The sequence below is a fragment of the Micromonospora arida genome (genome assembly GCF_042873195.1).
Classification (GTDB): domain Bacteria; phylum Actinomycetota; class Actinomycetes; order Mycobacteriales; family Micromonosporaceae; genus Micromonospora; species Micromonospora arida.
This window is the reverse complement of the sequence record NZ_JBIALC010000005.1, coordinates 391,672-432,359: the sequence shown is the minus strand read 5'-3', so window position 1 is coordinate 432,359 and position 40,688 is coordinate 391,672. Positions and strand designations below refer to the sequence as shown.

The 40,688-nt window shown below is 71.5% G+C and carries 34 protein-coding genes, 3 pseudogenes and 1 riboswitch (1 of these 38 running past the window's edge); of the genes and pseudogenes, 19 read left to right on the top strand and 18 right to left on the bottom strand.

Annotation, left to right across the window (positions count from 1 at the left end; all coding sequences use genetic code 11):
- Both ACFYP0_RS18780 and ACFYP0_RS18775 read left to right on the top strand, forming a co-directional pair.
- A partial coding sequence (locus ACFYP0_RS18780; RefSeq protein ID WP_356980129.1) for an FG-GAP repeat domain-containing protein occupies positions 1–358 on the top strand: 358 nt, incomplete at its 5' end.
- A 117-nt stretch (positions 359–475) separates the two neighbouring features.
- Entirely contained in the window at positions 476–1,243 is a 768-nt protein-coding gene (locus tag ACFYP0_RS18775) for a TetR/AcrR family transcriptional regulator (RefSeq protein ID WP_355500929.1), read from the top strand.
- A 24-nt stretch (positions 1,244–1,267) separates the two neighbouring features.
- Here the strand turns inward: ACFYP0_RS18775 and ACFYP0_RS18770 are convergent, their stop codons facing one another.
- Entirely contained in the window at positions 1,268–2,089 is an 822-nt protein-coding gene (locus ACFYP0_RS18770; protein ID WP_355500926.1) for a helix-turn-helix transcriptional regulator, read from the bottom strand.
- A gap of 131 nt (positions 2,090–2,220) precedes the next feature.
- Here ACFYP0_RS18770 and ACFYP0_RS18765 point away from each other — a divergent pair, with 131 nt between their 5' ends.
- The 3 genes from ACFYP0_RS18765 (at position 2,221) to ACFYP0_RS18755 (ending at position 5,638) form a co-directional block, all read left to right on the top strand.
- The gene (locus ACFYP0_RS18765) at positions 2,221–3,138 is read left to right on the top strand and encodes an SDR family NAD(P)-dependent oxidoreductase (RefSeq protein ID WP_355500923.1); all 918 of its coding nucleotides are present in this window, start codon (positions 2,221–2,223) and stop codon (positions 3,136–3,138) included.
- Positions 3,139–3,254: 116 nt separating this feature from the next.
- Positions 3,255–3,461: a hypothetical protein gene (locus tag ACFYP0_RS18760; protein WP_386996882.1), complete on the top strand. Its 207-nt coding sequence runs from the start codon at positions 3,255–3,257 to the stop codon at positions 3,459–3,461.
- An 8-nt stretch (positions 3,462–3,469) separates the two neighbouring features.
- Complete coding sequence (locus ACFYP0_RS18755) at positions 3,470–5,638, top strand: hypothetical protein (RefSeq protein ID WP_386996880.1); 2,169 nt, start codon at positions 3,470–3,472, stop codon at positions 5,636–5,638.
- Between the two features lie 43 nt (positions 5,639–5,681).
- On the opposite strand, the gene ACFYP0_RS18750 is transcribed toward ACFYP0_RS18755, so the two are convergent.
- From ACFYP0_RS18750 to ACFYP0_RS18740, 3 genes are all read right to left on the bottom strand, one after another.
- On the bottom strand, positions 5,682–6,080 hold the full coding sequence (locus ACFYP0_RS18750; RefSeq protein WP_124856227.1) for a hypothetical protein: 399 nt from the start codon (positions 6,078–6,080) through the stop codon (positions 5,682–5,684).
- Positions 6,077–6,526: a hypothetical protein gene (locus ACFYP0_RS18745; RefSeq protein WP_244218924.1), complete on the bottom strand. Its 450-nt coding sequence runs from the start codon at positions 6,524–6,526 to the stop codon at positions 6,077–6,079. The genes ACFYP0_RS18750 and ACFYP0_RS18745 overlap by 4 nt, the downstream gene beginning before the upstream one ends.
- Positions 6,527–6,893: 367 nt before the next feature.
- Positions 6,894–7,772, bottom strand: a complete 879-nt coding sequence (locus tag ACFYP0_RS18740) for an alpha/beta fold hydrolase (protein ID WP_386996877.1) — start codon at positions 7,770–7,772, stop codon at positions 6,894–6,896.
- A gap of 138 nt (positions 7,773–7,910) precedes the next feature.
- On the opposite strand from ACFYP0_RS18740, the gene ACFYP0_RS18735 reads away from it, so the two are divergent.
- A complete protein-coding gene (locus tag ACFYP0_RS18735; protein WP_386996875.1) occupies positions 7,911–11,285 on the top strand; it encodes a BTAD domain-containing putative transcriptional regulator in 3,375 nt (1,124 codons plus the stop codon).
- A gap of 114 nt (positions 11,286–11,399) precedes the next feature.
- Positions 11,400–12,974 carry a Na+/H+ antiporter gene (locus ACFYP0_RS18730; protein ID WP_386996873.1) on the top strand — a complete coding sequence of 525 codons (1,575 nt, stop codon included), beginning with the start codon at positions 11,400–11,402 and terminating at the stop codon, positions 12,972–12,974.
- Positions 12,975–13,001: 27 nt separating this feature from the next.
- On the opposite strand, the gene ACFYP0_RS18725 is transcribed toward ACFYP0_RS18730, so the two are convergent.
- From ACFYP0_RS18725 to ACFYP0_RS18705, 5 genes are all read right to left on the bottom strand, one after another.
- On the bottom strand, positions 13,002–13,745 hold the full coding sequence (locus ACFYP0_RS18725; RefSeq protein WP_124856221.1) for an amino acid ABC transporter ATP-binding protein: 744 nt from the start codon (positions 13,743–13,745) through the stop codon (positions 13,002–13,004).
- Positions 13,742–14,518: an amino acid ABC transporter permease gene (locus tag ACFYP0_RS18720; RefSeq protein ID WP_124856219.1), complete on the bottom strand. Its 777-nt coding sequence runs from the start codon at positions 14,516–14,518 to the stop codon at positions 13,742–13,744. The genes ACFYP0_RS18725 and ACFYP0_RS18720 overlap by 4 nt, the downstream gene beginning before the upstream one ends.
- A 39-nt stretch (positions 14,519–14,557) precedes the next feature.
- Positions 14,558–15,463: an ABC transporter substrate-binding protein gene (locus ACFYP0_RS18715; protein WP_386996870.1), complete on the bottom strand. Its 906-nt coding sequence runs from the start codon at positions 15,461–15,463 to the stop codon at positions 14,558–14,560.
- 100 nt (positions 15,464–15,563) lie between these two features.
- The gene (locus ACFYP0_RS18710) at positions 15,564–15,704 is read right to left on the bottom strand and encodes a hypothetical protein (protein ID WP_167457726.1); all 141 of its coding nucleotides are present in this window, start codon (positions 15,702–15,704) and stop codon (positions 15,564–15,566) included.
- Positions 15,705–15,736: 32 nt separating this feature from the next.
- Positions 15,737–15,848, bottom strand: a riboswitch (SAM riboswitch).
- An 86-nt stretch (positions 15,849–15,934) separates the two neighbouring features.
- Positions 15,935–17,893 carry an amino acid transporter gene (locus ACFYP0_RS18705; RefSeq protein ID WP_355500897.1) on the bottom strand — a complete coding sequence of 653 codons (1,959 nt, stop codon included), beginning with the start codon at positions 17,891–17,893 and terminating at the stop codon, positions 15,935–15,937.
- Positions 17,894–18,047: 154 nt separating this feature from the next.
- Between ACFYP0_RS18705 and corA the strand changes: the two genes are divergently transcribed.
- A complete protein-coding gene (corA, locus tag ACFYP0_RS18700; protein ID WP_124856213.1) occupies positions 18,048–19,178 on the top strand; it encodes a magnesium/cobalt transporter CorA in 1,131 nt (376 codons plus the stop codon).
- Positions 19,179–19,194: 16 nt separating this feature from the next.
- Here the strand turns inward: corA and ACFYP0_RS18695 are convergent, their stop codons facing one another.
- Positions 19,195–19,380: a hypothetical protein gene (locus tag ACFYP0_RS18695; RefSeq protein WP_124856211.1), complete on the bottom strand. Its 186-nt coding sequence runs from the start codon at positions 19,378–19,380 to the stop codon at positions 19,195–19,197.
- Between the two features lie 209 nt (positions 19,381–19,589).
- On the bottom strand, positions 19,590–20,105 hold the full coding sequence (locus tag ACFYP0_RS18690; RefSeq protein ID WP_355500893.1) for a 2'-5' RNA ligase family protein: 516 nt from the start codon (positions 20,103–20,105) through the stop codon (positions 19,590–19,592).
- Between the two features lie 78 nt (positions 20,106–20,183).
- Here ACFYP0_RS18690 and ACFYP0_RS18685 point away from each other — a divergent pair, with 78 nt between their 5' ends.
- Positions 20,184–20,693 carry a mycothiol transferase gene (locus tag ACFYP0_RS18685; protein ID WP_355500890.1) on the top strand — a complete coding sequence of 170 codons (510 nt, stop codon included), beginning with the start codon at positions 20,184–20,186 and terminating at the stop codon, positions 20,691–20,693.
- A gap of 9 nt (positions 20,694–20,702) precedes the next feature.
- Here ACFYP0_RS18685 and ACFYP0_RS18680 read toward each other — a convergent pair whose 3' ends face one another.
- Entirely contained in the window at positions 20,703–21,749 is a 1,047-nt protein-coding gene (locus tag ACFYP0_RS18680) for an NAD(P)-dependent alcohol dehydrogenase (protein WP_355500888.1), read from the bottom strand.
- 161 nt (positions 21,750–21,910) lie between these two features.
- Between ACFYP0_RS18680 and ACFYP0_RS18675 the strand changes: the two genes are divergently transcribed.
- Both ACFYP0_RS18675 and ACFYP0_RS18670 read left to right on the top strand, forming a co-directional pair.
- Positions 21,911–22,318 (top strand): SCP2 sterol-binding domain-containing protein, encoded by a 408-nt coding sequence (locus tag ACFYP0_RS18675; RefSeq protein WP_355500886.1) that lies wholly within the window; start codon positions 21,911–21,913, stop codon positions 22,316–22,318.
- Complete coding sequence (locus tag ACFYP0_RS18670; protein WP_356980139.1) at positions 22,315–24,372, top strand: amylo-alpha-1,6-glucosidase; 2,058 nt, start codon at positions 22,315–22,317, stop codon at positions 24,370–24,372. The genes ACFYP0_RS18675 and ACFYP0_RS18670 overlap by 4 nt, the downstream gene beginning before the upstream one ends.
- 43 nt (positions 24,373–24,415) lie before the next feature.
- Here ACFYP0_RS18670 and ACFYP0_RS18665 read toward each other — a convergent pair whose 3' ends face one another.
- The gene (locus tag ACFYP0_RS18665; RefSeq protein WP_356980141.1) at positions 24,416–24,919 is read right to left on the bottom strand and encodes a DinB family protein; all 504 of its coding nucleotides are present in this window, start codon (positions 24,917–24,919) and stop codon (positions 24,416–24,418) included.
- Between the two features lie 134 nt (positions 24,920–25,053).
- On the opposite strand from ACFYP0_RS18665, the gene ACFYP0_RS18660 reads away from it, so the two are divergent.
- Positions 25,054–25,959, top strand: a complete 906-nt coding sequence (locus tag ACFYP0_RS18660; protein ID WP_355500878.1) for a DUF72 domain-containing protein — start codon at positions 25,054–25,056, stop codon at positions 25,957–25,959.
- 36 nt (positions 25,960–25,995) lie between these two features.
- On the opposite strand, the gene ACFYP0_RS18655 is transcribed toward ACFYP0_RS18660, so the two are convergent.
- A complete protein-coding gene (locus tag ACFYP0_RS18655) occupies positions 25,996–26,367 on the bottom strand; it encodes a hypothetical protein (protein ID WP_091401355.1) in 372 nt (123 codons plus the stop codon).
- A 197-nt stretch (positions 26,368–26,564) separates the two neighbouring features.
- The gene (locus tag ACFYP0_RS18650) at positions 26,565–27,191 is read right to left on the bottom strand and encodes a hypothetical protein (RefSeq protein ID WP_355500875.1); all 627 of its coding nucleotides are present in this window, start codon (positions 27,189–27,191) and stop codon (positions 26,565–26,567) included.
- A gap of 197 nt (positions 27,192–27,388) precedes the next feature.
- Between ACFYP0_RS18650 and ACFYP0_RS18645 the strand changes: the two genes are divergently transcribed.
- Entirely contained in the window at positions 27,389–27,559 is a 171-nt protein-coding gene (locus tag ACFYP0_RS18645) for a hypothetical protein (protein ID WP_158629581.1), read from the top strand.
- Positions 27,560–27,578: 19 nt separating this feature from the next.
- Here the strand turns inward: ACFYP0_RS18645 and ACFYP0_RS18640 are convergent, their stop codons facing one another.
- Both ACFYP0_RS18640 and ACFYP0_RS18635 read right to left on the bottom strand, forming a co-directional pair.
- Positions 27,579–28,442 carry an alpha/beta hydrolase family protein gene (locus ACFYP0_RS18640; protein WP_386996864.1) on the bottom strand — a complete coding sequence of 288 codons (864 nt, stop codon included), beginning with the start codon at positions 28,440–28,442 and terminating at the stop codon, positions 27,579–27,581.
- Positions 28,443–28,573: 131 nt separating this feature from the next.
- Positions 28,574–29,830 (bottom strand): hypothetical protein, encoded by a 1,257-nt coding sequence (locus ACFYP0_RS18635; protein ID WP_355500869.1) that lies wholly within the window; start codon positions 29,828–29,830, stop codon positions 28,574–28,576.
- A 532-nt stretch (positions 29,831–30,362) separates the two neighbouring features.
- Here ACFYP0_RS18635 and ACFYP0_RS18630 point away from each other — a divergent pair.
- The 6 genes and pseudogenes from ACFYP0_RS18630 to ACFYP0_RS18605 all read left to right on the top strand — a co-directional run bounded on the left by ACFYP0_RS18630 (position 30,363) and on the right by ACFYP0_RS18605 (position 40,171).
- Entirely contained in the window at positions 30,363–32,420 is a 2,058-nt protein-coding gene (locus ACFYP0_RS18630; protein ID WP_124856187.1) for a DNA gyrase/topoisomerase IV subunit B, read from the top strand.
- A gap of 44 nt (positions 32,421–32,464) precedes the next feature.
- Positions 32,465–32,866: pseudogene (locus ACFYP0_RS18625) on the top strand (DNA gyrase subunit A); the annotation flags it as partial.
- 12 nt (positions 32,867–32,878) lie between these two features.
- Positions 32,879–33,760, top strand: a pseudogene (locus ACFYP0_RS18620) (LAGLIDADG family homing endonuclease); the annotation flags it as partial.
- A 393-nt stretch (positions 33,761–34,153) separates the two neighbouring features.
- A pseudogene (locus ACFYP0_RS18615) lies at positions 34,154–36,235 on the top strand (DNA gyrase subunit A); the annotation flags it as partial.
- A 169-nt stretch (positions 36,236–36,404) separates the two neighbouring features.
- Positions 36,405–36,923, top strand: a complete 519-nt coding sequence (locus tag ACFYP0_RS18610; RefSeq protein WP_244218923.1) for a TrmH family RNA methyltransferase — start codon at positions 36,405–36,407, stop codon at positions 36,921–36,923.
- 434 nt (positions 36,924–37,357) lie between these two features.
- Positions 37,358–40,171 (top strand): AfsR/SARP family transcriptional regulator, encoded by a 2,814-nt coding sequence (locus tag ACFYP0_RS18605; RefSeq protein WP_356980148.1) that lies wholly within the window; start codon positions 37,358–37,360, stop codon positions 40,169–40,171.
- Between the two features lie 13 nt (positions 40,172–40,184).
- Here ACFYP0_RS18605 and ACFYP0_RS18600 read toward each other — a convergent pair whose 3' ends face one another.
- A protein-coding gene (locus ACFYP0_RS18600; RefSeq protein ID WP_355500862.1) for an alpha-ketoglutarate-dependent dioxygenase AlkB crosses the window boundary here: on the bottom strand, positions 40,185–40,688 show its 3' portion. Its footprint extends 132 nt past the window's final position; the window shows 504 of its 636 coding nt (coding positions 133–636); its start codon lies off the right edge, out of view; its stop codon occupies positions 40,185–40,187.

Here is a 40,688-nt window from a genome sequence, read left to right as displayed (position 1 = left end):
GACCACGGGTGACTTCAACGGTGACGGTCGTGACGACGCCGGGATGCTCTACCGCTACAACGACGAGTCGATCGAGTTGTTCACCTCGCTGGGCAGCACCAGCGGCGGGTTCGGCACGTTCACCGGCAGCTACAAGCTCCCGGCGAACTCGTGGAAGTGGAACTCGTTCAAGACGATCACCGGTGACCACAACGGTGACGGCCGCACCGACCTCGCGGCGATGTACTGCCAGGCGGACGGGTCGATCACCATGCACACCGCGCTGGCGAACGACCGTGGCGGGTTCGGGGCCTTCACCGGCAGCCTGACCGTGCCGGCCAGCGCGTCCTGGCAGTGGGACGCCATCCGACTTCTCTGAGCGCCGTCGATCGGTGTGGGAGGGTTCCCCGAGAACCCTCCCACACCGCTGTCGTCGCGGGCCACCGCTCCGGCGGCCGGTACGACGTACGGCACCTGCGGTTAGCATGACGGGACTATGGCGAGTGAGCGTAAGGCGACCGCGGACCCGGCCCGCAGCCTGGCCCTTCTCTGGCGCACCCGGGAGCCGACCAGCCGCAGCGCCGGTCCGGCGCTCAGCGTCGACCGGATCGTCCGGGTCGCGATCGACATCGCCGACGCCGAAGGGCTCGACGCGCTGACCATGCGCCGGGTCGGTGAGGCGCTGGGGGTCGGCACGATGTCGGTCTACACCTACGTGCCGGGCAAGGCCGAACTCGTCGCCGTCATGATCGACACCGCGTACGGCGAGATGCCGCGCCCCGCCGTCGAGGGCGACTGGCGGACCCGGCTGGAACGGATCGCCCGCGACAATCTGGCGCTCTACCAGCGGCATCCGTGGATGCTGCGGGCCGAGACGACCCGACCGGTGCTCGGTCCGCAGCTGATGGCCAAGTACGACTACGAGCTGAGTGCCATCGTCGACATCGGGCTCACCGACGTCGAGGTCGACGCGGTGCTCACCCTCGTGCTGGGTCACGTGAAGAGCGCCGCCCGGGCCGCCTCCGAGGTGGTTGACCTGGAGCGCGAGACCGGCATGACCGACGGTCAGTGGTGGCAGTCGCACTCGCCCTGGCTGGAGACCTTCCTGAAGCCCGGCGCCTACCCGACCGCGTCCCGGGTCGGCACCGCCGCCGGCCAGCAGCACGGCGCCGCGTACGGCCCGGAGTACGCGTTCGAGTTCGGTCTGCAACGCGTCCTCGACGGGATCTCGGTGGTGGTCGCCGAGCGGGCGGCCAACCGGTAGCCGGCCCGCTTCGGGAACGGCGACCTAGCGTGGTGCCGCCTGTCGAGCCAGCCGGGCCAGCGAGCGCGCCGACGGGCTGCCCGGCTCGGCGTGATAGACGACCAGCGACTGCGTGGTGCCGCTGATCGCGAGCTTCTCGTAGCGCAGCGCCAACTCGCCCAGCTCCGGGTGCTGGAACACCCGCACCCCGCCGCCCGCACGGACCGCGACGTCGTGCCGGGCCCACAACCGTCGAAACCGCTCGCTGCCGGCCGTCAGCTCCTCCACCAGCTCGATGAGGCGGGGGTCGTCCACCTCGGGGCCGACCTGTGCGCGCAGGCCGGCCACCGCGTTGGCCGCGACCGCGGTCAGAGCCGGGTAGAGCGCCGGCACGCTCGGGTCCAGGAAGACCGCGCGCAGCAGGTTCACCCCGGCGGTGAAGATCGGCGCCAGCGCGGTCGCCGCGGGGTTGGCGAAGAGCACGTCCAGGTGTCGACCGTGCACGAAGGCGGGCGTCTCGGCCCACGAACCGACCAACTGCCGGATGCCCACCGGCACCCGCTCCGAGGGTCGTGCCGCCCGGCGGGCCGGAACCGGCCGGGCCAGGCCGTGCAGGTGTGCCGCGGCGTCCGCGTCCAGCCTCAGCGCGCGGGCCAGCGCCTCGACCACCTGCGTCGACGGGTGCCGGTCACGCCCCTGCTCCAACCGCAGGTAGTAGTCGGCGCTGATGCCGGCGAGCAGGGCCGCCTCCTCGCGCCGCAGGCCGGGCACCCGCCGACGGCCGTGCGCGGGCAAGCCGACGTCACCCGGCCCGATCAGCTCGCGCCGGGCACGCAGGTATTCGCCCAGCGGGCCGGCCGTGCTCACCCGCCCATCGTAGGAGCCGCCACCGCCCGCCCAGCCTGGTCCTGCCACTACCAGGAAAAGCAGGGAACCGGCTGGCGGCTGCCACCGGGGTGACAGTGTCGGAGTAAGGGTGATCGAAAGACGGGACAGCAATGACAGAGCGCATCACGACCCCCTTCGGTTTCGCCTCGACCGCCGACCAGGTCATCGCCGGGGTGGACCTGAGCGGCAAGCGGGCCATCATCACCGGCGGCGCTGCCGGTATCGGCATCGAGACGGCCCGTTCGCTCGCCGCCGCCGGCGCCGAGGTCGTGCTCGGGGTCCGCCGGGTCGCGGCGGGTGAGCAGGCCGCCGCCGACATCGCGGCCAGCATCGGCGCGCAGCGGGTCACCGTCCGCGCGCTGGACCTGGCCGACCAGACCTCGGTACGCCAGTTCGTCGGCGGCTGGGACCAGCCGCTGCACATCCTGGTCAACAACGCGGGCATCATGGCGCTGCCCGAGCTGGAGCACACCGCCGAGGGCTGGGAGATGCAGTTCGCCACCAACTTCATGGGGCACTTCGCGTTGACCGTCGGCCTGCACGACGCCCTCGCGGCGGCCGGCGGCGCCCGGGTGGTGTCGGTCAGCTCCAGCGGCAACCTCTTCTCCCCGGTGATCTTCGACGACCTGCACTTCGCGTTCCGGCCGTACGACCCGTTGCTGGCCTACGGGCAGTCCAAGAGCGCCGAGGCCCTGCTGGCAGTCGAGGTGACGCGCCGCTGGTCCGGCGAGGGCATCTACTCCAACGCGCTGAACCCGGGCGCGATCGCCACCGGCTTGCAGAAGCACACCGGTGGGCTCAAGTCGCCCAAGGAGACGCACAAGACCCCGCAACAGGGCGCCGCCACCTCAGTGCTGCTCGCGGCGTCCCCGTTGCTGGACGGGGTCGGCGGTCGCTATTTCGAGGACTGCGCCGAGGCCCCGGTCGTCACCGAACGGCCCGCCGACTACAGCGGCGTGGCCGTGTACGCGGTCGACCCGGACAACGCCGAGCGGCTCTGGACCGTGGCGTCCGACCTGATCGCCTAGCGCGTCGTCACCGCGGCCACCGACGACGCCCGGCTCGCCGGAACCGACCCGGGCCCGGCAGCCCAGGTGGTACGACTGGGGCGGCGGTGGCAGCTGCGGGCCGGGGAAGGATGGCGATGGCGGGCAGGCTTCCGGGTCAGCTGCTGCTTCGGCGGGAGAACCTGGGCAAGGCGTCGTTCCTGGAACTCTTCTTCGACCTGGCGTTCATCTTCGCGCTGACCCGGCTCTGGGTGATCGTCCTCTTCGACGCGATGCCGCGACTGTGGCGGTTCATCCGCCAGGCCAGCGAGAGCCACCCGGCCGACCAGCGGCTGGCTGGATAGCTGACCCGATGCCGCAGGGACGAGCGCAGCACGGCGATCAACCGCGACGACACGACGTGGTGGAGTTGCGGGTGCACGGCGTGTCCGGGGCGGACCCCACCGTCATCCTCGACCAGCCGCAGGTCCGGCAGGTCGCCGGCGACGGCAGCGGGGGCTTCCACCGTGCCGCCCGGTCGGACGGCGTCGGCCCGGACGGGCTGACGCTGGAGGCGTACCGCTGGGGTGACCTGCCCTCGGGCACCGTCGGGCGGACCCTTGCCATGGTCTTCCTGCTGCCGTTCATGCTCAGCAACGTGGCCGTGTGGATGCGCCCCACCGGCCGCCGCCGCGCCGTCGCGGTCAGCGTGCTGTGCCGGCTGCTCGCGCTCAACCTCACCGTGCTGTACGTGGTGTCCATCGCCGGAGTCGCCCTCGACCTGCTCGCCTGGCGGTGTCTCGGTGCGGCTCGCTGCCGCCCGCCCTTCGACACGATGGCCGGGCTCGACGGCCGGCACGTCGGGCAGCGGCTGGCCGTGCTGGCGCTCCTGCCGATCGCCGCCATCGCGGTCCTGCGCCTCCTCGGCGCCCGTCGGTCCGGTCCGGCCGACAACCCACTGTGGGCCGTGGAGCCACTGGTGCACCGGCTGCGCGCGATCCACGTGGCCGCCGCGCTCGCCGTACTCAATGTCGTGCTGCTCACGGCCCGTCGCGCCAGCGGCGCGACGTTCTCCACGACGCTGCTGCTGGCGCTCAGTGCGGCGGTGTTGCTGGCCTGCGTCGGTCTGCTCGCCGCTCCGGGGATGATCGACCGGGCGGCGACCGCCCGAACGGCGACCTGGACCGCCCGCACGGCGGGCGCGGTGTCCGCCGTCCTGAGCGTGGCGACCCTCGTCACCGTGGGGAGCGACCGGCGCGGCTGGTCGTCGGCAGTCGGGCTTCCCGGCTACGGCGGGATCGCGGGTTGGGCGCTGTTGGGCCAGATGGTGTTGCTGGTGGTCCTCAGCGTGGTGGTGCTGTGGCAGCGCGGTCGGGTGGGCGGCCGGTCCGCGCTGCCGGGTGGCCTGGGCGCGGCGGTCCTCGCCGCCCTCGCTGTCGGCCTGACCGGCGCGCTCTCCGCCGGCCTCGTCTACCAGACGGGGGAGTTGCTCGGCGGTTACCGCGGTGACGGCGGGCCACCGTTGCCGTACCGCTGGACGCTGCTGGCCTTCTTCCTGCACGTGGTCGTGGCGGTGCTGCTGTGCGGCGCGATGACCGTCGTGTCGCGGCGGCGCCGGCTGCGTGCGGCGGCGGCGATCACCGCCCGTGACTTCCCGGTCGTGCCACCGGAGGCGGTCGGCCGGCTACGGCTGACGACGAAGACCATCGCCCGGGCGCGGTTCACCGAGTGGCTGGGACTGCTGGCCGCCACGTACGCGGCGCTCGCGGTGGTCGGGCTGACCACGAGTCTGGTGGGGCGTACCGGGCGCGAACCGGAGGAGTTGACCCGGCAACTGCTCGGGCTGCCGGGCGAAGCCGTCCAGATGGGGCTCAGCGGGGGCAGCTATCTTCTCGCCGCGTTGCTGCTCGCGCTGGTGACCAGTGGCGTGTTCGCCTATCGGACCGCGTGGTTTCGCCGGCACGTCGGCATCCTGTGGGACCTGGGCACCTTCTGGCCCCGGGCCGCGCATCCGTTCGCCCCGCCGAGCTACGCCGACCGCGCGGTGCCGGAACTGGCCGACCGGATCAGCCAACTGGCCGAGCGGCACGTCGGGGTTCTGCTCTGTGGGCACAGCCACGGGTCGGCGCTGCTCGCTCTCGCGGTGCTGCGGCTGCCCTCGCGCGTACGTCAACGGGTCGCGCTGCTCACCTACGGGTCACCGCTGGACCGCCTGTACGCCCGGCTCTTTCCGGCCTACCTCAACGAGGAGGTGCTGCGTGAGGTGGGGGAGCGGGTCGAGTGGCGGTGGCTCAACCTCTGGCGGGACACCGACCCGGTCGGCGGCTGGGTCTTCGCCGCACACCGCCCCGGCGATCCACCCCCGGACCCGGTCGATCCGTCGGGCCAGGTCGATCGACGGTTGCGGGACCCACCGGACCTGCTGCCGGCGCCGGGGGAGCGCTCGGCGCCACCGCTACGGGGGCACCATCCGGGCGAAACCGACCCCGAGTTCCGGGCGGCGGTGCGCGAACTCGCCGAACGCCTCCGTGGTGCCGGCTGAGCCGGCCGATCGTGGGGCGGGCGGTGTGGGGACCCCACCGCGGTCAACGGTCCATCTCAGGAATCCGGTCCGACTCCGCCACCGTCGCGCGGACCTTGCGCAGCGTGGCGTCGGGGGCGCGGATCGCGGCACGCCAGCGGTCCAGTGTCCGGGTGAGCACCCGGACCACGAACTGCAACTGGTTGACCTGTTCGCGGAGCGTGCCCAACTCGGACCGGGCGCTGAACGCCTCGCCCTCCAGTTGGGTGATCCGCGTCTGCAATGGCTGCACGAGCGTGAGGGCGGCCTCGGTGAGGGTGTCGGCGGCATCGGCCTTGAACTTGCCCCGCTGCACTATGACGGTGGCAATAGCGGCGAGGCCGGTGCCTCCGCCGAGGATGCCGAGCACGCTGAGCGCCACCTGCACCCAGTGCGGTGCAGCCGGTGCGGGTGCGGTGATCACGTAACACCTGCCTGCAACTGTTCGTATGTCACAAATTCGCACGCTCGGGCCAGGCGACGAAGGTCGATGGCGATCTGCGCGGCCCGCCAGAGCGACCCGACCGTCACCGCCATCACGAACGACGTCGCGACGATGGAGCTTCGGCCCGACATGACCAACACGGCTACCGCGTACATGCCGGTGATCGTGCCGAGCACCAGCACCGACGCGAGTTCGAGGCCGAGCCCGGTGGAGAGCCGGCCGGGCCACAGGATGCCCAGTAGTCCACCCACGCCCACCACGATCAGACCCAGTTCCCAGGCGACCTGGATGGGCTCCGGCATCGACGTCTGAACGGACGTCGGCCGGACATTCAGAGTCATCATCAGGATGCCGCAGAGCGGCGCTGCGGCCAGGACAGCGATCTCGTACGGCTGGTGGCGGGACCGGATTCGTAGGTTTCCCACGGCAACTCCTTGGTCGAGGACCGGCGTCCGGCAGCGCCCGGTGGACCAGTGCCGTTCGGTGGGTCGCGACTGTCGAGCGGCGGCCCGTGCGGCGAAGCCCAGGGGTGCGTTGCCTGTGGACGGTCGTTGGGCGAGAAAACGGAGCGACTCGGCGTCGTTGGCTGCCGGTATCTGCCTGTTTATCACCGATGGCGGGTTGCCGTCCACCTCGCGCAACATCGCATTACCGCAGGTCAAGGCCCATTGATGGCTGGTTTGTGGGCTGTGGGACCGTTGTGGCGCGGCGACCCGGCCGTACAGCCACCCGGTGACAGCTAGTGTCGGATATCTTGCCCAGGGTGACAGTGGTGGCCGGGTTGCCGATCGATCAACGGGCGAGCAGGGCGCGCAGCGCCCGGAGCACCTCGGCCGGGGCCTCCTCCGCCATGAAGTGCCCGCAGGTGACCGTCTGGTGGTCCAGGTCCGGCGCCCAGGCCCGCCACACCGCCGCCGCGTCGTAGCCCAGCGCCGCGCCCCAGTCCTGCTGGAGCACCGTCACCGGCATCCGCAGCTGGTTGCCGGCCGCCCGGTCAGCGGCGTCGTGGGCCACGTCGATCCCGGCGGACGCCCGATAGTCGGCGACGATCGAGGGAACGGCGTCGCGGGACGCGCGCAGGTACGCGGCCCGCACCTCCGCCGGCAGGGCCTCCGGATCACGGGTCCAGACGTCCAGGAAGTGACCGAAGAAGGCGTCCGGGCTGCCGGCGATCAGCTCCTCGGGCAGGCCGGGCGGCTGCGCCATCAGGTACAGGTGAAACGCCACAGCGGCGCTGGCGCCGTGCAGCACATCCCACATGTCCAGGGTGGGTAGCACGTCGAGCAGGGCCAGTTGACTGACCGCCGTCGGATGGTCGAGGCCGGCGCGGAACGCGACCAGGGCGCCCCGGTCGTGCCCGGCCAACGCGAACCGATCGTGACCGAGCGCGCCGGCCAGCGCCACGATGTCGGCGGCCATGGTGCGCTTGGCGTACACGGCGCCGTCGGTGTCGAGGGGCTTGTCGCTGTCGCCGTAGCCACGCAGGTCGGGGCAGATGACCGTGTGGTCGGCGGCCAGATCGGCGGCGACGTGCCGCCACATGAGGTGGGTCTGCGGAAAGCCGTGCAACAGCACGATCGCCGGCCCGGAACCGCCCACGACGGCGTTGAGCGTCACCCCGTTGGCGACGGTGACGCGTCGGTAGTCGAATCCGTTGATCTTCGGGTCCACGGGGAACCTTCCTGGTGAGCAGTGCCGGCGAGGGCGGTGGCCCGTCGCCGTCGTACCTCAACGAGCCTGCCCGGCGGTGATCAGCAGCCGGTCAGCGTCGGATCAGTGCCGGCCGGGCCACGGGCCTAGATTGGTGCCATGACCAGGCAGCTGACGGCGCCCGTCGCGGTGACCTTCGGCGTACTCGGGCCGGTGATCGCCGCGACCGAGCGCGGCCCGGTCCCCCTGCGGGGACACCGGCAGCGCCTGGTGCTGGGCCGGCTGTTGATCGCCCACGGTCGGGTGGTGCCGGTGGACCGTCTCGTCGACGACCTGTGGGAGGTCGCACCGGACGGCGCGGTTGGCGCGATCCGGACCTTCGTCGCCGACCTGCGCCGGGCCCTGGAGCCCGACAGACCACCCCGGCAGCCGCCCCGGATCCTGGTCACCGAGCCGCCCGGGTACGCCCTGAAGGCCGCCCCCGACGCGGTCGACGCCGGACAGTTCGAGGCGGCCGTCGGCGAGGCGGCCCGGCTGCTGGCGGCCCGGCGTCCCGCGCCGGCCCTGGCCGCACTGGAGTCGGCGCTCGGGCTCTGGCGCGGGCCCGCGTACGCCGACTGCGCCAACGAGTCCTGGGCGGTCGCGGAGATCAACCGGCTGGACGAGCTGCGGATGCTCGCCGTCGAGCGGCGGGCCGAGGCGCTCCTGGCGGTGGGCCGACCGGACGAGGCCGCCGCGGACCTACCGGCACACCTGGCCAACCATCCGCTGCGCGAGGACGCCTGGCGGCTGCTCGCGACTGCCCGGTACCGCGCCGGCCGGCAGGGCGACGCGCTGGCCGCGCTGCGGGAGGCCCGCCACGTCCTGGTGACCGAGCTGGGCGTGGACCCGGGGCCCGAGCTGCGACGGCTGGAAGCCGACATCCTGGCCCAGGCGCCGCACCTCGCCCCGACCCTCGACCGGGCCGTCACCCCCGGGCTCGGGGAACCGGCTCGACCCGTTCAGGCGGAGCAGCGCCCGTTCGTCGGCCGCGACGCGGAGCTGGAGCGGCTGCGGCGCGCCGCCGAGGCCGCGTCCCGCCGCCGCCAGCCCACGCTCGCCCTGCTCAGCGGCGACCCGGGCGCCGGCAAGACGGCGCTGGCCGAGGCCCTGACCCGGCGACTCGCCGCCGAGGGCTGGACCACCGTGTGGGGACGCAGCCCGGAGTACGAGGGCGCTCCGCCAGCATGGCCGTGGACCCAGATCACCGACGCGCTCGCCGGGCCGGCCGCCGCCGTCGCCCCCGCCCCCGCCCCCGTCGCCGTTGACCCGGCTGACGGTTCGGCTGACCCCGCCACCGTGCGATTCCGTCGACACCGCGCGGTGGCCTCGCTGATCTCGGCGGTCGCCGACCGGGAGCCGGTCCTGCTGGTCCTCGACGACCTGCACCGCGCCGACGGCGACACCCTGGACCTGCTGACCGCACTGCTCACCGGCCCGCAGCCGGCCGGCGGGCCGGTGCTGATCCTCGGCACCTACCGGGCCACCGAGATCAGCCCGGAGTTGACCGCCACCCTGGCCCGCGCCGCCGGGCTGGAGCCGGTCCGGGAGTATCTTGCCGGCCTGCCCGCGCCGGCGACCGGCGAGCTGGCCGGCGCCATCGTCGGAGCGGAACTGGACCAGGCCACCGCCCGCTCGATTCACCAGCGCAGCGGCGGTAACCCGTTCTTCGTCCGCGAACTGGCCCAGCTGTACGCGAGCACGGGGCAGGCGGGGTTGGCCGCCGTGCCGCCCGGGGTACGCGACGTGATCCGGCACCGGTTGGCGCAGCTGCCGGCCTCGACCCGTACCGTGCTGCGGCAGGCGGCCGTGCTCGGTCGGGACCTCGACCCGGACGTGCTGGGCGTGTTGGCCGGTGACCCGACGACAGCGCTGGACGCCGTGGACCGCGCCCTGGCGGCCGGGTTCCTCACCGAACGGGAGTCCGACGGGCGGCTGCGCTTCACCCACATCCTGGTCCGCGACACGCTCTACGCCGACCTGTCCGCGCCGCGCCGCGCCGCCTGGCACGCGGCCGTCGCCGACGTGCTGCGACAGCGGGAACCCGTCGAGCCGGCGGCCCTCGCGTACCACCTGCTGCGCGCCGGCGGGCAGGTTCACGCCGCCGAGGCGTCGACGTACGCCCAGGTGGCGGCCGAGCGGGCCGAACGGGGCGGCAACCCCCACGAGGCGGCCCGCCTGTGGGGCCAGGCGATCGACGCGTACGACCGCGCTGGCGGGGTCGAGCCGCGTGGGCGGGTGACCGCGCTGCTCGGCCTGGGGCGGGCGCTGGCCGTGACGGGCCGGCTGGCCGAGGCGCGGCTACGGCGTGCCGAGGCGATCACCGTCGCCGAATCCACCGGCGACCCCCTGCTGATCCAGGAGGCGCTGGCGGGCTTCGACGTGCCCGCCAGTTGGACGCGCAACGACGACGACCTGCTCTCCGGGCACATCGTCCGGGCCGCCGAACACGCCCTGACCGCGCTCGGCCCGATCGGCTCGACGCAGCGCAGCCGGCTGCTGAGCACCCTCGCGCTGGAGCTGCGCGGCACCACCACCGATCGTGGCCGCCGCGCGGCCGTCGAGGCCGAGACGATCGCTCGCGACATCGGCGATCCCGGGCTGTTGGCCTTCGCGCTCAACGCCCGTTTCATGCACGCCTTCCACCGCGTCGGTCTGGCCGACGCGCGGGCCCGGATCGGCGTGGAACTGGTCGAGCTGGCCGCACGGCACCACCTGGTGACCTTCGAGGTGCTGGGCCACCTCGTCCTGGTCCAGGCCAACTGTGCGCTGGCCGACCGGCCCGCCGCCGACGGGCACGCCCGCGCCGCCGACCGTCTCGCCGAACGGTACGAGCTGCCGTTGGTCGGTGTCTTCACCCGGTGGTACGCCGCACTGCGCCTGGCACTCGACGGCGAGTCGGACGCGGCGGCGCAGGCGTACCGCTCGGCGGCCGAGGGCGTGAGCGCCGACGGCATGCCGGGGCTGACCCAGGGGCTGCTCCCACTGGCCCTACTCGGCCTGCGGCTGGCCGACACCGTCGGGGCCGACCGGCCGACCACCGGGCCCGGCGGGGCCGACCCGCCGACCATCGGGCTCGTCGGTGCCGACCCGCCGACCCTCGGGCTTGGCGCGGACGACTGGGCGGACCTGGACTGGGGTCCGTACGAACCGTGGGTCCGGCCGTTGCTGCTGCTCGCCGCCGGCGACCGGGACGCCGCCGCGGCCGCCCTGCTGGCGCTTCCCGAGGGGCCGCACGATCTGCTGCGTGAGGTACGGCTCTGCCTCGTCGGTCGGGCGGCGCGCGCCCTCGACGACCGGGCCACGATGGCCCGGGTCCACGCCGAGCTGCTGCCGGCCGCCGACGAGCTGGCCGCCGGCAGCGGGGTGCTCACCGTCGGCCCGGTGGCCGGGCACCTCGCCGACCTGGCCACCGCGCTGGGCCGGCCCGAGGAGGCGGCCGAACACCGTCGTAGGGCCCGTGCGGTGACAGCGCGCGCCCGCGCCACCGCCTGACCCTCGCCCGCGGGCACCGCGACTTGCCGGTTTCCGCTGGAACCCACCGGCCGGTGGGGTCAGATGGAACCACCGGCGCGTCCACCGTCGGCATGGTCCGAGGGGGGTGTACGCGTGGAGGCGCTCATCCTGATCGTGGCGCTCGGCATCACCGTCCTCGTCGGCACCACCCTCGGCGGCCGGTACCGGGTCGCCCCGCCGGTCCTGCTCATCGCGTTGGGCGTGCTGCTCGGGCTCACGCCGCCGCTGTCCGAGGTCACCCTGGAACCCGACCTGGTCCTGCTGATCTTCCTGCCGGCGATCCTGTACCGGGAGAGCCTCACCATCAGCCTGCGGGAGATCCGGGCCAACCTGCCGGTGATCGGGCTGCTCGCCGTGGTGCTGGTGGTGCTCACCATGGTCACTGTGTCGTTCGCCGCGCAGGCGTTCGGGGTGAACCCTGCGGCGGCCTGGGTGCTCGGCGCGGTCCTCGCGCCGACGGACGCCGCCGCGGTCACCGGCCTGGCCAAGCGGCTGCCCCGGAAGCTGCTCACCACCCTGCACGCGGAGAGCCTGATCAACGACGGCACCGCGCTGGTGATCTTCGCGGTGGCGGTGGGTCTGCTCAGCCAGAGCGCCGAGCCGGGCGTGCTGGGCATCGGCGAGGAGTTCGTCGGCGCCAGTGTCGGCGGCGTGGTCGCCGGTCTGCTGGTGGGGGCGGCCGTGGTGCTGATCCGCAAGCGGCTCGACGATCCGCTGCGCGAGGGCGCGTTGAGCGTCCTGACACCGTTCGGCGCCTTCCTGCTCGCCGACTCGGTGCACGCGAGTGGCGTACTGGCGGTGGTGGTTGCCGGCCTGGTGCTGGCCTACGCCGGCCCTCGGGTGATCCGGGCCCGGTCCCGGGTGCTGGCGTATGCGTTCTGGGACCTGACCACCTTCCTGATCAACGGCGGATTGTTCGTGCTGCTCGGCACGCAGATTCCCCGCGCGGTGCGGGGCATCACCAGCACATCACCCGGGCGGGCTCTGCTGATCGTGGTGGTGGTGACCCTGGTCGTGATCGGTACCAGGCTGCTCTTCGTCTACCTGACCTCGCAGACCGCGAGGCTGCGGCGGCGTCGCATCATGGACCCGAGCCAGGGGCCGTCGAGTTGGCGGGTGGGGACCGTCGCGGGCTGGTCCGGTTTCCGGGGCGCGGTGTCGCTCGCCGCCGCCCTGGCCGTGCCGACGATGACGGCGGGTGGTCGACCGGTGGTCGAACGCGATCTGATCATCTTCGTTACCGCACTGGTCATCGTGCTGATCATGCTCTTGCAGGGCACCACCCTGCCGTTGGTCGTGCGCTGGGCCCGGCTGAGCGGCGACCCGGAACGCGTGGACGAGGCGCGGCATGCCCGGCGGCGGGCCACCGAGGCGGGCCTGGCCGCGCTTCCCCAGGTCGCCGCCGAGGTCGGTGCCCAGGATGACTCGGTGCGCCGGCTGGAGGCCGAGTACCAGCGGCATCTGGAGGACCTCAACGAGAGCGGCGGGAGCACCGCCGAGGAACGCCGCCTGGAGCGGCAGCTGCGCCTTCGCGTCCTGGCCCACAAACGCCGAGAGGTGACCCGCCTGCGCGACAGCCGGGAGATCGACGACCTGGTGCTGCAGGAGCTCCAGGCCGCGTTGGACAACGAGGAGATCCGGCTGCTGGGGCGCGGACCCAACGAGTGATCGTCGCGTCGGTCCGACCGGCGCGGCTCAGAGCACCTGGTCGAGGAACCGGCGCAGTCGCGGATGCTCGGCCCGCTCGAAGATGGCCTCGGGCGGGCCGGCCTCCAGCACCACACCCCGGTCCATGAAGGCGACGGTGTCGGCGACCTGCCGCGCGAAGCCCATCTCGTGGGTCACCACCACCATGGTCATGCCGGCGGCGGACAGGTCGGCCATCACCCCGAGGACGCCCTTGACCAGCTCCGGGTCGAGCGCCGAGGTGGCCTCGTCGAAGAGCATCACCTCGGGCCGCAGCGCCAGCGCGCGGGCGATCGCCACCCGCTGCTGCTGACCGCCGGAGAGCTGCGCCGGTCGGGAATTCGCCTTGCCGGCCAGCCCCACCAGCTCCAACTGGGCCCGGGCGACAGTTTCCGCCTCGTCGGCATCAAGCTTGCGGAGCCGGCGCAGTGCCAGCGTGACGTTGCGCAGCACGCTCATGTGCGGAAAGAGGTTGAACTGCTGGAACACCATGCCCACCCGCTGCCGCAGCGCGTCCGGGTCGTCGCCCAGCACGCTGCGCCCGTCCAGCAGCACGTCGCCCCGGTCCGGTTCGATCAGCCGGTTGATGGTGCGCAGCAATGTGGACTTGCCCGACCCGGACGGGCCGATGACACAGGCCGTCGCGCCGCGCGGCACCGAGAGGTCGACACCGCGCAGCACCCGGTTCGGTCCGAAGGCGAGGTGCACGTCGCGTACGTCGAGGCTGACCGAGGTGGTGGTGGCGCTGGTCATCGCCGATCTCCTTCCGTCGCGGCGTACGACGCGGTGTCGTCGTCGTCCTCTTCGGTCGACGCGGTGGCCGGCCGACCGTTGCGCAGCCGCCTGTCGATCCAGTTGACGACGTGCGTCAGCGGGACTGTCAACGCCAGGTAGCAGAGCCCCGCCAGCAGCAGCGCCGACTCGTTGCCGGTGGTGGCCGCGTAGTCCTGCCCGATCCGGAACAGCTCCCGCTGGCTGGCCACCAGGCCGAGGAAGTAGACCAGGCTGGAGTCCTTGATCAGCGCGATGAGCTGGTTCACCCAGGCCGGCAGCACCCGCCGGATGCCCTGCGGGATGATCACCAGCCGCATCGCGTCGGCCCAGGAGAAGCCGAGCGCCCGGGCGCCCTCCAACTGGGCGGCCTCCACCGACTGGATGCCCGAGCGGAAGATCTCTCCGATGTACGCGGCGGCGATGAGCGACAGCGCCAGGATGCCCAACGGGTAGGGATCCGGGCCCCAGACCTGCATGCCCAGCGGAGCCAGTCCGACGCCGATCAGCAGGATCGTCGCCGCGGCCGGCAGCCCTCGGAACACGTCGGTGTAGACCCGCGCCGGCCAGCGCAACCAGCGGCTGCGGGAGATCCCGGCGACGGCCAGCAGCAGGCCCAGCACCGAGCCGAGCAGGGCGGCGGAGACCGCCAGGATCAGCGTGTTGGGCAACCCGACGGTCAGCATCTCGGGCAGCGCCTCGCGCATCGCGTCCCAGTCGAAGAAGGTCTCCCACAGGGTGCTCAACGGATCCATCGGTCGCTCCTCCTACCGCCCTGCTCGTTCGTCACCGGCTCAGGACGCGGTCGACGCGGACGCCGACGGCACGGCTGTAGCGGACGCCGACGGCACGGCCGACGCGGACGGGGCCTTCACCGTGCCGCTGCCCGGCGTGAAGTCCGCCGGGATCGGTCGGCCCGGGTAGTACTGCGCCTGCAACCGGGTCCAGGTGCCGTCGGCGATGACCTCGTCGAGGGCCTTGTTCAGCGCCTCGCGCAGCTTGTCGTTGCCCTTGGCCACGGCGTACGCGGTAGGTGCCGGGCTGAGCTGCTTGGCCGCCACGGTGATCTTGCCGTTGCTGTCGGTGGCCGACTTCTCGCCGATCTCAGCCGGGGCGATCCAGGCGTCGGCGGTGCCCGCCTTGAGCTGGTTGATCGCGCCGTTGTAGTCGGGCACCCGCACCGGGTTGAGCTGCTTGCCGGTGGCGTAGTCGTCCTGGACGGTGCCCTGCACCACCACGACCCGCTTGCCGGCGAGTTGGTCGAAGCCGGTGATCGGCGAGCCGGTCGGGACGTCCAGGCCGAAGTAGCCGAAGTCGTAGCCGTTGCCGAAGTCGACGGTCTTCCTGCGGGCCTCGGTGATGGTGATCGAGGAGCTGCCCACGTCGAACTTGCGGTTGTTGACCTGGCTGAGCAGCGCGGAGAAGTCGGTGCCGACGAACTCGACAGTGAGACCGAGCTTCCCGGCCACGGCGGTCAGCAGGTCGTTGTCGAAGCCGGTGAACTTGCCGTCCTTGAGGTACACGTTCGGCGGGGCGTCGGTCAGCGTTCCGGCGCGCAGCACGCCCGACCGGGCCAGGCCGTACGGGTTGGCGGTGGCGTCGGACGAGCTGTCGTCGCCGCAAGCGGTGAGGGCGGTGGCGGCCAGGATCGTGGCCGCGCCCAGGGCGGCGGCGCGGGTCAGGGCAGGAAGGAATCGCACTGGTGTCTCCGAAGGGTGATGTCTCGGCGCGCACGGACGTGCGCCACCGACGGCGCGCCCGATGGGCGTACCGGTGGGAGAGGAGCTCGGGAAGGGGGTGCTAGAGCGCGGTGCCGCGACGACAGGCGGCGCTGCACATTCGCATCATGTCCACGTGCCGTCGCCGGATCAGTGCGGGCGAGGGTCGACCGGTGCGGGAGTCCGCGACGTCGGTCGGTGGGGTGGTGCTGAGGATGCGCATGGTTCTCCCGGGTCTGTGCTGACCTGGGTGCCAGGCCACGCTTGCACCGACGTCCTGCCGGTGCCTGGTCTTCACCCGGGGCACCCCACCGCGGAGGAGGGTTGCCGGCCAGCGAGCCGGGGCTTCGCGCTGGCACTCATGACCTGCGCCGAGGCTAGCAGCAGGAACGGGTGGATCGTCCAGTCGTTATGACGACGCTCACGGTGCGCGACGGACTGTCGGCTCGCAGGTCAGCCGGCGTGCACGTGCGGTCGACGGTGCGGGTCGGGCTCGTGACGGCGCAGGATCTCCCGGGTCACCGAGGCGATGGCGCCCTGTCCGAACGCCAGGTAGCGCAGGAAGTTGCGGCTTGGACCGCCCTCGGACCACTCGAAGTAGATGTGAGGGCGCCGACGGCTGCGGTCGCGGATCTCCAGCAGCAGGGCGGCGAGCGCGCTGGGCACCGACGAACTGGCCAGGCTGAGCACCGGGAAGCGACCGTCGACCACGTCGCCGCGGACCAGCAGTTCGGTCTCGAAGTCGGACGGGTCGGTGACCGTGACCTCGACGAAGATGACGTCGCTGTCGTCGGGGAAGTCGTTGTCCGCCATGGTCTGGGCCAGCTTGGCGCGGTACTCCGCCTCGTCGCGTCGGTCGGGTTCGTGCGCGATCAGGCGGATCCGACGTCCGGCGCGTTCGTCGATCATCCGGGCCGCGGCGGGGTCCAGTTCGACGTGTTCGACGCGCAGCTCGTAGGCCCGCATCAGCCGGGACAGCACCGACACCAGGATGATCCCGCCGATGAAACAGGCCGCGATCTTGACGCCGCTCGGGCGCTCCACGACGTTCGCCAGCGTGGTGTAGACGAAGATCACCGTGATGACTCCGAACGCGATGGTGCGACCGCGCTGATGCTGCCGGAGCGCCGCGAGCGTCACCGCCGTCGCGGCCGAGGTGATCAACACCAACACCCCGGTGGCGTACGCGCCGCCCTGCGCGTCCACGCTGGCGTCGAAGACGATCGTGATCAGGAACGCCACCGCGGTGAAGACCAGCACCAGCGGCCGGACGGCTCGCGCCCAGGTCGGGGCCATGCCGTAGCGGGGCAGGTAGCGCGGAACGAGGTTGAGCAGACCAGCCATCGCCGATGCCCCGGCGAACCAGAGGATTCCGATGGTGGACAGGTCGTAGACGGTGCCGAACACCTCGCCGAGGTGGGCGTGCGCCAGGTAGGCCAGCGCCCGCCCGTTCGCCGGCCCACCCGGCTGGAACGCCTCCGGCGGGATGAGCACCGTGGTCGTCACGCTGCTGGTGATCAGGAAGACGCTCATGATCAGCGCTGCGGTGGTGAGCAGCCGGCGCGCGCCACGGATCCGGCCCAGCGGACGTGCCTCCGAGTCCTGTGGGTCACCCCGAACGCTCGGCATGACCGCCACTCCGGTCTCGAAGCCGGACAGACCCAACGCCAGCTTCGGAAAGACCAGCAGCGACAGCCCGACCACCAACCACGGATCGCCGTGCCGGGTGGTCAGCATGGTGGTCCAGTCGCCGACCGCGCTCGGATGCGTCGCCACCCGCCACAGCGCGTCGGCCACCACCACCGCGTTCAGCGTCAGGTAGACCGCGACCAGGACGACGGCGATCCCGATGGCCTCGGTGAATCCCTTGAGGAACACCGCGCCCAGCAGCGACACCAGCAGCAGCGTGATCAGCACCTCGTGCCCCTTGAGCCCGCTCGGCCAGAACGGGTTCTCGTCGATGTGCGCCGTCGCGTCGGCGGCCGAGAGAGTGATGGTGATGATGAAGTCGGTGGCCACGAAACCGAGCAGCACCAGCACCAGCAGCTTGCCCGGCCAGTAGCTCAGCAGGCGTACCAGCATCGCGATGGAACCCTCACCGTGCGGGCTCTCCACCGCCACCCGCCGGTAGACCGGCAGCGCCCCCAACAGGGTCACCAGCACCAGCACCAGGGTCGCCACCGGTGAGAGCGCCCCGGCGGCCAGCGCCGCGATGCCCGGCTGGTAACCCAGCGTGGAGAAGTAGTCGACCCCGGTCAGGCACATCACCTTCCACCACGGGTGGTGCCGGCGCTCCGGCGGGCGCCCGTGCGGCCCCGGGTGCTGCACGGCCTGGTCCGAGCCGGCGTCGAGCAGCCACCCCCGCAACCGGCCGGCCCGTCTGTCGACCTTCACCGGCGCGTCCCCCGTCATCCCGCTCACGGTCACCGTGAGTATCCGCCCGACGGGCCGGCCCCGTCCGCCGGTGCGCGGATCCCAGCTGACGCCACGGCGGGTTTCAGGGCCCAGGACAAGGGGGAAGCAGCGCCCCGCGCTGGATGGGACGGCACCGGGGAGGGGACAGGGCATGGTCGGCGGCCGTCGCTTCCGTCCGGGTGGTGGCTTCGGCCGCCAACTCGACGAGTACGAGACGAGGGTCGGTGTGGCGCCGCCCGCGGAGTCGCCCGCCGCGTCCCACGGCGGCCTGGTGGACAGCGCGGTCTACATCCGGGGGCACCGGTTCGCCTCGCCGTCCGGCCTCGCCGAGACGTACCGCTGCCTCCAGGAGCAGGACGGCGCGATGGCCTGGATCGGGTTGTACCGGCCGGACATCGAGCAGATCACCTCGCTGGCCCGGGAGTTTCGGCTGCACGACCTGGCGGTCGAGGACGCGATCAACGCCCACCAGCGGCCCAAGCTCGAGCGGTACGGGCACACCCTGTTCGTGGTGCTGCGCGCCGCCCGCTACAACGACCTCCGGGAGGACGTCGAGTTCTCCGAGCTGCACCTGTTCATCGGGCCGGGCTTCGTGGTCACCGTCCGGCACGGCGAGGCGCCCGACCTGGCCGCGGTGCGGCGGCGGCTGGAGACCGAGGCGCAGATGCTCGCCCGAGGGCCGGAGGCGGTCCTGTACGCGATCCTCGACCAGGTCGTCGACGGGTACGCGCCGGTGGTGGCCGGACTGGAGAACGACATCGACGAGATCGAGACCCAGGTGTTCGGTGGCGACCCGAACGCCAGCCGCCGCATCTACGGGCTCAGCCGCGAGGTCATCCAGTTCCAGCGGGCCGCCCGCCCGCTGCTCAGCGTGCTCGACGCGCTGGCCGACGGCGCCGGCAGCGCCAGCGCCGACGAGGAGTTGCGCCGCTATCTGCGCGACGTGACCGACCACCTGACCCAGGTGGTGGAGCGGGTGGATGGTTTCCGGCACCTGTTGCAGAACATCCTCACCGTCAACGCCACTCTCGTCTCGCAGCAGCAGAACGAGGAGATGCGCAGCCTCACCGCGGCCAGCTACAGCCAGAACGAGGAGCTGAAGAAGGTCTCCTCCTGGGCGGCGATCCTCTTCGCTCCCACGCTCATCGGCACCGTGTACGGCATGAACTTCGTCCACATGCCGGAGCTGAACTGGCGCTTCGGCTACCTCTTCGCGCTGCTGTTGATGCTGCTGGTCTGCGGCACCCTCTATGTGATCTTCAAGCGACGCGGCTGGCTCTGAGCCGCGCGGCCGGGATTCACTCGATGCCGCGCAGGATGTGCCGTTCGTCCTCGACGTCGTCGTCGCCGGCACCGATACGGCCAAGCAGTACGGCGGCCGCCCAGATCGTCAGTGGCGTGGCCGCCCCGGTCATTCCGCCGCCGGTCCGGTCGTCCCGGGTCTGGCTCCGCTCCGCGCGCGGTGGCCTGCGCTGAGCCTGCATGGGCCCTGCCTCTCCTCGTTGAAGCCGCCGTGGGTGGCGCGGGGTGACCTCGCGCCACACCGGCCGGGCGGACCGCCTGTGAGCAGCCCACCGCCGGTACGACAGCCACTCGAACCTTCCCACGCCCGGCCGCATCCGCACCGCTTGTTTTCGGGTTTCCGACTGTCGCCCGCCAAACCGGACATTACGCCTCGACGGTCGAGGCGTGGTCAAGGCAGCGGGTGGGCGATGCCGCGCGCGTGGTCGGTGAGCGCCGCGCCGACCACTGTCGCGGCCAGCGGCAACACCTCCAGGCAGCGGCGCACCGCGGCGGCCATCAGCGTGTTCGGCACCCGCATGGAGAGCGTGCAGTGCGGCACCCACCGCCCCGGCTGGTAGTGCTCGGCGAGGGCGATGCCGGCGGCGGTGAGCCGGTCGTGCACCAGCCGGTGGTGCGCCAGCAACTCCGGGGTGGGCGCCGGGCCGAGCCAGAGGACCCGACCGACGAACTGGCCGGCGTGCTGGAAGTCGAGCCGCAGTGGGGCGGCCACCACCGTCCCTCTCAGCGCCTCGGCGACCTGCTCCGGGTCGAAACGGGGCGCCACCATGAGCGAGACGTGCGGACGGTGGCGCTGCTCCAGCAGCGAGCGCATGCTCTGCACCCCCTCGGCCTCCAGCGCGTCCCAGAGCACCCGGATCCGGCGGGTGGCGTCCGGGTCCAGGTACAACTCCACCGCGGCGACCATTCGATCACCGTAGCGGCCGAGGTTTGCGCGCCCTGGTCCGGCGGTACCTGTTCGGAAACCGACCAGGAAGGCGTACCCGTGGACGTGAGTGACCTGCTGACCGAGGCGTACGACCGGCTGCCCGACCTCGTCCGCGCGGCCGTCGACGGCCTCAGCCCCGAGCAACTGCGCCACCAGCCCGTGCCGGGCGCCAACTCGGTCGGCTGGCTGGTCTGGCACCTCACCCGGGTGCAGGACCACCACGTCGCCGACCTGCTCGACGCCGAGCAGATCTGGGTGAGCGGCGACTGGGCGGGTCGGTTCGGGCTCGCCGCCGACCCCGACAACACCGGCTACGGACACTCGCCCGCTCAGGTCGCCGCGGTGCGGCCGGAGAGCGCGCAGGCGCTGATCGACTACTACCAGGCGGTCGCGGCGCGTACCGGAACCTTCCTGGCCGGCCTGGGCCCGGCGGACCTGGACCGCGTGGTCGACGAAACGTGGGACCCGCCGGTCACCCTCGGCGTCCGGTTGGTCAGCATCGTCGACGACGACCTGCAACACGTGGGCCAGGCCGCCTACGTGCGCGGCCTCATCCAGGCCGACTGACCGCCGGGCTCACGGCACGATCACCGCCCGGCCCTCCAGGGTCCCGTCGCGCAACTGGCGGTACGCGTCCAGAGCGTCGCCCAGCGCGAAGGTGGTGGTCTTCGGACGGACCAGGCCCCGGGCACCCAGGTCGAGCACCTCCACCAGCTCGGGGCGGCTGCCCCAGTAGGTGGTCGCGATACTCACCTCGTAGGGCACGGAGAAGAACGACACCCCCACGGTGCCGCCGCCGATCCCCACGATGGTCAGGTCGCCCACGGTGCGGGCCGCCGCCACGCCGAGCGCCAGGGTGGTGTCCGTGCCGACGAAGTCCAGCACCACGTCGGCGCCCCGTCCTCCGGTGGCGTCCCGGATCTCCTCGGCGGCGGTCGGTCCGGAGGTCACGGTGCGCTCGGCGCCGCACTCCTCGGCCAGCCGCAGCGCCTCAGCGCGGGTGTCCACGGCGATCACTCGCGCGGCTGTGGTGGCCTTGAGGATCTGCACACCCACATGGCCCAGCCCGCCGACTCCGATCACCACGGCCGTGCTGCCCGGCGGCAGCTTCGGCCAGGAGCGCCGGATGGCGTGGTACGGGGTGAGCCCCGCGTCGGTCAGCGGCGCGGCCTGTACCGGATCCAGACCCTCCGGAAGAGGCACGACGTGCCGCGCGTCCGGGACCAGCTCGAACTCGGCCATGCCGCCGTCCAGTCCGAGTCCGCCGCCGCCGCTCGGTACCGGCGCAGCGGACGGGTTCTCGCAGTACGGGTCGATCCCGACCCGGCATCGGGCGCAGGTGCCGCAGCCCCACGCGCCGAAGACGGCGACCGGTTGGCCGACGGACAGCCCGGTCACCCCGGCGCCGAGGGCGTGCACCCAGCCGGCGTTCTCGTGCCCGAGGGTGAAAGGTGGGTTCCAGGGCATGCTGCCGGGCTCGAACTCGTCCATCAGGTGCAGGTCGGAATGGCAGGCGCCGGCACCGCCGATCCGGACCACCACCTGACCCGGCCCCGGTGTCGGATCGGGAACCTCGACCAGCTCGGGTTCCGACTTCCACTCCCGCAACCGCAGCGCGCGCATACCGGTGCTCCCGTCCGTCTCGGCTGAACCACTGGCCTGCCCACCTCGTCCCAGAGCAAACGGGCCGACACCACCGCAGATCTGGCACCTCACCTGTTTGGGGTGAACCGGGCTCACCCCGAAGCGGGTGATCCTGCGGGAAACCGTGGGGAGGGGACCCGATGGGCGCAACGGCGGAGCAGTACCTGCGACAGCTCGACACCGGTCGGCGGCCCGACCTGCCGGAGACCACAGCGGGGACGCTGCGGCTGGACGTCCGCGACGACGGCAGCACCGATCACTGGTACCTGACCATCGCCGACCAACAGGTCCGGGTGACCCGCTCGGCCGACGACGCCGACCTGGTGGTGCGGGCTGACCGGGCGGTCTTCGACCGGATGACCCGCGGCGAGCTGCACCCCGGCGCGGGCATGCTGCGCAACGAGCTGACCGTGCAGGGCAACATGCAACTGCTGATGCTGCTGCGGCGGATCTTCTCCGGGCCGGACGGCGCCCGTCACCCGCACGAGCTGGGCCGGGCCGCGTTGGTTGGCCGGGCCGCGACGGCCGCTCGGAATGAGCGGTCGTGAAGCAGGAACTGGTGCACATCATCGCCGGCAACCTGTTCGCGATCAGCGACGCCCAGGGCGACATCGAGACCGATCCGCAGGCCCCGCTCGGACTCTTCGCGTACGACACCCGGTTCCTGTCCCACTGGGTGCTCAGGATCGACGGTGAACGGATCAACGCGCTCTCCCGCGACGACCTCACCTACTTCGAAACCCGGTTCTTCCTGGTCCCCGGTGCGGCGAGTCACTACGTCGACGCCGACGTGTCGATCATCAGGCACCGCTCGGTGCACGACTGCTTCCACGAGAACATCACAGTGCTCAACCACTCGTCGCAGCCCGCCGAGTTCACCGTCCGGGTGGAGATGGCCAGCGACTTCACCGACATCGTCGAGGTCGGGCAGCTCCGGCAGCGGGCCGTCGAGGTCAGCGCCGACTCGGCGAACCAGCAACTCGTGCTGCGCTACCAGCGGGACCGGTTCGTCCGGGAGACCACCGTACGCAGCACCGTCCCCGCCGAGGTGGACGAGCGGGGGATGACGTTCCGGATCCGGATCGCTCCCGACGGCAAGTGGGAGACCGACCTGCACGTCAGCGTGACCATGGGCGGCGAGGACGGCCGGGATCTCCGCGCCGACCTCCAGTCGCACCAGCAGATCGTGCGGACGGGAATGCAGGAGGACCTGGTGCAGTGGCTGGACCGGGCACCGCAGTTGGTGGCCGAACGCAAGGGCCTGGAGGAGCTCTACCAGGGCAGCCTCGCGGACCTGGCGGCGCTGCGCTACAGGCCGCTGTCGTACCGCGAGCGGGTGCCGATCGGTGGTCTGCCGTGGGCGATGGGGTTGTGTGGACGGGATGCCCTGATCACCTGCCTCCAGACGATGGCCTTCACCCCCGAACTGGCTCCCGCGACGCTACGGATGCTGGCGCTCATGCAGGGCGGCCAACTCGACGACGCGCTGGACGAGGAGCCCGGCAAGATCCTGGCCCAGCTCCGGTACGGCGAGACGGGGGCGTTCAGCGACCGGACGAGCGCGTTGTACTACGGCGCGGCGGACACCACCCCGCTCTTCGTCGTGCTGCTCGACGAGTATGAGCGCTGGTCCGGTGACGCGGACCTGGTCCGCGAACTGCGCCACCCGGCCCGGATGGCGCTGGACTGGATCGACGAGTACGGCGACCTGACCGGGGACGGCTACCTGCGTTACCAGCGCCGCAACGAGCGCGACGGCACGATCAACCAGTGCTGGAAGGACTCCCCGGACGCCATCGTCGACGCCCACGGTCGGCAACCCGCCTTCCCCCGCGCCACCTGCGAGTTGCAGGGCTACGCGTACGACGCGAAGCGGCGTGGCGCCCGGCTGGCCCGGGAGTTCTGGGGTGACCCCGCGTACGCCGACCGGTTGGAACGGGAGGCGGCAGCGCTGAAGGAGCGCTTCAACCGGGACTTCTGGCTGCCGCACCGGGAGCACTACGCGTTGGCGCTCGACCCGTACGGCGAACCGGTCGACGCGTTGGCCTCCAACATCGGGCATCTGCTCTGGAGCGGGATCGTCGCGGACGACCGTGCGGAGGCGGTCGCCGAGCACCTGGTCGGGCCGCGACTGTTCAGCGGGTGGGGAGTACGCACGTTCGCCACCGGGCAGCGTGCGTACAACCCGGTGGGCACGCACCTGGGCGCGGTGTGGCCGTCGGACAACGCGCTGATCGCCGCCGGGTTGCGCCGCTACCGCCTCGACGTGCAGGCGGCCCGGATCGCGGACGGCATCTTCGACATGGCGCAGACGCTCGGTGGCGCGACGCCGGGAGTGATCGCCGGCTACGAGCGCGACCTGACGACCTACCCCGTCCAGTTGACGACGAGCTGCCGCCCGCAGGCGTGGTCGTCAGGAGCGATGCTGATGCTGCTCGGCACCATGCTGGGCCTGCGACCCACCGGCGACAACCTGTTGGTGAACCCGGCGGTGCCGGAGGGGTTCGGTCGGCTGGAACTGCTGGACATCCCGGGCCGTTGGGGCCACTCCGACGCCTACGCGAGAGACCGGACCACCGAACGCCGGCACCGCCTGCACTGAGGCGGTGCCGCAGCGCTCGGCCCGGCGACGGTCGACGTCGGAGTCAGCCCATCGTCTTGGCGCCGTCGATCGACTCCCGCAGGATGTCGGCGTGCCCGGCGTGCTGGGCCGTCTCGGCGATCAGGTGCAGCAGCACCCGGCGGACCGTCCAACTCGCCCCCGGCTCGAACCACGGCGCCTGCGGCAGCGGGTGCGCCGCGTCCAGGTCGAGGGTGGCGACCAACTCGTCGGTCTGGGCGGCCACCTCCTGGAAGCGCCCGACCAGCCCGGCGAGGGTCTCGCCCGGCAACATCTGGAACTGACCGACCCAGTCGATCTCCTCGCGGCCCATCGCCTCCGCGCCGCCGACGGCGAAGAGCATCCACCGGTGCTCGACGACGGACACGTGCTTGATGAGGCCGCCGAGGCAGAGCTCGCTGACCGTGGGGCGGCTGGCCGCCTGCTCGTCGGTGAGCCCGTCGACGGTCTGCAGGAGGAACCCGCGGTGCCCGCGGAGCGCCTGCAAGAGATCGGCGCGCTCACCGGTGAGCTGCTCAGTGCTGGTCATGCCGCCACCCCTCGTTGATGTCCATCCGAGGCCACCGTACGGCGAGGCACCGACACTTTCCGGTCACCGCGCGGCGTCGACGGAAGACCCGCCAGCGGTTGCCTATCCGCGCCGGTGGCGGTCCACTGAATGACATGGCTGTGATTAAGGTGGGCACGTCGTCCTGGGCGGACCAGTCCCTGCTGCGCTCCGGGTGGTACCCGCGCTCGGCCAGCACACCGGCCCGTCGACTGGGCTTCTACGCCAGCCAGTTCCCGATGGTCGAGGTGGACACGTCCTACTACGCCATCCCGGTGCCGGAGACGACTCAGGGCTGGGTGGACGCCACACCTGACGACTTCACCTTCGACGTCAAGGCGTTCAGCCTCTTCACCGGTCACCCGACACCGGTCGCCGTGCTGCCCCGGGACCTGCGACCGGCCAGCGGCCCGAGCCGGATCCGCCGCCGGGACCTGCCGGAGCCGGCGTACGACGAGTTGTGGGCCCGGTTCCGCGCGGCCCTCGACCCGATCGCGGCGGCCGGCAAGCTCGGTGTGGTGATGTTGCAGTTCCCGCCGTGGTTGGTGCGCAGCCCCGCGGCCGAACGCCGGATCGTCGAGCTGGCGCAGCGCTGCCGGCCGTGGCGGGTCGCTGTGGAGCTGCGGCACGGCTCCTGGTTGGACGACGACGCCGCAGCGGACACTCTGGACCTGCTACGCGCCCACGACCTGTCCCTGGTCTGCGTCGACATGCCACAGGGGCACCCGTCGTCGGTGCCACCGATCCTGACCATGACGGCGGAACCGGCGATCGTCCGGTTCCACGGTCACAGCGACGCCTGGGGCGAGGGCGACAAGCAGGAGAAGTTCCGCTACGCGTACGCCGAGGACGAGCTCCGGCACTGGGCCGGACGGCTGGCCGAGTTCGCCGATCTCCCCGACGAGCTGCACGTGCTGTTCAACAACTGCTGCGCCGGGCAGGCCCAGCGCGACGCCACCCGGCTGGCGCAACTGCTCGCCGAGACGATGATCGTCGAGCAGGCTGTCCCGGCGACCGGCTGATCGCGGCACGGGCCACCCGGTCGGGCGCCGGTCAGCTCAGGACCGTCGTCCCCGGCTGCGCAGGGCGTCCTGGGTCGACTCGCCGATGTCCGCGTCGTCGGGGAAGCTCCGGCCGCTGGGGGCGGGATCGGGCGGGGCACCCGGTCCGGCCATCGTCGTACGGGTCGGCTCGACGGAGCCGAAGCCGTGTCGTCCCGCCGGGTCCGACCGACCCGCCGGAGCACCGGCGCGTCGCTCGCCGCGCCGTCCCTCGGGCACCGCGGTCTCCTCGCTGCCCTCGTCCATCGGCGAGTCGTCGGCCGTGCCCCAGGGCGCGTCGGCGTCGAAGCCGTCGCCGGTGCCCCACGGCTTGGTCGCCTCCGGCTCCAGCCGGTCGTTGTCCCCGCTGCGTCCCTTGTGCGCCGTCATGGCCACCCCGCTCGTCGGTCCGCCGCCAGCGGCGGACGATGTGCCGTCCTCGGGCCGGGACCGCCCGCCCGAGTGCGGCGTACGACATGTCGCCGGCACGCCGCCGCGCGTGGGACCCGTCATCGCTTCGGTGCGCGCGTAGGGCCGGCCGGCGCCCCGCCGTCGAGGTGGCGGCGGGACGCCGGCCGGCCCGACGTTTAGCGTCCGGCCATCGCCATCGGCCGCTTGCCGTTGCTCATTCCCATCTTGATCATGCTCTTCGAGGCGCCCTTCATCCCACCGGCGCGACCGAGCATGCCGCGGAACACCTGGCCGGGCTTCTGCTGCTCACCCATGTACGCGGTGACCACGACCAGGGTCCCGGTCAGCGCCGGGATGGCCCACTGGAGCAGCTTCATCTGCCGCTGCGATGAGGCCACACTGGACGGCGTCTGGTGGTTCGGCTCGGTGGCACCGCTCACCGACGGACCGCCCGCCTTCTCCAGCCGCATGCCGACCAACCGGCTGTAGCCGGTGACCGCCAGCGCGCCGATCGTCAACGCGGTCTTGATGGCGCTGGCCCGGGCGACGCCGGACTGGGCCGCCACCCGTGGGCTCTCGGTCACCAGCTCGCCGACGGCGCCGGCCAGGTGGGCGCCGATCGCGGCCGCGTTGACCGGTGTCCACTTGGACCATCCGGCCGAGGCGATCGGGAGCCGCTGGGTCGAGTCGCTGATTTTCGCCGCTGCGCCGTTGACGCCGAAGGCACCCATGAGGGAGCCGCCAAACCAGGCCGCCAGGCCCAGATCGTGCATCGAGCGCAGTGCGGTATGCCGTTCGGACATGTGATCCCCTTCCGCCGTGTCGGGCGGTGCGGCTTACCCGCCGGTCGGGCGGCTAACCCCGCCCCGGGCGGGCCGATCCGCGCCGTGGAGGGCCGCTACCGGACATCCCTGGCGTCGGCGGGTCGACCTGCCCCGAGCAGGAGTCGTTCGCCCGGTGGTGGGTAGATCCCGAGCGACGCCGACGAGAGGGGAACGCGATGTCGCAGCCGGACGAGAGCCGGGAGAAAACCCCCAAAACAGACGCGGTGCTCATGCACCCCGACAACGACCCGCACCGGAACACCGCAGAGGTCGCACCCCGCAAGGAGCACGCCGAGATCCAGGTGGAGCGGGACGGTGAACTGGTGCCGCTGGACCAGGACGAGTGAGCCGACCGGCCGGTACGGCTCAGCGGGGCGGCAGGTCGCCGACGAAACCGGCGATCCGCCGCGCCAGCGGGACGCTGGCGCGAACCCAGGTGAAGTGGTCCAACGTCGTACCGGCCTGCGCCACTGTGTACCGCTCCCGGGTCACCGGCGCGTCGGCGAGCTTCGCGCAGAGGTGGTCCATGGTCTCGTGCGGGGTGAACTGGTCGTCGTCCACACTGACGGCCAGCACCGGGGTCCGCACCGCGCGGACGGCGGCCTCGGTGTCCGTACCGTCGAGCCGGGGGAATCGGCCGGTCCGCGCGGTGTGGGCCCAGTCGCGGATCACGCCGCGTGCCTGCCGACCGCCGAAGCCCCAGCCCGGCCAGACCCCGAGCAGGGCCGCCGTGGCGGCGATTCCCTGGGTGTAGGGCAGTACGCCGAGGCCGCGACGGCCCGGGTAGCTCCGCCAGTACGGGATGCCGACCGCCACCAGCGCCAACCCGTCCACCTCGCCGCTGCCGTGCAGGGCGAGGTGCAGCAGCGCGGCCTGCCCGCCGAGGGAGTGCCCGAGAAGCAGTCGGGTGCGTCCGTCCAGACGTGGCTTGAGGGCGGCCAGGACGGCGCCAACGTCGTCGGCCAGTTCGGCGTAACCGTGCCGGTCCGCCCGACTCGGCGCCGGCGTGCTCGCCCCGGTGCCGCGCAGATCGGCCACGACCACTGCCAGTCCGGCGGCGCGCAGCGCGGCGGCGAAGGGCCGGTAGTACCGGGCCCGGACCCCCATCGCGGGCCAGATCACGACCACCGGCGCGCCCGGCAACCCGGCCGGTTCCGGATAGACCTGCACACCCAACCGGCCACCGTCGACGTCGACGTACTCCTGCGCGTACTCCGGGTCCCCGTTCATCGGCCCAGACTACGGCCTGACGTTACCGGCGGGTAGCAGCAGGCCGTCGGGTCCACGGCAGCAGTGGGCGCGCTCGACGGACGCGACGGAGGGCCCCGCCGAATGGCGGAGCCCTCCGAATGGCGCTGCGGTCAGGAGACCGAGATTGCCCCGTTGCTGGCCCGCACGCAGGCCACCGAACGGGCGCTGGTGGAGGCCGCGCCGCTCAGGCACTGGCCGAGGACCTGGTGCCCGGTGGCGTTCGGGTGCCACGACTCCTGGCAGGTCTGGAAGTAGGTGACGCAGGTGTTGGCGATGCGCTGGATGGCGATCTTGTCCTTGCCGGCGAGGCTGGTGACGAAGGTGCCGGTCGCGCCGTCCTGAAGCCGGATCGGAGTGGCCAGCGAGCCGCTCGGGCTGCTGGTCTGCTCGCAGAGCCGGGCGCCGTTGAAGGCCTGCTGCACGTTCAGGTACACCAGCTCGTCGGCGGGGAACTCGGCTGCGAGAGTGTCCCGGGTGGACTTCACGATGCTGCCCAGACCCTGGGAGAAGCGGTGCCCCGGCGCCAGGCTGGCCCGGTGGATCGGGCAACCGCCCGCGTACCGCTCGGCACCCAGGTCACGGAACTTGTCCCGGGTGTCGTCCCGGCTGTCCTCCTCGTGGAACTGCGGGTTCAGGTCCAGCGGCAGCGGGTTCGTGTAGTCCTGGAACACCACCCGGTGCTGCCCGTCCGCGTCGACCTGGTCGAGGGTGGTCAGGATCTGGCGTACGGCCGCGGTGGTCTCCGCGGTCGCGGCGCTGAGCTGCGCGGCGGTGGCCAGGTCGGCGTCGCTGCACGGCTTCTGCTCCACCGGCCCGTTCAGGTACGCCCAGAACTCCCACCAGCCGGTCCAGGCATCGGCGATGAACCGGTTGGCGCACTTCTCCGCGACGCTGCCGAAGGTGAACGAGCTGTTGTTGGAACCGAGGCCGACCAGCACCAGGTCGATGTCCTGGGTCTGCGCGACGGCGCGCAGCTGACTCAGCTGTGAGGCGACGGTACGACCGTTGGTCCGCGCCTGGGAGGCGTTGGCGATGTCGTGGGGCTGACCACCGGAGCAGGCCAGGTTGAACCGGTTCTGGATGCCCGGCAGGTTGGCCTGGTTGAGCGAGGCGTTGGCCGAGCGGTGGCAGAAGAACGCGTTGTTGTTCGCCGCGGTCCAACCGGGGAAGCCCTGGCTGACTCCGTTGGCGTCGACGACAGGGGTGTACGCCCCGGCGCCCTCGCCACTGATGAAGCTGTCCCCGAGTGCCACCGCGGCGGTGGGCAACGCGGCGGACGCGGGTGCGGGCAGCGCGACGGCGGTCGACAACGCGGCCATGGCGATCGTTAGTCCCGCGGCGAGCGCGGTACGCCGGAACCTGGGCATGGGGCCCCCAACCATCGAAAGATGAAAGATTCTCTGAGGGCGCGATCAGATCACCTCGCCGCGATGGGCGTCAATGGCCCGTAACAGATTCGTTCGACGAAAGACATGCGCCCGTAGGCATGACGGGCTACCGGTCGGCGGCATCCACCGCCGCGACCAGCGCCCCGGCGGCCAGCAGCCCCGCCGCCAGGGTGCCCACCAACAGCCACCGTCGGGCCGGCGTGCCGAGGGAGCGCCGCAGCGCGTCTCGTCCACCTCGACCGCCTCGTGATCTCCTCGACCCGGACCGGCGTGCACCCCGCGCTCAACCGGCCGCGATTCTGGGTGGGCGTACCGGTGGCCGTGTCTCTGCGTGGCCCCATGATCACTAGGCAGCTGTTCGTTGGCTCACGTCCGGAGGACCACGCGCGGCGGGTCGCGTAGGTCCTCCGGTGGTTGTCCTAGCCTCGGGCTAGGCTCGCTGCGGCGCGCCACGCCGGCTGATGTCGCCGGTGACCGGCAGCACACCGCCGAGACCGGGGAGTACGACCAGTTGACCGCAGAGCCTGACACCCTGTACGGGGCCGATGACCTCACCCACCTTGAGGGGCTGGACGCTGTCCGCAAGCGGCCCGGCATGTACATCGGTTCCACCGACAGCCGTGGCGTGGGTCACCTCGTCAACGAGATCCTCGACAACTCCACCGACGAGGGTGTCGCCGGTCACGCCAGCCACGTCGAGGTGATCCTGCACGCCGACGGCTCGGTGCAGGTCGACGACGACGGCCGCGGCATCCCCACCGACGTGCACGCCAAGTCCGGCATCTCCGGCGTCGAGCTGGTGCTGACCCGGCTGCACGCCGGCGGCAAGTTCGGCGGCTCCGGCTACAAGACCTCCGGCGGTCTGCACGGCGTCGGCGCATCGGCGGTCAACGCGCTGTCCCGCCGCTTCGACGTGACCGTCCGCCGGGCCGGCAAGATCCACGCGATGTCGTTCCGGCACGGCGTCCCGGGCATCTTCGACGGCGACGGGCCGGACGCCCCGTTCACCGCCGGCCCCGGGCTCCAGGTGACCGGCGGGATGAAGCGCGGCCAGCGCACCGGCACCTCGATCCGCTGGTGGCACGACGCCCGCTACTTCGAGACCGGCGCCGCGCTCGACGTCGACGCCGTCCGGATGAAGCTGCGCAACACCGCGTTCCTGGTCCCCGGCGTGACCTACCTGCTGCGCGACCTGACCGGCGAGGCGCCCGCCGAGGAGCGGTTCCACTACCCCAACGGGCTCAGTGACATGGTGGAGTTCCTCGCCCCGGCCGGAGACCGGCCCGTCTCTGGCACCCTGCTGGTCAACGGCGAGGGCACCTACCGGGAGAACGCCGCCGACGCCAACGGCGTCATGCAGTCCAACGTGCAGCGGCGCGCCGAGGTCGAGGTGGCGTTCCGGTGGGGCACCGGTTACGAGCGCACCGTCGAATGCTTCACCAACACCATCCGCAACGCGCACGGCGGCACCCACCGCAAGGGTTTCGAGCGGGCCCTCGTCCGCGCGCTCGCCGACGCGATCCGCAACACCCGCGGTCTGCTCAAGGCCAAGGAGGAGCCTCCCACCCTGGACGACGTCCTGGAGGGGATGACGGCGGTGGTGCACGTGCGGATCCCCGAGCCGCAGTTCACCTCGCAGACCAAGGACGAGCTCTCCACCACCGGCATCACCAAGGTTCTCCAGTCCCTGGTCGACGCGCACATCAAGGCCTGGCTTGAGGACCGGCGCACCAAGGCCGAGGCGCGCACCGTCCTGCAGAAGATCGTCGACGCCGCCCGGGTGCGACTCACCCAGAAGCAACAGAAGGACGCCGCCCGGCGCAAGACCGCCCTGGAGGGCGCGTCCATGCCGCCGAAGCTGGTCGACTGCCGGGCCACCGGCATCGATCGCAGCGAGCTGTTCATCGTCGAGGGTGACAGCGCGCTGGGTACGAGCCGGATGGCCCGTTCCTCGGAATACCAGGCGCTGCTGCCGATCCGCGGCAAGATCCTCAATGTGCAGAAGGCCAACCTCCAGCAGGTTCTGGACAATGCCGAGTGCGCGGCCATCGTGCAGGTCCTCGGCGCCGGCTCGGGGCGCACCTTCGACCTCTCCGCGCTGCGCTACGGCCGTGTGCTGATCATGGCCGACGCCGACGTGGACGGCGCCCACATCCGTACGCTGCTGATCACCCTGTTCGCCCGGTACATGCGACCGCTGATCGAGGCCGGTCGGCTCTACGCCGCGATGCCGCCCCTGCACAAGATCACCACCAAGGGGCGCAGCCCGCAGACCGTCTACACCTACACCCAGGCCGAGATGGAGACGACGGTCCGCAAGCTGGAGAAGGCCGGCAAGCAGATCGTCACGCCCATCCCACGGTTCAAGGGTCTCGGTGAGATGGACGCCGACGAGCTGTGGGACACCACGATGAACCCGGCCACCCGGGCCGTCCGCCGGATCACCCTCGACGACGTCGACGCCGCCGAACGCATCCTCGAACTGCTGATGGGCGAGAAGGTCGAGCCGCGTCGCAACTGGCTCATCGACTCCGCCGACCGCGTCGACCGGGATGCGATCGACGCATGAGCGCCCGTTCCGTTCCAGTTCCAGTTCCAGTGGAGAGCTGAGTCATGGCACGCCGTAAGGAAAACAAGGTCGACCTCTCCTCGTTCGACCAGGCCGGCGCGCGGGTGTTCGACAACCCACTGGTCACCGAGGTCTCCGACTCCTACCTGGAGTACGCGTTCTCGGTCATCCACTCCCGCGCCCTGCCCGACGCCCGCGACGGCCTCAAGCCCGTGCACCGGCGCATCCTCTGGTCGATGTACGAGCAGGGCTACCGGCCGGACCGCGGGCATGTGAAGTCTGCCCGAATTGTCGGGGATACAATGGGTAAGTACCATCCGCACGGTGACACGGCGATCTACGACGCCATGGTCCGCCTCGCCCAGGACTTCTCCCTCAACGTGCCGCTCATCGACGGGCACGGCAACTTCGGCAGCCCCGACGACGGCCCGGCCGCCTCGCGTTACTGCGTTACGGGAGACACCCGTATTCGACTTGCTGACGGCACCAGCCCTCGAATTGCTGACCTGGTAAGCCTCGCTGCGGACAGCGAAGCCGATGTCGACTTCGAGGTGCTCGACAAAGACGGTAAAGCTGTTCAGGTCGACAAGGTGTTCAACTCCGGCGTCCATCCGACGGTCCGGATCGGCACGGATGCCGGTTTCTCGCTTCGGGGCAGCGAAAATCACCTGGTGCTCTGTCTTGAGTCGCCGATGGGCGTCCCCAATTTCCAGTGGCGACGGCTCGACGAGCTTGCGGTCGGCTCGACCGTCTGTGTGGCACGCAACGCCTGGTCCCAGGTCATACCCACAGCTCGCGAATACTCGCTGGGCATTCTCGGTGGCGCGTGGGCGTCCGAGGGCTTCGCGAGTGAGACAAGGGCCGGTTTCAACAACACCGACGAGCACTTCTTCAATGAGGTTCTGCATGCGTACGACCAAGTGGTTGGTGGTCGGCGTTACGTCAGCGAGCGACAGACCCGTCGCGACCGGAAGCGCGTCCAGGAAATCGATGTCCAAATCTATGCCGGCGGTATGGATGCTTTCCGGGCAAGCCCAATGGTGGAGTTCATCGGGCATCAGGCCCGGGACAAGTTCATCCCGCAATTCGTCTGGAACGGTGGCTGGGGCGTCAAGCGCGCCTTCCTCATGGCCCTTTTCGAAGGCGACGGCGGGGTGCGGGTCGCCAAGGACAGCTTCACGATCCAGTACACGAGTTACAGCGAGCGGCTTACCAGGGATGTCCAAGAGCTACTCACCGAATTCGGTGTCGTCGCCTGCTGGCGCCGTTACACGCGTCCCAGCGGCTCGGTCGAGCACCGCTTGGTGATTTCCGGTCTGCGTAACATCAAGGCATTCGCCAATCGGGTGGGCTTCCTCCGCACCAAACAGGCAAAGCTGAACAAGGTTCTGCGACACGCGCCGTTGCGTCCGCATCGGCTGAGCAAGGACCACGTTCCGTTCGTTGCCACATACGTGCGTGACGCCTTGGACTTTGACCGTCGTGGTAGCGGCGGCAAGTGGCTGACGACGCACAACTTCGATCGCGTCGAGCGATGGGAGACCGAGCGCCTTCGCATCATCGATCGCATCAAAGAGCCGGAACTTCTGGCGACGATTCTCCCGATCATGGATTCTGGGTACCGGTTCGAGCGCGTCACCGAGGTGACGCCCTGCGAGCCGGCGGAGGTCTACTCGGTCCGGGTCAAGTCGGAGGACCATTCCTTCCTCGCCGGCGGATTCGTCAACCACAACACCGAAGCGCGGATGTCCCGCGAGGCCATGCTGCTCGTCGGTGAGCTGGGCGAGGACACCGTCGACGTCGAGCCCAACTACGACGGGTCGCTGACCCAGCCGACCGTGCTGCCGGCGGCCTTCCCCAACCTGCTGGTCAACGGCGCGTCCGGGATCGCGGTCGGCATGGCCACCAACATGATCCCGCACAACCTGGCCGAGGTCGTCTCCGCGGCCCGCTGGTTGATCAACCACCCGGACGCCACTCTGGACAAACTCATGGAGTTCGTCCCCGGCCCCGACCTGCCCACCGGTGGGGTGCTGCTCGGCCTGGACGAGGTGCGCCGGGCGTACGAGACCGGGCGTGGCGTGGTGCGGATGCGCGGCAAGGTGGAGATCGGCCCGATCGAGGGCAGCCGGGGCCGACAGGCGATCACCGTGGTCGAGTTGCCCTACGGTGTCGGCGCGGAGAAGGTCATCGCCGCGATCACCAACGAGGTCACCAAGACCAAGCGGCTCACCGGCATCGCCGACGTCAAGGACCTCACCGACCGGGAGAGCGGCACCCGGCTCGTCGTCGAGTGCAAGGTCGGGGTCAACCCGCAGGCGCTGCTCGCCGACCTCTACCGGCTGACCCCGCTGGAGCAGTCGTTCGGCGTCAACAACCTGGTCCTGGTCGACGGGCAGCCGCGCACGCTGGGCCTCAAGGCGCTGCTGGAGGTCTTCCTGGCCCACCGGTACGAGGTGGTCACCCGGCGCACCTCGTACCGTCGACGCAAGCGTCAGGAGCGGTTGCACCTGGTCGACGGTCTGCTGATCGCGCTGCTGGACATCGACGAGGTGGTCCGGCTGATCCGGGGCAGCGACGACGCGCAGGCCGCGAAGGACGGGCTGATGAGCCGGTTCGGCCTCTCCGACATCCAGGCCACGTACATCCTGGACACTCCGTTGCGCCGGCTGACCAAGTTCGACCGGATCGAGCTGGAGGCCGAGCAGGAGCGGCTGCGCGCCGAAATCGCCGAGCTGAGCAAGATCCTCGACGACGAGCGTGTGCTCCGGAAGGTGGTCTCCGACGAGCTGGCGGCCGTGGTCAAGCAGTTCAGCACCGAACGTCGTACGACGCTTGTCGACGGTGACCTGAAGGAGGTGCTGGCCGCGTCCGCGCCGGCCGGCCCGCTGGAGGTCGCCGACGACCCGTGCCAGGTGATCCTTTCCGCGACCGGGCTGGTCGCCCGGACCGCTGCCGAGTCGGAGGAGAGCTCCGAGGGGCGCCGACGCAACGGCCGGGTCAAGCACGACACGGTACGCGCCATCGCGCACTCCACCGCCCGTGGTCGGGTGCTGCTGTTGACCAGCGCCGGTCGGGCGTTCAAGGTCGACGTTCTGCCGCTGCCGGTGCTGCCCGAGCAGGCGGGCACCGTGTCACTGCGTGGCGGTATGTCCGCGGCCGAGCTGGTGCCGTTGGCGGCGGGGGAGACCGTCGTCGGCCTGGCCCCGCTGGGAGGGCAGGCGGAGGGCTCACCAGGGCTGGCATTGGGCACCCGGCAGGGCGCGGTGAAGATCTGCTCGCCGGAGTGGCCGGTGCGCTCCGACGAGTTCGAGGTGATCGGTCTGCGCGACGGTGACGAGGTGGTCGGGGCGACCTGGCTGACCGACGGCACCGAGACGCTGACCTTCGTCACCTCGGAGGCGTCGCTGTTGCGCTTCCCCGCAGGGTTGGTCCGGCCGCAGGGCCTCAAGGGCGGCGGTATGGCCGGCATCAACCTGCCGGCCGGGGCGCGGGTCGCGTTCTTCGGCGCGGTACGCACCGACGACCCGGGGCATGGCGAGCCGATGGTGGTCACCTCCACCGGCGCGACGGTCAAGGTGACGCCGTTCAAGGCGTACCCGGCAAAGGGCCGGGCGACCGGCGGTGTGCGCGCGCACCGCTTCCTCAAGGGTGAGACGGACGTGGCCGTCGCCTGGGTGGGCCCGCGACCGGTCGGCGCGACCGCCACCGGCGACCCGGTGGAACTGCCCACCGCGGACCCACGCCGCGACGGCAGCGGCTTCGCGGTGATGCTCGGCCCGACGGTGGTAGGCCATCTGATCGAACGCGACTGACCCCACCCGCGCTGCCGGACCGTCCCCGGGGGACGGTCCGGCACCTGCGGGGTGGGGCGTCCGCCTGCGCGGTATGGTGGTGCCCTCTGTTGTCGGTGAGGGTCCGGGTGCACCGCGAAGCGCCCCTCAACATGATTTCTTCTCTGTCCGGCGGAGTCGCCGGCGCGGCGTGAGCGCCGCCATCCGGGTCCGGCCGAGGCGTGAGCTACGCGCCGCCCGCCGTCCCCGGCCACACCGCTGTTGGGGTCACCTGATCGCCGCGCCACTCTGGCCGATGCACGGCGCGAACCTGGGCACCCTGTTGCGTACGTGCGACGCGGTCGGCGCCTGCCTCGCCGTGCCACCGTTCCGCTGGGTGGACGAGGCCGTGGCCCGGGGCAACACGCTGCGGCGGCCGGGCTGCGTCCACCGGGTCGGCAGTCCGCTGCAATGGCTGGCCGCCGAACGGGCCGCCGGCACCCGGGTCCTCGGGGTGGAACTGGCCGACGAGGCCGTCCGGCTCGGTGATCTGCCCGCCGCTCGGGGCCGTACCGTCGTGCTGCTGGGCCACGAGGCGACCGGCATCCCGCCCGAGGCGCTCGACCAGCTGGACGCGGCGGTGGAGATTCCGATGGTCGGCCACGGCCACAGCCTGAACGTCGCGGTAGCCGGCTCCCTGGTCCTCTACAAACTCGCCGGCCTCCTCTAGCACGCGCCCGGTCGCCGCTGGATCAATGGCGGTCAGGCCGGAGAACCGCAAGGTAGGTCCGGACAACCGGTCCCGTCGTGTCCGGACCTACCTTGCGAGTCGCTGGCCACCGCGTGGGAATCGGGCTGCTCGCGATGATGCTCAGTTGGCCAGACCGCCGGGTTGGAGTAGGCCTTGCGCCAGAACGCGTGTGGACAGACGGTCCCCGTTTGGCCTCGCGCCATCGTCGTGCAACCAGGCCTGGCGATTGGTGCTCTTGGATGAGACGGTGAGGACGGTAGAACCATCCTCACCGCCCCGGTCCCCCCATGGAGAAGGTACGGTGGGGCCGGTACAACCGCCGCACAACTCACGCACAGCTCATCTGCTCGCCCGCTTGTCCGGGTGCTGTACGCGTGGCGGCACATGGCAGCGCCCACACGTGAGGTGCCTGGTTGCGTTTCGAACTCCTTGGCCCGTTCCGGGTGTACCGCGACGGCCGGTCGGTTCCACTGGGCTCGGTGAAGCAGCGTCTCCTGCTGGCGACCCTGCTGCTGCGCCCGAATGAGGTCGTCGGCACCAACGAGCTGGCCGCGATGCTGTGGGGCGACGACGAGCCGGCGTCGGCTGCCGCGAATCTGCGCACCTATGTGCGCGGGCTGCGGCGGTCGCTGGGCGGTGGGACGACCTGGGATGGGATAACCGCTGCGGCCGGCGGCTACCTGCTGCGGGTGGGCCCAGACGAACGGGACCTGGACCTGTTCGACGCCGCGGCGGCGCGGGGCCGCGAGGCGCTCGCCGTTGCCGATCTGGACCGGGCCGAGGCCGAACTCTCCGCCGCGGTGCGCCTGTGGCGTGGTGCGCCGCTGTCCGACCTGCCGCTGCGCTCGACGCTGGCTCGGCGGGTGGCGCAGTTGGAGGAGCGCCGGCTGCTCGTCGAGGAGGACTACGCCGAGGCCGTGCTGGCCCTCGGCGCGTCGGCCGACGTCGTGCACCGGTTGCGTGGCCTGCTCGACCGGCATCCGTTGCGGCAGCGGGCGTGGGGCCAGCTGATGGTGGGCCTGTACCGCATCGGAGACGTGGCCGGCGCACTGGATGCTTTCCGGCAGGCCCGACAGACGCTGGCGGAGGAGACCGGCCTCGATCCCGCTCCGGAGCTCGTCACGCTGTACGACGACATCCTGCATCACCGCCCGGGCCTGACGACGCAACCGCCAACGGGGCCGGACCGGCGGGCGCCGGAGACGGCAGTCGGGCCGCTCATCCAGCGCCCCGAGCAACTGCCGCGTGCGGTGCCGGAGTTCGTCGGACGCAGCGTCGAGCTGGCGGGCCTCGACGGGCTTCTGCATGGCGGGGCTGAGGGGTCGACGAGCGGGGCGATCTCTGTGGTGTCCGGCATGGCCGGAGTCGGCAAGACGGCCCTGGCGTTGCACTGGGCGCACCGGGTTGCCGACCGCTTCCCGGACGGCCAGCTCTATGTGAACCTTCGCGGTTACGACGAAGCTGGCGCGGTGTCCCCGCCCGACGCCCTGTCCGGCTTCCTCGAGGCGCTCGGCGTGCCCCACGCCCGGATACCCTCCGACATGGAGGCCCGGACTGGTCTCTACCGCAGCCTGCTGGCCTCCCGCCGGATGCTCCTGGTGCTCGACAACGCTCGCGACTCCGCCCAGGTGCGCGCCCTGCTGCCCGGTGCGGGCCGCTGCATGGTCGTGGTCACCAGCCGTGACCGGCTCGGCGGCCTGATCGCCGCCGAGTGTGCCACGCCGTTGACACTGGACGTGCTCACGGCGGAGGAGTCGAGGAGTCTGCTCGCCAGACGTCTCGGGGTCAGCCGGCTCGCCTCCGAGTCGGTGGCGGTGGCCGACATCATCGAGGCCGCAGGCCGGCTTCCACTGGCACTGTCGATAGTGGCGGCGCGTGTCGCGACCCATCCCAGGTTCCCGCTCAGCGCGATCGCCGCCGAACTGCACTCGGCCGAGGCGAGGCTGGACGCCTTGGCCGACGGCGACGTCCGGCGCGTCTTCTCGTGGTCGTTCCTGGCCCTGGGGGTGGACGCCGCCCGGCTGTTCACTCTGCTGGGGCTGCATCCGGGCCCGGACCTGACCACCGCCGCGGCGTCGGCTCTCGCCGGTGTGTCACCCGCGGCCGTTACGCCGGTCCTGCGGGAACTGACCCGGCTCCACCTGCTGGCGGAGCACGCGCCCGGCCGGTTCGCCTTCCACGATCTTCTGCGCGCCTACGCGGCCGAGCTCGCACAGTCGTCGGAGCGCGGCGACGAACACGTCGCAGCCCGACAGCGCCTGTACGACCACTATCTGCACGCCGCCTATCCGGCCGCCCGGCTACTCCAGCCGCAGTGGCCCCCGATCGAGCCGATGCCGCCGCTGCCCGTGCCCGCCAGGCGGTCGGTGACCGATCACGACGGCGCGCTCGCCTGGTTCACGGCAGAGCATCGAGTGCTGGTCCGGGTGGTCCGACAGGCCGCCGAGAACGGCTTCGAGACGTACGCCTGGCAGATCGCGTGGGCGCTGACCACCTTTGTGGCGCCGCGCGGCCTCTGGCAGGACCAGCTCGCCATCCAAGAGGTCGCGCTGGGCGCCGCAGAGAAGATCGACGACTTCGCCGGTCAGGCCGTCGCCAATCGGCTGGTCTCTCGCGCGCTGACCCGACTGGGCGATCGCACCACTGCCGAGCACCGGCTCAGGCGCGCGCTTGAGCTGCACGAACGTCTCGGCGACCCGATCGGTCAGGCCCAGACGCTGCACAACTACTGCGAACTCTGCTACCTGGACGGCCGGCTCGACGAGGCGCTCGCACACGGTCGCGAGGCGCTGCGGCTCTACCGGCTGGTCGGCAATCACGCGGGCGAAGCCCGGACGCTCAACGCGATCGGTTGGCTGCTCGCCACCACCGGCGACTATGTCCAGGCCATCGCCAGCTGCACCGAGGCCCTCGACCAGCAACGACGGACCGACGACCGCAACGGTCAGGCCGCGACGCTGGACAGCCTCGGCTTCGCCTACGACCGCCTCGGTGAACGCGACCGCGCGGCCAACTGCTACGAGCAGGCGATCGAGCTCTTTCGCGACTCCGCGGACCGGTATCACGAGGCGGAGACCCTCATCCGACTCGGAGACACCCGGGAAGGGATGGGTGACCGGAACGCTGCCGCTGCCGCTTGGCGCCTGGCCGCGCGGATCTATGAGGACGTGGGCGACCCCGCAGCCGAGGAGGTCCGCCGCCGCCTCGAACGTCTGATGCCGTCCTAGAGCAGGCCCACAGTCAGGCGACGTTGTGGGGGCGGAACTGGACGCTCACCCGAGGGCCCACGGGGCGGGTGGTCTTGGGGATGGCGTGCTCCCAGGTGCGTTGGCAGGAGCCGCCCATCACGATCAGGTCACCGTGGCCCACCGGGAAGCGCAGGCTCTCGCCGCCGCCGCGTGGGCGCAGCAGCAGCGGTCGCGGTGCTCCGAACGACACGATCGCGACGATCGTGTCGGTGTGCGCCGATCGGCCGATGGTGTCGCCGTGCCAGGCCACGCTGTCGCGCCCGGACCGGTAGAGGCACATGCCGGCGGTGACGAAGGGCTCGCCCAACTCGGGCGCGTAGTGCGCGGTGAGCGCGGCCCGCGCGGCGGTGAGCACGGGGTGGGGGAGCTGCCTCGCGCCGTCGTACCAGCAGAGCAGTCGGGGCACGTCGACCTCGGCGTCAAACATGGTGCGCCGTTCGGCACGCCAGGGCACCTCGGTGAGCAGGGTGTCGAGGACCGTGTCGGAGCCGCGCAC

Bases quoted from the DNA above. Each gene is read 5' to 3' on its own strand.
- ACFYP0_RS18725 (WP_124856221.1), bottom strand. From the start codon at position 13,745: ATGACCAGCGCCACCACCACCTCGGTCAGCCTCGACGTACGCGACGTG.
- ACFYP0_RS18755 (WP_386996880.1), top strand. From the start codon at position 3,470: ATGCCGCAGGGACGAGCGCAGCACGGCGATCAACCGCGACGACACGAC.
- ACFYP0_RS18680 (WP_355500888.1), bottom strand. From the start codon at position 21,749: ATGCGCGCGCTGCGGTTGCGGGAGTGGAAGTCGGAACCCGAGCTGGTC.
- ACFYP0_RS18765 (WP_355500923.1), top strand. From the start codon at position 2,221: ATGACAGAGCGCATCACGACCCCCTTCGGTTTCGCCTCGACCGCCGAC.
- corA (WP_124856213.1), top strand. From the start codon at position 18,048: ATGGTCGGCGGCCGTCGCTTCCGTCCGGGTGGTGGCTTCGGCCGCCAA.
- ACFYP0_RS18655 (WP_091401355.1), bottom strand. From the start codon at position 26,367: ATGACGGCGCACAAGGGACGCAGCGGGGACAACGACCGGCTGGAGCCG.
- ACFYP0_RS18645 (WP_158629581.1), top strand. From the start codon at position 27,389: ATGTCGCAGCCGGACGAGAGCCGGGAGAAAACCCCCAAAACAGACGCG.
- ACFYP0_RS18695 (WP_124856211.1), bottom strand. From the start codon at position 19,380: ATGCAGGCTCAGCGCAGGCCACCGCGCGCGGAGCGGAGCCAGACCCGG.
- ACFYP0_RS18735 (WP_386996875.1), top strand. From the start codon at position 7,911: ATGACCAGGCAGCTGACGGCGCCCGTCGCGGTGACCTTCGGCGTACTC.
- ACFYP0_RS18665 (WP_356980141.1), bottom strand. From the start codon at position 24,919: ATGACCAGCACTGAGCAGCTCACCGGTGAGCGCGCCGATCTCTTGCAG.
- ACFYP0_RS18720 (WP_124856219.1), bottom strand. From the start codon at position 14,518: ATGGATCCGTTGAGCACCCTGTGGGAGACCTTCTTCGACTGGGACGCG.
- ACFYP0_RS18775 (WP_355500929.1), top strand. From the start codon at position 476: ATGGCGAGTGAGCGTAAGGCGACCGCGGACCCGGCCCGCAGCCTGGCC.
- ACFYP0_RS18705 (WP_355500897.1), bottom strand. From the start codon at position 17,893: ATGACGGGGGACGCGCCGGTGAAGGTCGACAGACGGGCCGGCCGGTTG.
- ACFYP0_RS18640 (WP_386996864.1), bottom strand. From the start codon at position 28,442: ATGAACGGGGACCCGGAGTACGCGCAGGAGTACGTCGACGTCGACGGT.
- ACFYP0_RS18760 (WP_386996882.1), top strand. From the start codon at position 3,255: ATGGCGGGCAGGCTTCCGGGTCAGCTGCTGCTTCGGCGGGAGAACCTG.
- ACFYP0_RS18650 (WP_355500875.1), bottom strand. From the start codon at position 27,191: ATGTCCGAACGGCATACCGCACTGCGCTCGATGCACGATCTGGGCCTG.
- ACFYP0_RS18675 (WP_355500886.1), top strand. From the start codon at position 21,911: ATGGGCGCAACGGCGGAGCAGTACCTGCGACAGCTCGACACCGGTCGG.
- ACFYP0_RS18710 (WP_167457726.1), bottom strand. From the start codon at position 15,704: ATGCGCATCCTCAGCACCACCCCACCGACCGACGTCGCGGACTCCCGC.
- ACFYP0_RS18660 (WP_355500878.1), top strand. From the start codon at position 25,054: ATGGCTGTGATTAAGGTGGGCACGTCGTCCTGGGCGGACCAGTCCCTG.
- ACFYP0_RS18690 (WP_355500893.1), bottom strand. From the start codon at position 20,105: ATGGTCGCCGCGGTGGAGTTGTACCTGGACCCGGACGCCACCCGCCGG.
- ACFYP0_RS18635 (WP_355500869.1), bottom strand. From the start codon at position 29,830: ATGCCCAGGTTCCGGCGTACCGCGCTCGCCGCGGGACTAACGATCGCC.